42 protein-coding genes are annotated in these 52,323 nt (G+C 36.0%); 32 read left to right on the top strand and 10 right to left on the bottom strand.

Annotated features, from left to right (window positions below; genetic code table 11):
* The 5 genes from HX004_RS16670 to HX004_RS16650 form a co-directional block, all read left to right on the top strand.
* The coding region (locus HX004_RS16670) for a hypothetical protein (RefSeq protein ID WP_286443841.1) at window positions 1–1,104 on the top strand (1,104 nt) is incomplete at its 5' end.
* Window positions 1,105–1,120: 16 nt separating this feature from the next.
* Window positions 1,121–3,736, top strand: a complete 2,616-nt coding sequence (locus HX004_RS16665; protein ID WP_286443839.1) for a CLIPPER-2 domain-containing protein — start codon at window positions 1,121–1,123, stop codon at window positions 3,734–3,736.
* A 7-nt stretch (window positions 3,737–3,743) separates the two neighbouring features.
* Window positions 3,744–5,060, top strand: a complete 1,317-nt coding sequence (locus HX004_RS16660) for a T9SS type B sorting domain-containing protein (RefSeq protein ID WP_286443838.1) — start codon at window positions 3,744–3,746, stop codon at window positions 5,058–5,060.
* Between the two features lie 11 nt (window positions 5,061–5,071).
* Window positions 5,072–6,004, top strand: a complete 933-nt coding sequence (locus HX004_RS16655) for a PorP/SprF family type IX secretion system membrane protein (protein ID WP_286443836.1) — start codon at window positions 5,072–5,074, stop codon at window positions 6,002–6,004.
* Between the two features lie 12 nt (window positions 6,005–6,016).
* Window positions 6,017–7,975, top strand: a complete 1,959-nt coding sequence (locus HX004_RS16650; protein WP_286443835.1) for an OmpA family protein — start codon at window positions 6,017–6,019, stop codon at window positions 7,973–7,975.
* A gap of 112 nt (window positions 7,976–8,087) precedes the next feature.
* On the opposite strand, the gene HX004_RS16645 is transcribed toward HX004_RS16650, so the two are convergent.
* A complete protein-coding gene (locus HX004_RS16645; RefSeq protein WP_286443833.1) occupies window positions 8,088–8,561 on the bottom strand; it encodes a GNAT family N-acetyltransferase in 474 nt (157 codons plus the stop codon).
* Between the two features lie 194 nt (window positions 8,562–8,755).
* Between HX004_RS16645 and ychF the strand changes: the two genes are divergently transcribed.
* The 6 genes from ychF (at window position 8,756) to HX004_RS16615 (ending at window position 17,098) form a co-directional block, all read left to right on the top strand.
* On the top strand, window positions 8,756–9,850 hold the full coding sequence (ychF, locus tag HX004_RS16640) for a redox-regulated ATPase YchF (protein ID WP_286443831.1): 1,095 nt from the start codon (window positions 8,756–8,758) through the stop codon (window positions 9,848–9,850).
* Between the two features lie 81 nt (window positions 9,851–9,931).
* On the top strand, window positions 9,932–10,600 hold the full coding sequence (locus HX004_RS16635; RefSeq protein ID WP_286443829.1) for a TIGR02117 family protein: 669 nt from the start codon (window positions 9,932–9,934) through the stop codon (window positions 10,598–10,600).
* 2 nt (window positions 10,601–10,602) lie between these two features.
* On the top strand, window positions 10,603–11,517 hold the full coding sequence (locus HX004_RS16630) for a YihY/virulence factor BrkB family protein (protein ID WP_286443826.1): 915 nt from the start codon (window positions 10,603–10,605) through the stop codon (window positions 11,515–11,517).
* A gap of 95 nt (window positions 11,518–11,612) precedes the next feature.
* Entirely contained in the window at window positions 11,613–13,466 is a 1,854-nt protein-coding gene (locus tag HX004_RS16625; RefSeq protein ID WP_286443824.1) for a DNA topoisomerase IV subunit B, read from the top strand.
* Window positions 13,467–13,469: 3 nt separating this feature from the next.
* Window positions 13,470–16,115 (top strand): DNA gyrase/topoisomerase IV subunit A, encoded by a 2,646-nt coding sequence (locus HX004_RS16620; protein WP_286443822.1) that lies wholly within the window; start codon window positions 13,470–13,472, stop codon window positions 16,113–16,115.
* A gap of 65 nt (window positions 16,116–16,180) precedes the next feature.
* A complete protein-coding gene (locus HX004_RS16615; RefSeq protein WP_286443819.1) occupies window positions 16,181–17,098 on the top strand; it encodes a phospholipase A in 918 nt (305 codons plus the stop codon).
* Between the two features lie 50 nt (window positions 17,099–17,148).
* On the opposite strand, the gene HX004_RS16610 is transcribed toward HX004_RS16615, so the two are convergent.
* The 3 genes from HX004_RS16610 to hemN all read right to left on the bottom strand — a co-directional run bounded on the left by HX004_RS16610 (window position 17,149) and on the right by hemN (window position 19,395).
* Window positions 17,149–17,559, bottom strand: a complete 411-nt coding sequence (locus HX004_RS16610) for a DUF5367 domain-containing protein (protein ID WP_286443817.1) — start codon at window positions 17,557–17,559, stop codon at window positions 17,149–17,151.
* Window positions 17,560–17,824: 265 nt separating this feature from the next.
* A complete protein-coding gene (locus tag HX004_RS16605) occupies window positions 17,825–18,025 on the bottom strand; it encodes a hypothetical protein (RefSeq protein WP_286443815.1) in 201 nt (66 codons plus the stop codon).
* A gap of 8 nt (window positions 18,026–18,033) precedes the next feature.
* Window positions 18,034–19,395 carry an oxygen-independent coproporphyrinogen III oxidase gene (hemN, locus tag HX004_RS16600; protein WP_286443813.1) on the bottom strand — a complete coding sequence of 454 codons (1,362 nt, stop codon included), beginning with the start codon at window positions 19,393–19,395 and terminating at the stop codon, window positions 18,034–18,036.
* A 91-nt stretch (window positions 19,396–19,486) separates the two neighbouring features.
* Here hemN and HX004_RS16595 point away from each other — a divergent pair, with 91 nt between their 5' ends.
* From HX004_RS16595 to HX004_RS16580, 4 genes are all read left to right on the top strand, one after another.
* Window positions 19,487–19,861 carry a rhodanese-like domain-containing protein gene (locus HX004_RS16595; RefSeq protein ID WP_286443811.1) on the top strand — a complete coding sequence of 125 codons (375 nt, stop codon included), beginning with the start codon at window positions 19,487–19,489 and terminating at the stop codon, window positions 19,859–19,861.
* A 78-nt stretch (window positions 19,862–19,939) separates the two neighbouring features.
* Window positions 19,940–20,230, top strand: a complete 291-nt coding sequence (locus tag HX004_RS16590) for a DUF4834 family protein (protein ID WP_286443809.1) — start codon at window positions 19,940–19,942, stop codon at window positions 20,228–20,230.
* 162 nt (window positions 20,231–20,392) lie between these two features.
* Window positions 20,393–22,819, top strand: a complete 2,427-nt coding sequence (locus tag HX004_RS16585; RefSeq protein ID WP_286443806.1) for a YfhO family protein — start codon at window positions 20,393–20,395, stop codon at window positions 22,817–22,819.
* Window positions 22,820–22,843: 24 nt separating this feature from the next.
* Entirely contained in the window at window positions 22,844–24,145 is a 1,302-nt protein-coding gene (locus tag HX004_RS16580) for a glycosyltransferase family protein (RefSeq protein ID WP_286443843.1), read from the top strand.
* 319 nt (window positions 24,146–24,464) lie between these two features.
* Here the strand turns inward: HX004_RS16580 and uvrA are convergent, their stop codons facing one another.
* Window positions 24,465–27,275, bottom strand: a complete 2,811-nt coding sequence (gene uvrA / locus HX004_RS16575; protein WP_286443804.1) for an excinuclease ABC subunit UvrA — start codon at window positions 27,273–27,275, stop codon at window positions 24,465–24,467.
* A gap of 223 nt (window positions 27,276–27,498) precedes the next feature.
* Between uvrA and HX004_RS16570 the strand changes: the two genes are divergently transcribed.
* On the top strand, window positions 27,499–28,083 hold the full coding sequence (locus tag HX004_RS16570) for a sigma-70 family RNA polymerase sigma factor (protein ID WP_286443803.1): 585 nt from the start codon (window positions 27,499–27,501) through the stop codon (window positions 28,081–28,083).
* Between the two features lie 225 nt (window positions 28,084–28,308).
* Here HX004_RS16570 and HX004_RS16565 read toward each other — a convergent pair whose 3' ends face one another.
* Entirely contained in the window at window positions 28,309–28,980 is a 672-nt protein-coding gene (locus HX004_RS16565) for an endonuclease III domain-containing protein (RefSeq protein ID WP_286443802.1), read from the bottom strand.
* Window positions 28,981–29,254: 274 nt separating this feature from the next.
* Here HX004_RS16565 and HX004_RS16560 point away from each other — a divergent pair, with 274 nt between their 5' ends.
* Entirely contained in the window at window positions 29,255–30,343 is a 1,089-nt protein-coding gene (locus tag HX004_RS16560; RefSeq protein ID WP_286443801.1) for a hypothetical protein, read from the top strand.
* Window positions 30,344–30,491: 148 nt separating this feature from the next.
* Here HX004_RS16560 and lpdA read toward each other — a convergent pair whose 3' ends face one another.
* The 4 genes from lpdA to HX004_RS16540 all read right to left on the bottom strand — a co-directional run bounded on the left by lpdA (window position 30,492) and on the right by HX004_RS16540 (window position 34,737).
* Window positions 30,492–31,895 carry a dihydrolipoyl dehydrogenase gene (gene lpdA, locus HX004_RS16555; RefSeq protein WP_286443800.1) on the bottom strand — a complete coding sequence of 468 codons (1,404 nt, stop codon included), beginning with the start codon at window positions 31,893–31,895 and terminating at the stop codon, window positions 30,492–30,494.
* Window positions 31,896–31,912: 17 nt separating this feature from the next.
* The gene (locus HX004_RS16550) at window positions 31,913–33,079 is read right to left on the bottom strand and encodes a thiolase family protein (protein WP_286443798.1); all 1,167 of its coding nucleotides are present in this window, start codon (window positions 33,077–33,079) and stop codon (window positions 31,913–31,915) included.
* A gap of 86 nt (window positions 33,080–33,165) precedes the next feature.
* The gene (locus tag HX004_RS16545; protein ID WP_286443797.1) at window positions 33,166–33,762 is read right to left on the bottom strand and encodes a TetR/AcrR family transcriptional regulator; all 597 of its coding nucleotides are present in this window, start codon (window positions 33,760–33,762) and stop codon (window positions 33,166–33,168) included.
* Between the two features lie 99 nt (window positions 33,763–33,861).
* Window positions 33,862–34,737: a DMT family transporter gene (locus HX004_RS16540; protein ID WP_286443795.1), complete on the bottom strand. Its 876-nt coding sequence runs from the start codon at window positions 34,735–34,737 to the stop codon at window positions 33,862–33,864.
* A gap of 84 nt (window positions 34,738–34,821) precedes the next feature.
* Here HX004_RS16540 and HX004_RS16535 point away from each other — a divergent pair, with 84 nt between their 5' ends.
* From HX004_RS16535 to HX004_RS16465, 15 genes are all read left to right on the top strand, one after another.
* A complete protein-coding gene (locus tag HX004_RS16535) occupies window positions 34,822–36,237 on the top strand; it encodes an aminotransferase-like domain-containing protein (RefSeq protein ID WP_286443793.1) in 1,416 nt (471 codons plus the stop codon).
* A 224-nt stretch (window positions 36,238–36,461) separates the two neighbouring features.
* Window positions 36,462–37,058: a nicotinamide riboside transporter PnuC gene (gene pnuC / locus HX004_RS16530; protein ID WP_286443791.1), complete on the top strand. Its 597-nt coding sequence runs from the start codon at window positions 36,462–36,464 to the stop codon at window positions 37,056–37,058.
* Window positions 37,045–38,064, top strand: a complete 1,020-nt coding sequence (locus tag HX004_RS16525) for an acyl-CoA dehydrogenase family protein (protein WP_286443789.1) — start codon at window positions 37,045–37,047, stop codon at window positions 38,062–38,064. Before pnuC ends, HX004_RS16525 begins: the two co-directional genes overlap by 14 nt.
* A 132-nt stretch (window positions 38,065–38,196) precedes the next feature.
* Window positions 38,197–39,039, top strand: coding sequence for an EamA family transporter (locus HX004_RS16520; RefSeq protein ID WP_286443788.1), 843 nt, complete (start codon window positions 38,197–38,199; stop codon window positions 39,037–39,039).
* Between the two features lie 142 nt (window positions 39,040–39,181).
* The gene (locus tag HX004_RS16515) at window positions 39,182–40,654 is read left to right on the top strand and encodes an aminoacyl-histidine dipeptidase (RefSeq protein ID WP_286443787.1); all 1,473 of its coding nucleotides are present in this window, start codon (window positions 39,182–39,184) and stop codon (window positions 40,652–40,654) included.
* A 164-nt stretch (window positions 40,655–40,818) separates the two neighbouring features.
* On the top strand, window positions 40,819–41,334 hold the full coding sequence (locus HX004_RS16510; protein WP_286443786.1) for a hypothetical protein: 516 nt from the start codon (window positions 40,819–40,821) through the stop codon (window positions 41,332–41,334).
* Window positions 41,297–41,848, top strand: coding sequence for a hypothetical protein (locus HX004_RS16505; protein WP_286443784.1), 552 nt, complete (start codon window positions 41,297–41,299; stop codon window positions 41,846–41,848). The genes HX004_RS16510 and HX004_RS16505 overlap by 38 nt, the downstream gene beginning before the upstream one ends.
* A 154-nt stretch (window positions 41,849–42,002) precedes the next feature.
* Window positions 42,003–42,428: a hypothetical protein gene (locus HX004_RS16500; RefSeq protein WP_286443782.1), complete on the top strand. Its 426-nt coding sequence runs from the start codon at window positions 42,003–42,005 to the stop codon at window positions 42,426–42,428.
* 114 nt (window positions 42,429–42,542) lie between these two features.
* Window positions 42,543–43,148, top strand: coding sequence for a YceI family protein (locus tag HX004_RS16495; protein ID WP_286443781.1), 606 nt, complete (start codon window positions 42,543–42,545; stop codon window positions 43,146–43,148).
* A gap of 93 nt (window positions 43,149–43,241) precedes the next feature.
* Window positions 43,242–44,315 (top strand): peptide chain release factor 1, encoded by a 1,074-nt coding sequence (prfA, locus tag HX004_RS16490; protein ID WP_286443780.1) that lies wholly within the window; start codon window positions 43,242–43,244, stop codon window positions 44,313–44,315.
* A 58-nt stretch (window positions 44,316–44,373) separates the two neighbouring features.
* Window positions 44,374–45,198 (top strand): orotidine-5'-phosphate decarboxylase, encoded by an 825-nt coding sequence (gene pyrF / locus HX004_RS16485; RefSeq protein ID WP_286443779.1) that lies wholly within the window; start codon window positions 44,374–44,376, stop codon window positions 45,196–45,198.
* On the top strand, window positions 45,192–45,989 hold the full coding sequence (locus HX004_RS16480; protein ID WP_286443777.1) for an ABC transporter substrate-binding protein: 798 nt from the start codon (window positions 45,192–45,194) through the stop codon (window positions 45,987–45,989). The genes pyrF and HX004_RS16480 overlap by 7 nt, the downstream gene beginning before the upstream one ends.
* A 315-nt stretch (window positions 45,990–46,304) precedes the next feature.
* A complete protein-coding gene (gene gyrA / locus HX004_RS16475; RefSeq protein ID WP_286443775.1) occupies window positions 46,305–48,860 on the top strand; it encodes a DNA gyrase subunit A in 2,556 nt (851 codons plus the stop codon).
* A 20-nt stretch (window positions 48,861–48,880) separates the two neighbouring features.
* Window positions 48,881–50,140, top strand: coding sequence for a tetratricopeptide repeat protein (locus HX004_RS16470; protein WP_286443774.1), 1,260 nt, complete (start codon window positions 48,881–48,883; stop codon window positions 50,138–50,140).
* A 636-nt stretch (window positions 50,141–50,776) separates the two neighbouring features.
* Window positions 50,777–52,323: phage tail-like protein (locus HX004_RS16465; protein ID WP_502888489.1), on the top strand; the 1,547-nt coding region annotated here is incomplete at its 3' end.

Genomic DNA, 52,323 nt, shown 5'->3' with positions numbered 1-52,323 from the left:
CAAGAGTTCATTACCCAGTTGGTGAGCAATGAAGAATTCATTACCAATATCATTGAAGAATTAAAAGATACCTATGGTAATGTAGGATACGATACCACAACGAATCAGTTCTTTTACTATGATGCAGATGGCAACCCGGTAACCATTGACATTTCTACCTTAACGAATACGAAGATCCAAAGCTTTGTTGTAGATCAAGCCAACAATGTATTAGTGATTACCGATACGGACAATACGCGCTTTGAAGTTACCCTGGATGACTTAGGCGCAGCGATTGCCAATAACGATGTATTTGTAACCAATTTAGTTGAAAATCAAGAGTTCATTACCCAGTTGGTGAGCAATGAAGAATTCATTACCAATATCATTGAAGAATTAAAAGATACCTATGGTAATGTAGGATATGATACCACAACGAATCAGTTCTTTTACTATGATGCAGATGGCAACCCGGTAACCATTGATATAACAGATTTATTAGCTAATGCTGGAGAATCGTTGACTACGGATGGAGTAATTGGAGTTGAAGTAGATGGAATAGTGGGAACAGAAGCGCAAAATGCAGTTTTACAAGCGTTGAAATTATCTTTAAATAACGATACAGTAACCTCTATACATATTAAAGATGGTACAATTCAGCCTATTGATTTAGCAGAAGCAGGGAGTAATCAGGTTTTGGTAACAGGAGCAGATAAAAAACCAGTGTGGAAAGATCAGAGTAAAGTTGCACCACAGTTCTTTTATATGCCTGCTGTTATTTTTGATACTAGTGCAACAGGTATAGCAATACGCGATTTGTATCAAGAATATGTCAATCAATTTACAGGAGGATCTTCAACTTCCGCTACAGCCGTAACCTATCCAATTTCCCACGGACCTGCAGGTACAATACCCACTCAATATGGAGGAGGTATTATCGGAAGTGCAGGTGCGCCTGATGATATTACAGTATTACAGAAAGGGGATTTATACTATTATGTGACCTATTATGATGAAGCAGTATTTGAGAATCTATCCATTAGCGCTGATGGAAAATTAACGTATACGGTTAAAGCAGCCGCCTCATCAAGTTCTTATATGAATATTGTTTTTGTGATTAAATAATGTAAAATAGACAAATATGATACATACAAAATATAATATCATCAAAAGATTGCAGCTAATTCTTTCATTGCTCTTTTTGCTCTTACTGAGTAACAGCATTTGGGCAGAAGGGTCCAAAGATTTGTATCCTGCGAATGCAAGAGGAGGAAGGGCTTGGCTTAATTTATGTGACGCAATATCAGGAGTTGAAGCGAGTTTCTCCAATGAATATTTCAGGAATAGTTATCCGAGTTCCACAGCCACTCATTATGTGTATGCAGAGGAAGGAGAACAAATTGCCATTGCCACAGACGTACAAGCTAATGGTAAGGAGCTAATTATGTTGTATTCTCCGGATGGTTTTTTGCTGCCACTTAACTTAATTGGAGAAGCAGGTAATATTCCAAATCGTACAGCAGAATTAGCTGGTCCAAGATTGCCAAACCAAGGAGCAGGAGATAATCGCTATTTACCTGTATATTATACTGTACCTCAAGGAGAATCTGGTATTTATAAAGTAGAGTTTATAGGTTCTAAAGATTATCCAGTAGTTGCTCGTTATAATTTAAGATATACTTCAGCTAATGCTTGGCCAAGTCGAGTCAATGATATGGTGATAGCTTGGGATATTACTGTAGCCAAGCGTACTGGGCAAGAATGGAATTGGGTTAATGGACGTGTATATGCTAATATGTTGCGTTTTCAAAATGGAATAAATGTAAGCACATTAATGTATCCTCCAGAAGGTTTTTATGGAAAGTTTAAAGTATTGACGTATGATGGATATGTATACCATATAGAGCATAATGGACAAACAGCATCAGTATTTGCGGTTGCAGCCAATAATATTGGAACAGTTTTAACTGGTGCTAATGAAACATCTATATATGAAAGTTATAGAAGTACTTCACATCTACTGATAGATGGACGTTATAGGAATCCTAGTTGGGTAGATACTCGTTTAACAAAAGCATTTAAGGTGTTTTATAATACCCCTGATGTTAATTTACCTACATCAGCAAAATATGCTGTAACAGGACAAAGTCATTGGTTAAAAAATAAAGAACCTGATATTAATCAAACTACAGTAGATTTTAAGGTAGTTGGTGTAGAAGCAGGAGAAAATATAGTAGGTCCTATGGGAGCTTATGTATCTTTTACTATACCAAGCAATTGTACGTATAAAATTACAATTAAACCCAAAGCAGGAGTTACACCTAGCTTTCCTGTGCGCATTTTACAAGGAACTTGTCAATTGGGTGAAAATAGGATTTATTGGGATGGAAAAGATGGACAAGATAAATATATTATGGCTGGTACAGCTAGTGTTTCTATAGAATTAAACTATCGTTATGGTGAAATTCACGTTCCCCTTTTTGCACCACAAAGGAATCCCTCCGGACTTATTGTTGAATTGTTATCTTCAGATTATCAGTCGGTTCGATCGGATAAGGTGTATTGGGATGATAGACCAGTTGATACTAATCCCAACAGTCCGCAATTTGATGATGATATGGGAAATCCAATGAATGCGAGTCATGTTGTGATGCCTCAAGGGATTTCAAGTCGTGTAAATGGACATATTTTCACACGAAATTCTGTTGCAGGTAGACCAAGTGGGGGGACTTTAGGAGCACTTAGTTTGATGAATACCTGGGCTTTTGCCGCGCGAACTACAGTTACAGAAGAAAAAGAAATCGAAATGAAAGTAGCTGATTTAGAGGTGGTATCAATCATTCCGGATCAAACATCTATCAGTCAAAATGAGATCGTGACCTATGCGATCAAGGTAAAGAACAATGGGCCAAGTGCTATAACAGGGGCTCCTTTTACCTTTGTCGTTCCGCTGGGTTTTGAATCCGTTCAAACACAATTTACAGGAAATTCTTGCGGGACGGAAAGTAGTGGAATTGTTTATGATGCACTGAATCACATTTACCGATCCACCTTGGATTTAGCTAATGGTTGTGAAGTTACGTATAATATTCAGCTTAAAGCCATTGCGCCAGTTTCAGGACTAGTCAAAGTGGAAGCAACTATTTTGCGACCAAATGGAATTTACGATCCAGACGCAACCAACACGAATCCTAATGTTCCACCTACCGACCCTTATTATGAATGTACAAATAATGGGCTAGGTCGACCGTGTAACAATATCAAAAAGAATGAGGAGGTTGTGTTTTCTAGTGCAAGTTTCACGCTAATTAAAGATGGGGTATGGAATGCTACCAATGGCAGTACTGCTCAAGTAGGAGATGCTATTACGTATACTATACAATTGACTAATACTGGTGTTACCCAGTTAGGTTCGGTTGTATTGACTGACCCTCTCCTAGGAGGTGTGGTTACAGCCGTTCCTGTAAAAAGTGTGAATGTGGATAACGTTTTAGATGTCAATGAGAGTTGGACCTATACCTTGACTTATGCGCTAACTCAAGCGGATTTAGCGAATAAAGGAGTGTATAATCAGGCTAGTGTAAAGGCAACAGAGACAGGGAGTAATATTGCGATTGAAAAGAAATCGAAACCAACTGTTCCTCTTCTCCCTACAGACCTAGGCTATGATCCTCTAAGACCTAATCATACTTTCGTGCCTTTAAGTGTAAATAGTATATTGATTTCCAACCCAATGGTTCGCCAAAGGATTAAATAGTAAAAAAATGAGATATAAACAAACATATACAATAGGACTCCTCTGTACAATTTGTTGTACGACTATAGGGATGTCCCAAGAAACTCCTGCATTTATGATAAATGAAGGAATAATGGTTGTGTCTGCTGATGATTTGGTTTCTATTGAAGGGACATTTGAAAATACCACCATAGGAGAAGTGATTAACGACGGGACTATGGTGTACTTTCACGATTTTATCAACAATGGATATTATGGATTAAGTCGCACCAAGACAACATCTATGGCTATTTTTCTGAATAATAATGCTGATAGACTGAAACAGATAAGTGGAAATGAACTCTCTACATTTTATAATATACAGTTTAATAGTCCAACAAAAGGTCGAGCTTTTGATTTGAAAAACAACATTGATGTATGGGGTACAGCAGATTTTCAGGATGGAATTGTGAAAGTAGATTCTGTAGTAAATGCAAAAACCAACCTTTCTCATGGAATGTTTAGTTTTCAACAAGGTGCCAAGGCAGTTAATGCCACAGATCATGCGCATGTTGAAGGAGAAGTAGAGAAAATAGGACAAGAACCTTTTGTTTATCCCATTGGGGACAAAGGTCATTATCGCCCTGCCAAAATATCTGCACCTAAGCATGTTAAAGATGGTTTTGTAAGTAAATATATATATGGAGATCATGCTTTTTTTCGAGCACATGACACAAAGGCCAAGCAAATTGAGATTCTCAATGATAAAGAGTATTGGATTGTGGAAAAAGGAACAAGAACAGCTTCGGATATTTTATTGACCTTGAGTTGGGATGAACGCACAACAGCATCTTCACTTTTGGAAAATACACAAGCTGAATTACACATTGTTCGATGGGATGAAACAGCTAAATCTTGGGTAGATGAAGGTGGAGCAATTGATCGAGAAGCAAAAGAAGTATCTACAATAGCCGCAGTGAATGGGTATGGGTATTTTACTTTAGCACTTATCGGACCAGGTAAGGAACAGGATTCAGAAGACGTTGTTATCTACAATCTTGTGACACCTAATAGTGATGGATCGAGTGACTATTTTATTATTGACAATATCTGGAATTATCCAACTAATAAAGTAGAAATATATAACCGTTGGGGGGTTCGCGTGTATTCAACAACCGCATATGATCCGAATGGAGATGGTAGCAGTAATGTATTTAATGGATATTCAAATGGACGGAACACAATAGGTAAAAATAATAAGCTCCCAAGCGGAACGTATTATTATGTTGTGACTTACGAGTATAAGGATGAAAACGGTAGTCGTATGATTAAAAAAGCAGCAAACCTACACTTAGAAAACAACTAAAAGTGCATGAGATGAGAAAAAGTAAAACATTAAAAAAAAGTGTGTTAGTTGGATTAGGATTGATTTGCTTAAATCAATCCTTTGCCCAACAAGATCCACAATATACACAGTATATGTATAATCCATCTGTCATTAACCCTGCCTATGCAGGAAGTACAGATCATTTACAAATCTTTGGATTATATCGTACACAGTGGATTGGTTTGACTGGAGCTCCTAAAACAGCCCATCTATCCGTAACAACCCCCTTAAATGAATCGGGGTTAGGGCTTGGAGTTCACCTAAAAAATGATCATTTAGGCGTAATGGATGAGAATAGTCTTGCCGTGGATTTGGCGTATACCGTAGCGCTGAGTTACCAATATAAATTAGCTTTCGGATTGAAAGGTACAGGATCCCTTTTGGATATTAACTATGATAAATTAACAATTTATGGAGGAACCGATCCGATTGCCGAATCTAATGTGAACAACAAATTTGCAGGGAATGTAGGAGCAGGCGTTTATTTGTATGGAGATAGAGCTTATGTAGGTTTGTCAGCACCTCAAATTTTATCTAGTACAAGATACAATGACAATGATTATAGCGTGGTAAAAGATAAAGTGCATTTTTATTTGATGGGAGGTTATGTATTTGAGGTTAATCCCAATATTCAATTTAAACCAGCTGCACTTATGAAAGCGGTATCTGGGGCACCTCTTCAAGTGGATCTAACGGCCAATGCCTTATTTTATGACAAATTTACACTTGGAGTTGCTTATCGTTGGGATGCTGCGGTAAGTGGTCTCGCAGGTTTCCAAATTACAGAAGGTTTACTTGTGGGATATACCTATGATGCTGATATCAATTCTTTGGCTAAGTATAATTCTGGCTCTCATGAAATATTCTTAAAATTCGATCTATTTAAGAATTATAAGAAAAAATTATCCCCTCGATTCTTTTAAAAAGTAAACATTATGATTCGAAAACAAAAAAAGAAAAGTCTTTTGTTTGTTCTTTTTTGCTTTAGTATACTAAGCTTTGGACAAAATAGCCAAACAAAAAAAGGAGATAAAAACTTTGAAAATTATTCGTATATAGAAGCAATTAAAATATATGAAAATATAGCAAATCAAGGTTTTGTAACGGGTGATATTTTAGCTAAACTAGGAGATTCCTATTATTTTAATGGTAAATTTTCTGAAGCTTCTAAGTGGTATAATCAATTGTTTAATAGTGACTATAGGGATAAAAATCTCAGTCAACTAGATACAGAGTATTACTATCGTTTTGGACAAACGCTAAAAGCGATTGGAGAGAACCAGAAGGCAGACGAAATATTAAAACGCTTTACAGAAATAGAAGTCGATGATTCACGTTCTAAATTGTATTTAACAACAAGTGAAATTGTGGAAAAAACTAAAACAGCGGCTAGTTTTACGTTGGCAAATTTGAGTATTAATAGTGAATATGCAGAATATGGACCTTTCATTCTAGGAGATCAATTGATTTTTACTTCCTCACGAGTGAATAGCGAAATGAAAAATAAAGTGCATAATTGGACGAACGAAAACTACACAAAATTGTACGCCTCGTCTATTCAGAAAGATGGAACGTTTAGTACACCTATGTTGTATGCAAAAGAAATAGCAAATAAAGAACTCAATATGGGAACTGCCATTGTTTCTAAAGATGGTTCAACCATGTATTTTACTAGTAATAGAAGTATAGTAAAGGGTGTGCAAAAGCAAGGAATAGAGGAGAATACACTGCTTAAAATTTACAAAGTAACCAAGCAAAAAAATGGTGAATGGGGCAATATGGTAGAGGTGCCTTTTAATTCAAAGGGTAGTAGTACTGCACATGCTGCATGGACTCCAGACGGGAAATGGATGTATTTTGTATCCGATCGCCCAGAAAGCATCGGACAGTCTGATTTATTTAGAGTAGCTTGTTATGAAGGAGAAGAATTTGGACGAGTAGAATCTCTTGGACCTTCAATTAATACAGAAGGACGTGAAACATTCCCTTTTATTTCAGATGATTACTGGTTGTATTTTGCTAGTGACGGACATCCGGGTTTTGGAGGATTAGATTTGTTTAAAGCTAAAATTAATAGCGATGGCAGTATAGGTGTACCTTTTAATTTAGGTCCAGAAATAAATAGTTCTTCGGATGATTTTGCCCTGTATATAGATAGTGCCTTGCACAAAGGATTTATGAGTTCCAATAGAAAAGGAGGACAGGGAGGAGACGATATTTATATGTTCGTTGAACAACCATGTATACAAAATTTAAAAGGAAAAATTTACAATCAGGATACGAAAGAAGGAATAGAACAGGTTGAAATTGTTGTTTCTGATAAAACACAAAAAACAGTAGGAGAATGGCGTTCAGGTAAGCAGGGGGAGTATCAAATAGAGAAATTGCTCTGTGGTCATGATTACCGTATACGCATCAGTAAGGAAGGATATTTTACCAAAGAAATTGTGGTCAAAACAGATCGAGTCAAAGCAAGGGAAATCAATATAGAACTTGAACCAAACAAAGTCGAGATTCAAGAAGGAGATGATTTATTCAGTAAATTAAGGCTAGATCCAATTTATTTTAGTTTTGATCAACACAGTATCCCTTCTAGTGCTGAAATAGAACTTGCAAAAGTTGTGGAAACCATGAAGCAGCACCCAAGTTTGAATATTGCGATACGCTCCCATACAGATAGTAAAGGAAATACAAAGTACAATCACAAACTATCTGAACGTCGTGCGCAAGAAACGATGAAATGGATAATTGATAGGGGAATAGATCCTCGTCGATTGACAGCTAAAGGATACGGGGAAAGTCAGCCCATAAACCATTGTCGCAAAGGGGTGCGTTGTACAGATGAAGAACACCAACTCAATAGACGAAGTGAGTTTATTATTGTCGAAATGTGATGATGGTGGATGCACAATTGTTCAACTAGACTTGTAGGCTTAAGGAACAAGAATTGAAGTTAATTTTTAAAAAAGAAGAGAGTAAGCCATTTCGCTTGCTCTCTTCTCGCGTTTAAGATTTCTTTATATCGAATCGCAATAAAACCATATCTACCATCCGTCTTCCATTTTCGAAAATAGGTTCAGCGTAGTGGTCGATAAAAAAGTTCTTGCGTCTATCATAGCGTATGAATCCATTGCGTTCATAAAAGCGAATTTGTGCATCTCCGGTATCGGAAGTGCCAACGATTACAGTTTCAAAACCTTGCTGTAAGGCCATTGTTTTAATTTTCTCGATTAAAAAACTACCGATATGTTGATTTTGATAGGCGGTACTGACCGCTATGTTTTTAATTTCTAAACAATTACTGTTATGGGGATAAAGACAAAAAACGGCAAGTTCCTCTTTGTCTTTCCATACACTATAGATGCGACTGTCGTACAAATACTGTTCAATTGCTTCTACTGTTTCATCAGCTAACAGAAGAAGGTGCATGGGATAAGGAGGAGTTTGAATCTCTTTGATTTGAAGTGAATCAAGTAGCATACGTTTGATATAAGTTTGATTAAACACAAAAGTACAATCTTTCTATTATTTTAGGTGAAATACGATAGGTAAAAAGAAAGACTTGATATGTTTAGCGGGTACTCTTTGGTTTAATGTAAAGGATTATAGAAGAACTTCTACAAAATTTGAATATATTTGCAACCATTATAAAAAGACAATAAGTTACTAAAAATATGAAAGCAGGTATTGTAGGATTGCCAAATGTTGGAAAATCAACACTATTCAATTGTTTATCAAACGCTAAAGCACAAAGTGCTAACTTCCCATTCTGTACAATCGAACCCAATGTTGGAGTTGTAAACGTGCCAGATCCCCGTTTATTAAAATTAGAAGAGTTGGTAAATCCAGAGCGAGTTTTACCAGCAACAGTAGAAATCGTTGATATCGCTGGATTAGTGAAAGGGGCAAGTAAAGGTGAAGGATTGGGGAACCAGTTCTTGGGAAATATTCGCGAGTGTAATGCAATTATACACGTTTTACGTTGTTTTGATAACGACAATATTGTTCACGTAGACGGAAAAGTAAATCCAATTCGCGATAAGGAAACAATTGATATCGAATTGCAATTAAAAGACCTTGAGACTGTTGAGAAACGTTTAGAGAAAGTAAAAAAAGCAGCTAAAACAGGTAATAAAGAAGCACAAGTAGAAGCGGATTTATTAGATCGTATAAGAGAAACGTTATTAGCTGGAAAATCTGCACGTGTAGTAGAGGCAAAAAATCAAGACGAGGAAGAGTTGTTAGAAGCTTTCCAATTGATTACAACTAAACCTGTACTATATGTGTGTAATGTAGATGAGGGAGCAGCAGTTAGTGGAAATGCATATGTAGAGCAAGTAAAAGAGCTTGTAAAAGATGAAAATGCGGAAGTAATTGTTTTGGCTGTTGGAACAGAAGCGGATATTACAGAATTGGAGACATTCGAAGAGCGTCAAATGTTCTTGGAAGATTTAGGTTTAGAAGAACCGGGATCATCAAAATTAATCCGTTCGGCTTATAAATTATTAAACTTGCAAACCTACTTCACAGCAGGAGTGAAAGAAGTAAGAGCTTGGACAATCAACGTTGGGGATACTGCACCACAGGCAGCAGGCGTTATTCACTCGGATTTTGAAAAAGGATTCATCCGAGCTGAAGTAATCGCTTATGACGATTATGTTGCGTTTGGTTCAGAAGCTAAAGTAAAAGAAGCAGGAAAACTAAGAGTTGAAGGAAAAGAATATATCGTGAAAGATGGAGATGTAATGCACTTCCGTTTTAACGTATAAGGATAACCAAATACAAATCAAAAAAGAGAGGTGTTATGCACCTCTCTTTTTTTGTATATTTAAGTTTTGATTATATAGAATATGCTAAAAAAAATCGCATACTTTGTAAAAGTGTTTACCTTGTGTTTTTTTACATTTGTTATGGTTTACGTAACTGTTTTTTATGGACTATCTATAATACCAGCTAAAGTAATACCAGAAAATAGTCAACAATCAGAAGATGAGATTGTTGTTTATTTGTCGACGAATGGAGTTCATACAGATTTTGTTGTGCCATTCGTACACGAGGTAATGGATTGGCGTACAAAAGTAGAGTTACCAGCCACTCGAGCACAATGGATAGCTTTTGGTTGGGGAGATAAAGGGTTCTATCTTAATACCCCATCGTGGAGTGATTTGCGTCTGTCTACTGCTTTAAGTGCAATATCAGGCGTTGGAGAATCAGCTATGCATGTAACCGCTTATACCCATTTTGTTGAGGATGAAAATACGGTTGAATTACGACTTTCAAAAAGTGAGTACCAAGCTTTAGTTCATTATATTGATGTTAGTTTCAAGAAAGAGGGAGAAACATATCAACGAATTGAAGTGGAAGGTTATCGTCAATCCGATGCGTTCTATGAAGCAAAAGGGAGTTATAGTTTATTTTACACCTGTAATACATGGGTGAATCAAGGGTTAAAACAAATGAATCAAAAAGCAGCCTTGTGGGCTTTGCACGATCAAGGCATATTTAGGCATTATAAATAATTATGATACAAATACCTTTTAAAAAAATTGGACTTTTATTGAAGAATTCTGTGATGGATTTTTTAGATGATCGGGCAACATCCTTTAGTGCAGCTTTATCTTACTATACTATTTTCGCTTTGCCACCTCTGATTATTCTAATTATCTCTGCCTCTGGATTTTTTTTGGAAGAAAAAGATGTCTCTTCTTTTTTTTATCAACAAATTGGTGAGTTAGTAGGACCGAATACGGCAAGAGAAGTTGAAAACGCCATGAATAATGTGACGATTAATCGCTCCGGTGTTTTACCAACGATTATCGGGGTTGTCATGTTACTGTTTACTGCCTCAGGTGTGTTTGCCGAAATTCAAAGTTCTATTAATTACATTTGGGGATTTGTAGCTAAACCAGAAAAAAGTATGGTTCGCCTACTGAAAAACAGATTGTTGTCTTTCGCTATGATTGGCTCTGTAGGCTTTTTGTTATTAGTTAGCCTTCTCATTAATTCCTTGGCCAGTATCCTTTATGAATTCTTAACGGATTACTTTGCAGAATCGACGATTTATTTTGTTCAGGTTGTCAATAATATTATTGTATTTTTGATTATTACCCTTTTATTTGCCGTGATATTTAAAACCTTACCCAATGGAATCATCCGCATGAAAGACGCCATGGTAGGGGCAGCATTTACTGCAGTCCTATTTATGGTGGGTAAATTCGGCATCGGATTTTATTTAGGTACAACCGCTAAATCTTCCCTTTATGGTGCTGCAGGATCCATTATCGTTATGTTAGTTTGGGTTTATTATTCAGCTATGATTTTGTATTTTGGCGCTGAATTTACCAAAAATTACGCGTTATTGTTTGGACAGCGAATTCGACCAGGAGAGTTTTCTTTAGAAATTGATAAAAATGCCATCAAAAAGACGGAAGAATAGAAAGTTTTACAAGCAAAAAAACGGTATTTACAAATTTTTATCATTTTTATTTTAGGTTAAATAGTAGTATTTTAGCGCAAATTCCAACAATTTATATGCAAAATCAAAATCAGTATACTGAAGACAATATTCGTTCTTTAGATTGGAAAGAACATATCCGTATGCGTCCGGGTATGTATATCGGTAAGCTTGGTGATGGATCGTCTCCTGATGATGGGATTTATATCCTAATTAAGGAGGTAATTGACAATAGTATTGATGAGTTTGTAATGGGCACAGGAAAAACTATTGAAGTTACCTTAAAAGACAAAATGGTTACGGTTCGTGACTTTGGGCGTGGTATTCCATTAGGAAAGGTAATTGACGTAGTGTCGAAAATGAACACAGGAGGTAAGTACGACTCCAAAGCATTTAAAAAATCAGTTGGTCTAAATGGGGTAGGTACAAAAGCAGTTAATGCTTTGTCTAATTATTTCCGCGTTGTTTCTGTTCGAGATAATCAACAAAAAGCAGCTGACTTCTCGGCAGGGAATTTGGTGAATGAAGAAGAACTCGTTGAAACAACTAAGCGAAAAGGAACGAAAGTTTCCTTTATCGCAGATGAGAAGATTTTCAAAAACTACAAATACCGCAAAGAGTATATTGAGCGTATGCTCAAGAATTACTGTTACCTGAATAAGGGGTTAACGATCATTTTTAATGGTGAAAAATTCTATTCAGAAAATGGATTGAAAGATTTGCTGAATGAAAACATAAATGAAGAAGATCAGGTATATCCAATCATTCATCTTACAGGGGAGGATATTGAAGTAGCGATTACGCATAGTAGAACGCAATATTCAGAAGAGTATTACTCTTTTGTTAATGGACAAAATACCACACAAGGAGGAACACATTTGGGAGCGTTTCGCGAAGCAGTCGTTCGTACACTCAAAGAGTTTTACAATAAAAACTTTGAGGCTTCTGATATTCGAAAATCAATTGTAGCTGCTATTTCAGTAAAGGTTGAAGAGCCTGTATTTGAATCGCAAACCAAAACAAAATTGGGTTCAACTGATATGGGACCAGATTTGCCGACGGTGCGTACATTTGTTAATGATTTTGTTAAAACGCAATTAGATAACTACTTGCATAAAAACCCTGAAATTGCGGATGCCTTATTGCGCAAAATCTTACAAGCAGAACGCGAGCGTAAGGAATTATCTGGAATTCGAAAAATAGCAAAGGAACGCGCAAAAAAAGCGAGTTTACACAACCGTAAATTACGCGATTGTCGCGTGCATTTTACAGACATTAAAAATCCTCGATACCTAGAAAGTACACTTTTTATTACGGAGGGAGATTCAGCTTCTGGATCCATTACCAAATCGAGAGACGTAAATACGCAAGCCGTATTTAGTTTGCGTGGAAAACCGTTGAATTCGTATGGAATGACCAAAAAGATTGTATACGAAAATGAGGAATTTAACTTGCTTCAAGCTGCCTTGGATATAGAAGAAGACTTCGAAAGTTTGCGTTACAATAACATCGTAATTGCAACCGATGCCGATGTCGATGGAATGCATATTCGCTTGTTGTTAATTACTTTCTTTTTACAGTTTTTCCCTGAATTAATCAAAGAAGGTCATTTGTATATTTTGCAAACACCTTTGTTCCGTGTGAGAAATAGAAAAGAAACGATTTACTGTTATAGTGAAGAAGAACGTGTAGCAGCAATCGAAAAGTTAAAACCTAAACCAGAAATTACGCGATTCAAAGGATTGGGAGAGATTTCTCCAGATGAGTTTCAACACTTCATCGGTGAAAATATTCGATTAGATCCTGTTATGCTTGATAAATCAATGTCTATTGAAAAAATGTTAGAATTTTACATGGGTAAAAACACACCAGATAGACAAGAATTTATCATTGATAATTTGAAAGTTGAACTTGATGTTGTAGAAGAATAGACTATGAGTACTGAAGATAATTTGAATGAAGATATCCAATCAAACAACCTAGAAAATGGGGAGTTTGTAGAAGATCACACACAAATACAAGAAGAAGAGGAAAAAGAAACCATTACCAAAGTTACAGGAATGTACAAGGATTGGTTCTTGGACTATGCGTCTTATGTGATTTTAGAACGCGCCGTACCAGCTATTGAAGATGGATTTAAACCTGTTCAGCGACGTATTATGCATTCAATGAAGGAGTTAGATGATGGTCGTTACAATAAAGTAGCCAATGTTGTTGGACATACGATGCAGTATCACCCGCATGGAGATGCTAGTATCGGAGATGCAATGGTACAACTGGGACAGAAGGAATTGCTTATTGATATGCAAGGAAACTGGGGGAATATCCTAACAGGGGATGGTGCCGCAGCTTCGCGTTATATTGAGGCGCGTTTGAGTAAATTTGCCTTAGAAGTATTGTATTCTCCCAAAATTACAGATTGGCAGTTGTCTTATGATGGTCGTCGTAATGAACCGATTAACCTACCTGTAAAGTTCCCTTTGCTCTTGGCACAAGGAGCGGAAGGTATTGCTGTAGGTTTATCGACAAAAGTATTGCCTCATAACTTCAATGAACTTATCGATGCTTCAATCAAAATTTTAAAGGGAAAACCCTTTACTTTGTACCCTGATTTTCCTACGGAAGGAATTGCGGATGTGTCCAATTATAATGATGGATTAAGAGGAGGACGTGTGCGTGTGCGTGCTCGAATTTCTCAATTGGATAAGAATACCTTGGTCATTACGCAGATTCCATTTTCAACTACTACGACTACTTTGATTGATAGTATTTTGAAAGCCAATGAAAAGGGGAAATTAAAAATCAGAAAAATTGAAGACAATACAGCAGCAAGTGTAGAAATATTAATTCACTTACCTGCGGGAACGTCTCCAGATAAAACAATTGATGCTTTATACGCCTTTACAGGATGTGAAACATCAATCGCTCCTCTGGCTTGTATTATTCAAGACAACAAACCGCTATTTATTGGGGTTTCAGAAATGCTTAGACGCTCAACGCATCAAACCGTTGATTTATTAAAGCAAGAACTGGAAATTGAATTAGGGGAGTTAGAAGAAAGATGGCACTTTTTGTCTTTAGAGCGTATTTTTATTGAAAATAGAATTTATCGCGCTATTGAGGAAGAAGAAACTTGGGAAGGCGTGCTTTCGGCTATTGATGAAGGGTTGAAACCTTTCGTTGTTAACCTAAAACGAGCGGTAACACAAGAGGATATCATCAAATTAACTGAAATACGAATCAAGCGAATTTCTCGTTTTGATATTGATAAAGCCAATCAGCTTATCGAATCATTAGAAACAGAAATCGAACAAGTAAAATACAATTTAGAACACTTGGTTGATTTTGCGATTAAGTACTTTACGAGCTTGAAAGAAAAATATGGTAAAGGAAAAGAGCGCAAAACAGAATTGAGAAGTTTTGATACAATTGAAGCAACTAAAGTTGTTCTGAGAAATACCAAACTCTACGTCAATAGACAAGAAGGATTTTTTGGAACGTCTTTGCGTAAGGATGAATATGTATGTGACTGTTCCGATATTGATGATATTATCGTCTTTTTGCGTGATGGATCCATGATGATTTCAAAAGTAGAAGAAAAGCGCTTTGTTGGTAAGGATATCATTCACATTGATGTTTTTGCAAAAAACGACAAACGCACCATTTACAATTTGATTTACCGCGATGGAAAATCAGGACCAACCTATATCAAACGCTTTAATGTCATGAGTATTACGCGTGATAAAGTATATGATTTAACACAAGGTAATACGGGGTCTCAGATTTTGTATTTCTCAGCCAATCCAAACGGAGAGGCGGAAGTAGTTACCATTTTATTGCGTCAGTTGAGCAATGTGAAAAAACTGAAATTTGATGTTGATTTCGCTGATTTATTAATTAAAGGACGTATTGCAAAAGGTAATTTAGTAACCAAATACGCTATTAAGAAAATCGAACTCAAAGAAAAGGGAATCTCGACGTTGCGCCCCCGAAAAATATGGTATGATGAAACCGTAAGACGATTAAATGTTGAAGGAAGAGGAGATTTACTTGGTGAGTTTAAACCAGAAGATCGCTTGTTAATTATTACCCAAAGCGGAAAAGTAAAAACGGTTATCCCTGAATTGACTACGCACTTTGAAGAAGATATGATTGTCTTAGAAAAGTGGAAACCGACAAAACCAATTTCGGCAATTTATTACGATGGTGAAAAAGCTAGATATTATGTGAAGCGATTTATCGTGGAAAATGAAAATAGAGAAGACCTCTTTATTTCAGAACACGAAAATTCGAAATTGGAACTGATTTCAACCGATTATCGCCCGGTGGTGGAAGTTGTTTTTGCTAAGGTAAAAGGGGTGCAAAAGGAAAATTTAGTCCTTGATTTAGAGCAATTTATAACCGTTAAGGGAATTAAAGCTTTAGGTAATCAATTGACGGCAGATAAGGTAAAACAAATTGATCATTTGGAATCACTACCTTATGAAGAAGAAGTAGAAGAAGAAGAAACTACTTCCTATGATTTAGAAAATTTACCGGATGTGAATATAGATGAAGATGGACAAAGTAGCTTGTTTTAGCACTACTGTTAACTGATAATTTCTATTGTTTAAGGTAGGAGATAAACTGAATTAGATTTAAGAAGATGAAGTGGAAAACGTATATCATTGGAGGGTGTGTGCTTTTGGGAACAATTGGAACTTCGTATGGACAAACGCCATCGGATGACAATTTGTTTGAGAATACAACTGTACACTCTTTAACTGAGCGATGGGATTTATCCCCAACAGCAAAAAGAAAGACTTTTACTATTTCTCCTTATAAACCGATTTATCTCTTGCCGGCTAGATGGAGTAGTAAGCCCAATAAACAACCTTTTAGTTATAGTGAACATATGGGACAACCTCAAGCCGTTGACTATAATCGAGTAGAAGCTCGTTTTCAATTGAGTTTTAAAACCAAAGTTACAGAAGGGTTGTTGTTTGGAAAAGGAGATGTTTGGTTGGCTTTTACACAAACAGCCAATTGGCAAGTTTTCAATGGTGAAGTTTCTAGACCTTTCAGAGAGTTGAATTACGAACCCGAAGTTATTTTCAATTATCCTTTGAATCTTTCGATTGGTCATTTTAAATTTAAAATGGCGGGTTTTGCCTTTAATCATCAATCCAATGGGAAAAGTGAACCTACGTCAAGGAGCTGGAATCGCGTAATTATGCATGCGGGCATGGAGTATAATCAATGGACGTTTATGCTGAAACCTTGGATTCGATTAGGAGAGAAAAATAAGTCGGATGACAATGCGCTGATTACAGAATACTATGGAAAAGGTGAATTAACCGTTGCTTATGAATACAAAGGACAAGTACTAACCTTTATGACGCGAAATAATATGCGTCTTAATTCTCGATATAAAGGATTTCACGAGTTGACCTATACCTATCCAATTAAGAATAACCTCAAAGCATTCTTTGTTGTAAATAATGGATATGGAGAATCATTAATCGATTACAATTGGAATCAAACGACAATTGGTATTGGAATTTCCTTAATGGAATGGTACTAAATAAAATGAAAAAAGGAGAGTCTTGACTCTCCTTTTTTCATTTTATAAACTTAATGTTTCACTTGTTTTTGTTGAATGCTGCTAATTAAAGCAGTGAGGATTACGATAGTATAAGCCCACATTAACCAAGAACCAAAAGAAGCGGCTCTACTGCTAGGCATATTGGGAAAAATCGCTTCGAAAAATTGAATTGCAAAAGTATCAATAATCATACCGGGTAATACCAAAAGAATTCCAGCTGCTGTTTTTTCAAACCCCGATAAATTGAATTTTTGAAAGGTAAATAACGAGAGAAAAACCATGGAAGGAATTAGGATAAAATACAGAAGAGTCAAAATTATGGGAGATTCTGTAATAAAGAAAAATTGCCCTGCGAAGCGAAAAGCTAAAGTGGCGATGAGCCAAACTAAAAAACCGATAAAAAGTACAGGGAGAATAAAGGGATGGTTGGTTTTGTTCATGTTTAAAATAGTAAGGAGACAAAGCCTAAGTTGAGCAGTTTGTTTTTGATTTTTTCTTTTCTAAGAAGAAAAGAACTCATATCACGCTGGTGTATTTAGGTATTTATCTTTCATTTTGACAACGAAAATAAACAAAAAAGGCCAAAAAAGGAGTGTATATCAATGGAAGTTATAGCATAAAAAAGGATAGTAAAGTTTTTCTTTACCATCCTTTTTTATCGTATTGATTATTAGTTAGATAACGACAAGTATAGCTATTTTGTCTTTATTTTTTCTTTTGTAAATCTTGTTGTTTCGCAGCTTTCTTCAGCGAAAAAATTAAATAGCAGAAGAAGATAGCGAATGCGAGATAAGAGAACCAATTGATTTGTATAGACCACAGTTGGTCAATGTCTAATTGGTAAATACCGTAGACAAGTAAAAACAAAACAAGATAAGTGGTTATTTTTTCGAATTTTTTATTCATAGTACAGGTTAAATAGTCATAGAAAATAAAGCGCGTTCTGGTTTATTGCGTTGTAAACGCAAGTCTAATGCCATGCAAATGTTGCGTACAAAGGCTCGACCCACTTTGTTTACTGTAATTACATTGTTCTGAATGCTAATCAGCTGATCGTTTTCCATTTCTTTTAATTCCGCTAACATCGGAGTAAAATCGATTAAATCCAAATCGCTGTTTAAATCCGTTTGTAAATTACACATTAAATGTAGGATATGTTTTCTAATTATCAAATCTTCTTCATTTAAAATATGACCTTTCACCACAGGGATTTCATTATTTGCTAAGGCAGTGTAATAGGCTTCAATATTTTTCTCATTTTGAGCAAAGGCAGTCCAACTATCACTGATAGAAGATACGCCTAATCCAATCATTAAATCTGTTTTAGAAGAGGTATATCCCATAAAGTTTCGATGAATGCTATTGGTATTCATAGCTTTATATAAAGAATCTGTTTTTAGAGCAAAGTGATCCATCCCAATTTCGATATATCCCTTTTCTTCTAAAAGATTTTTTCCAATTTCATATAATTTTCGCTTTTCTTCATCTTTAGGTACATCCTCATCTTTGAAGCCACGTTGTCCGTTTCCTTTGATCCAAGGCACATGAGCATAGCTGTAAAAAGCTAAGCGATCTGGAGAGAGTGATTTTGTTTTTTCAATCGTGTCAATTACATGTTCAACCTGTTGAAATGGCAATCCGAAAATAATATCGTGTGAAATAGAGGTATACCCTATTTCCTTGGCCCAAAGAGTTACTTTAGCGACATCGTGAAACGTTTGATTACGATTTATGGCCTTTTGTATCTCGCGATTATAGTCTTGTACGCCAAAGCTAACTCTTCGAAAACCGAGGTTGTATAAAGTTTGTAAATGTTCTCTTGTTGTGTTATTGGGATGCCCTTCAAAACTGAATTCATACTCATCTGCTTTGATTCCACGAGCTAAAATTCCCTCAATAAGCAGGCGTAAATGCTCAGGTGTAAAAAAAGTAGGTGTGCCACCACCCAAGTGAATTTCCTTGATAAAAGGTTTTTCAACTAATACAGCACAATATAACTCCCATTCCTTTAGTATGGCTTGGATATAGGGAACCTCAACTTCATGACGTTTCGTGATGTGTTTGTGACAACCGCAAAAGGTACATAAACTCTCACAGTAGGGCAGGTGAATATATAAACTAATACCTTCCTTCTCATTGGTTAGGTCAAAGGTTTCTTTGACGCTTTTCAACCATTTTTCGCGAGAAAAAGTAGTTTCATCCCAATAGGGTACAGTGGGATAACTCGTGTAACGAGGTCCAGGTACGTTGTATTTTTGTATAAGAGGGGTAGCCATTTTTCGTATATTTGTAACAAATGTAACAGGAATCAAAATGAATAATACTGATATTTGTCACTTGATAAAAAAAAATTAGATTAAAAGTAAGATGAAGAATATAATTTTAACAGCTATTTTAGTAATGCTGTCGTTTTTTAAGGTTAGTGCTCAGGAAGTTAAAGTAAAAGAATTAGTAAATCCTACCGTATTTGAGTCTCAAATTGCGAATAAAAAAGTGCAATTAATCGATGTGCGTACACCAAAAGAATACAAAGAAGGTACTATTTTCAATGCGATCAATATTGATTTTTTAGAGGAAAGCTTTGGAGAAAAAATAGAACAATTGAATAAAAAGCAACCCGTTTATATTTTTTGTCAATCTGGAAAAAGAAGTGCAGCAGCTGCACAGAAAATACAAGAAGCAGGTTTTGAGGTCATAGAGTTAGCAGGAGGATATAAAGCGTGGAAGGCCGAAAAAGACTAGGCTTAATTTATCAATTATTTAAGAATTGACTCGCTTAGATGATTGAAAAAATTGTTATTTTTGAAAAAAAGGTAAAGTATGGATATAGCATCATTTGGAAGTTTTTTAAGAACATTGGTCATCATAGTAGTGATTTATTATGCTTTTAAATTTGCGATGCGTTATTTATTTCCACTTTTTGTCTACAAAATGGCAAAAAAAGTAGAACGTAATTTTCAACAGCAACAGCAAGATTTTTATCAACAAAATAGATCAACTCAAGAAGAACCAAATTTTACAAATCAAACCTCAGCGGGAAAAGATAAATTTCCGCGTTCAACCAAGGTGGTTGGTGAATATATTGATTTTGAAGAAGTTGATAAAAAATAATATAAAGCTCCTAAAAGGAGCTTTTTTTAGGCCTTATTTTCACGGATTGCGAAAAAATACAAAAACCTACAAACAAAAGAACGAAACCCTCCTATCTAACCCTAAAATTACTTACTTTAGCTAATTGAACGGAATTCAAACCACGCAAAGTAATTTTAGAGAATGAATGCAGTAAAAAAGTATGTACCACATCTATTGGTGTTGGTAGGTTTTATCGTAGTAGCTTTACTTTATTTTTCCCCCGTATTGCAAAACAAAGTGATATATCAATCGGATATTGTGCAATATATGGGAATGGCTAAGGAACAAAGTAATTTTAGAGCCGAATTTAATGAAGAACCCTATTGGACCAATAGTGCATTTGGTGGAATGCCAACCTACCAATTAGGAGCGAAGTATCCCTATAACTTTGTCAAGCATTTAGATACAGCGATTCGATTTTTGCCCAGACCTGCAGATTATTTATTTCTCTATTTCTTAGGGTTTTATGCTCTAATGATGGCCTTGGGAGTACGTCCTTTAAAGGCATTCATTGGATCTTTAGCGTTTGGATTCTCAACTTATTTGATTATTATACTAGGTGTAGGACACAATGCAAAAGCACATGCTATTGCTTATATGCCCATGGTAGTGGCTGGGGTATTATTAGTCTTTAGAAAAAAATATGTCGTTGGTGGTATCCTAACGGTTGTTGCAGCTGCGCTGGAAATCAGCGCTAATCACTTCCAGATGACGTATTATTTGTTGTTGTTTCTTTTGATTGTCACAGTGGCTTATACATACCAATATAGTAAAGCGAAAGACTGGAAAGGGTTAGGAGTAGCTTATGCAATTCTCCTTGGATCAGCCCTATTAAGTATTGGTGCCAACGCAACCAATATCATGGCAACGGCAGAATATACCAAATTTAGTACACGTAGCTCAAGTGAGTTAACCTATAATCCAGATGGATCACCAAAAACGTCTTCTAATGCCATGAGCTATGATTATATTACTGAATATAGTTATGGCGTTTTTGAAAGTTTAAACCTTATTGCACCTCGTTTGACAGGAGGGGCTAATAATGAAAAATTAGAACAAGATAACGCGATTTACCGTTATTTCACCACTATAGGTGCTAATCCACAACAAGCAAAAGAAATGAGTAAACAAGCACCTACGTATTGGGGAGATCAACCTATTGTTGCTGCTCCTGCCTATATAGGAGCTGTTGTATTCTTCTTGTTTGTTTTGGGGATGTTTACGGAAAAACGCAAGATAAAGTACATTTTCTTTGCCGGAGCTTTGATGGCCTTAATTTTATCTTGGGGAAAAAACTTTGCCGTAGTAACCAATTTGTTTATCGATTTTGTACCGATGTACAACAAGTTTAGAGCCGTCTCTTCCATTCAAGTAATTCTAGAAATGTGTATCCCTACTTTAGCTGTACTAGGACTATATAGTTTCTTTAAGTTAGATCAAAAACAACAACTAGATGCATTAAAGAAAACAAGTTTAATCGCAGGTGGAATCTTGGTATTTCTATTTGCAATTAAAGGAACACTTTCTTTTTCTGGTTTAAATGATGATTATTATCGCATGGCTTATGGTGAAGTAGGTCCTGGATTTATACGCGCCTTAATTGAAGAGCGAAAAGCAATGTATACTAGTGATTTGATTCGCTCTTTCTTGTTGATACTTGCAAGTGCAGCTGTATTATTTTTAATTGCCAAGGATAAATTAAAAGAAATGTATGCGTTGGTGATTATTGGATGTCTCTTAGTTGGTGATCTAGTGATGGTTGATCGCAAATACGTGAATGATGAATCATTCGTATCGGCAAGAAAAATGGAAGAACCATTTGAAATTACACAAGCGGATAAACAAATCTTAAATGATCCAACACATTTTAGAGTATTTGATGCTCAAGGGGGACTAAATAGTGCAAAAGCCTCTTATTTTCATCAATCTCTAGGTGGATATCATGCAGCTAAACCGCGTAGAATTCAGCAATTGGCGGATTATCAAATGAGCCAAAATCCGATGCCGATCTTTAATATGTTGAATGTGAAATACATCATTCAAGCCGATGAAGAAGGACGCAATGTAGCCATGCTAAATAATGAAGCGAATGGCAACGCTTGGTTTGTATCCACGATTCAAAAAGTAACATCAGCTGATCAAGAGATGAAAGCGTTGACTGACCTCAATACTAAAACAACAGCTGTGTTAAATGTAAGCGAATTTAAACAAACTGTGAAAGATAACTATGTGGTTGATTCACTGGCCTCTGTAAAACTTACCTCATACAAGGCAAATCAGTTGGTCTATGAAACGGATAATGCAAATGATGGTTTAGCCGTTTTTTCTGAAATTTATTATCCTCAAGGATGGGTAGCCAAAGTAGATGGACAAGAAGTATCTATTTTAGCAGTAGACTATGTATTACGTGCCATTGAATTACCAAAAGGAAAACACACGATTGAGTTTACCTTCGAACCACAAGTTGTAAAAACGGGAAGTCGAATTGCCTTGGCAAGTTCGGTATTAATTCTGTTGTTAGCTGTTGGTGCTATTGGTTGGAATATGAAAAAAAGAAAAGAAGCATAAACGAGAGGTTGCAGAAAAATGGAAATGAAGATAGAAAAGAAAAAAGTTTTAATTGTATGTTATTATTGGCCTCCAGCAGGGGGACCTGGAGTTCAACGTTGGTTGAAGTTTGTCAAGTATTTACCCGATTTTAATATTGAACCCATTGTTTATGTACCTGAGGGAGCGAATTACCCTTTGATTGACACGCAGTTGGAGCAGGAGGTTCATCCGTCTATTACTGTACTCAAACACAAGATTAAGGAACCTTATGCTTTAGCAAAGAAATTGGCTGGACAGCGTGCTCAAACCATGAGTTCTGGTATGATTCCTCAAGTGAGAAACCAATCGAAATGGGATAAGTTGTTGTTGTGGATTCGTGGAAATATGTTTATTCCCGATGCGAGAATTGGCTGGGTCAAACCTTCTGTGACTTATCTTACGGACTATTTAAAACAACATCCTGAGATCGAAACGGTTATTACAACTGGACCTCCTCATAGTGTTCATTTAATAGGTTTGGCACTAAAGAAAAAATTAAATATAACGTGGTTTGCTGATTTCAGAGATCCTTGGACAACAATTGGTTATCATAAGGAGCTTAAACTATCAGATCAAGCAAAGGAGAAGCATTATGCTTTGGAACACGAGGTGTTGAATACAGCAGATCAACTCCTTGTAACTAGTAAAACCACGCGTAAAGAGTTTGAAGAAAAAACAAATCAACCCATTGCGATTATTACCAATGGATATGATACGGTTCACTTGGGAAAAGTGGAACCCGATGAAAAATTTACCTTGGCTCATATAGGATCTTTTTTATCGAATCGAAATCCAAGGGTATTATGGAAAGCGATCAGTGAATTAAGAAGAGAAAATCCAGCCTTTAAGGCTGCTTTTGAGCTTAAATTAGTAGGAAAAGTAAGTGAAGATATTCTCAATACCTTAGCGGAATTTAAACTGCTAGAATGTACAGATAATAGAGGGTATGTAGAGAATCAAGAAGCCTTAAGGCAAATGCGAGCTTCTCAAGTGTTGCTGTTGGTTGAAATTGATTCAGATGATACACGAGCAATTATTCCTGGAAAACTATTCGAATATATGGCTGCAGAACGTCCAATTTTAGCCATTGGCCCGGAAGAATCTGATTTCTTTGAGATTATTCAACAAACGAACGTAGGAAGAAATGCTTTGTATAGTGAGAAGGATAAAATACGCGAAATTTTAATGGAGTATTTTGAACAATATCAAAATAAGCAGTTGAAAGTACACGCAATGGGGTTACAGTATTTTGGACGTAAACGATTGACGGAGCGTTTGGTGAGCCTTTTGGAAGAAAGGAAATAATTAAGAAAGGAAAGAAGAGAGAGGAAAGAAGAGAGAGGAGATCGTAGAGGCACAGGGTCCTGTGCCTAATAAAACGAAGTCGTTTTTGTAAAATAGGTGAGATATATTCCTATTCATCGAACTTCAAAACAAATCCAATCAAAGTGAGATAAAATAAAAAAATAAAGGACGAGTGCAACTCGTCCTTTGTTTTTTATAGTAGAAGAAAATGGAGAATTCACCCCTTTCTTCTTTATCTCACCTATTTCATATTTATTTTAGTGTTCGATGAATCTACACTGCGTTACGATTTCTTCTCTCTTCTCACTAATAAAAGAGTTTATTTCAGTTTATTCTTCAAGTATTGTCCTGTACTAGATGCTGCACATTTTGCAACTTCTTCTGGTGTGCCGAAGGCAATCAGCTGACCGCCATTTTCACCCCCTTCAGGGCCAATGTCTACGATATAATCCGCACATTTGATCAAATCTAAATTGTGTTCAATCACGAGGATTGAATGGCCTTTATCAATTAAGGCATTAAAGGCAGTCAACAATTTTTTGATGTCGTGAAAATGCAGTCCTGTAGTAGGTTCATCAAAGACAAAAAGTACTTTTTCTCTAGTTGATCCTGCTAATAAGAAAGACGCTAATTTGATGCGTTGCGCTTCACCTCCGGATAAGGTAGAGGACGATTGTCCTAATTGGACATACCCCAATCCTACATCTTGCAAAGGTTGTAAACGCGTTGCAATTTTCGTTTGGTTGTATTGTTTGAAAAAGGCCAATGCATCATCAATGGTCATGGATAGGATATCGTCTATGTTTTTTCCCTCAAAATTAACTTCCAATACTTCTTTTTTAAAGCGCTTACCATGACAAGCTTCACACTCTAAATGAACGTCTGCCATAAATTGCATTTCAACCGTTACTACACCTTCCCCTTTACATACTTCACAACGACCTCCATCGACGTTGAAAGAGAAATGCTTGGGTTGATATCCTCTTAATTTAGAGGTATTTTGTTTGGCGTATAAATCGCGAATCTCATCATAAGCCTTGATATATGTTACAGGATTGGAACGCGAACTTCGTCCAATTGGATTTTGATCGACGTATTCAATTTGTTTGATGTGCTCAAACTTACCTTCTAGCGAAGTGAATTGTCCTGGTTTATCACTTAATCCTGTTAGTTTCTTCTGTAAAGCAGGGAAGAGAATACGCTTGACTAAGGTACTTTTACCACTTCCAGATACCCCAGTAATTACGGTTAAACAATCCAATGGAAAGCGAACATCAATATTTTTTAAATTGTGTTCTCTAGCCCCAATAATGTCAATATAATGTTTGTATGGTCTTCTTTTTTTAGGTACTTCAATTGACATAGTACCATTGAGATACTGAGCCGTTAGGGAATCAGATTGCATAATCTCCGCTAAGGTTCCTTGTGCAACTAATTCACCACCAAAAGTACCTGCTTCTGGTCCAATATCGATGATTTGATCCGCTGCTTGCATGATTTCTTCATCGTGTTCTACAATAATCACCGTATTGCCTAAAGCTTGGAGTTGTTTAAGGACGTGAATCAGTTTTTCTCCATCCTTTGGGTGTAAACCAATACTAGGTTCATCCAAAATATACATGGATCCCACCAAACTACTTCCTAAAGAAGTAGCTAGATTAATACGTTGAGATTCCCCTCCAGATAAGGTTGATGAATTTCGATTGAGCGTTAAGTATGCCAACCCAACATTAAGCAAGAAGCCCAAGCGATTGTTTATTTCAATTAACAAACGTTTAGCCACTTGTTTTTCATAATCGTTCAATTGTAATTCACGAAAGAAAACGAGCAATTTCTCAATTGGCATATCCACTAAGTCAGAAACGGTTTTTCCTCCAATTTTTACATAGTTAGCCTCTTTTCTCAAGCGTTTTCCCTTACAGGTAGGACATTTAGTTTTTCCTCTATATCTTGAAAGGAGAACGCGGTTTTGAATTTTATAATTTTTTTCTTCAAGTTCTTCAAAAAAGGCATTTAATCCCGTAAAGAATTCATTTCCTTCCCATAAGAGTGCTTTTTCTTCGGCAGTAAGCTGAAAGATAGGGCGGTGGATAGGGAAGTCGAATTTATAAGCGTGTTGTACCAATTGATCGCGATACCATCCCATGGATTCACCTCGCCAAGGAAATACAGCATTTTCATAGACTGATAATCCTGTATTCGGAAATACAAGTTCTTCATCAATACCAATTACATTGCCATAACCATCACAAGTAGGGCAAGCTCCGTAGGGGTTATTAAAGCTGAACAGGTGTATATTCGGTTCTAAAAATGTAAGCCCGTCTAATTCAAAACGATTGCTGAATTCTCGTTGGGTTTGGTCTTCTAAAGCGTATACAAAACAAGTTCCTTTTCCTTCAAAAAAAGCAGTTTCAATAGCATCTCCTAAGCGATTGAAAAATTCTTCTGTATCTTTAACTACAATACGATCTACAATAAGTAAAATATCCGCAGTAGCAAATTGATTAATCAATTCAGCTTCGAGTTGTAAGAATTCATCTAAACGGACGGTTTCTCCTTTCACCAATAAACGAGCATATCCTTGTTTTAATAAAACAGCCAAATGTTCGGCTAGCGAACGCCCTTCCTCAAAGAGTAGAGGAGCTACTAAGAGCCATTTACTTTCCAAAGGAAGAGACTTAACGAAGTTGATCACATCTGTCACTGAATCTTTCTTTACCTCTTGTCCAGAAATGGGAGAGTAGGTACGCCCAATACGAGCGAATAACAATTTGATATAATCGTAAATTTCAGTGGATGTCCCTACTGTTGATCTTGCATTGGTTGTATTAACCTTTTGCTCAATCGCAATCGCAGGAGCAATTCCCTTGATGTACTCTACTTTGGGTTTATCGATACGACCTAGAAACTGACGAGCATAAGAAGATAAACTTTCAACATAACGGCGTTGCCCTTCTGCATAAAGCGTATCAAAGGCCAATGAAGATTTTCCAGAACCAGAAAGGCCTGTAATAACCACCATTTGGTTTCTAGGGATAACCACATCAATATGCTTTAAATTGTGTAGATGTGCCCCTTTAATTATAATATTGTGTTTAGGATCTAGTTTAGAAAAATCTATTTTAGACATAGGAGATTCGTGTATTTGAAACACAAAAATACGCTTTTATCTTTGTTTATGAAATGCTTTCTGCAGTAAAGAATAATTAAGTTGTTTAACATTTTTTTTAAACTATTGTTTTTAACAAAATATTTTATATATATTTGTAGCACTTAACTCATAAAAGCAAGAGCCTATATAACAGAATTACTTTTTTAGATACGAATAGAACAGCTATAAAAAGAATTTTGTTATGGAATTAATTCAATTACCAGATGCAACTTTAGTGCATCATTATGTAGGAGGCAATGAACAGGCGCTTGAAATTTTAATCAAAAGACATCAAGCTAAGATTTTTGGATTTATTTTCAATAAATTAAATGATGTAGAATTAACCAATGATATTTTTCAAGATACCTTTGTCAAGGTTATTAATACCCTCAAAACAGGAAGATATAACGAAGAAGGAAAGTTTATTTCTTGGGTGATGCGAATTGCTCATAATTTGATTATGGACCATTACCGCAGAGAAAAGAAAATGTTGATTCACAATGATACGGAAGAAACTCCCTTTTTTAGTTTTTTAAAGGATGATAGTGAGACCATTGAAGAGATGTTGATCAATAGTCAAATTACAGAAGATTTACAACAGCTAATCTTAGAATTACCTGAAGATCAACAAGAAATAATTCGCATGCGTTTATATCAGGATTTGAGTTTTAAAGAGATTTCAGAGGCAAAAGACGTAAGTATTAATACGGCCTTAGGAAGAATGCGTTATGCTATTATTAATTTGAGAAAATTAATGGAAAAAAAACAAATTTCATTAAACCTATAATAAAATCTCAGTTTGTGCGTTTTTAAATTAAATGTAGAAACTAACAGATTTTATATGGAAAAAAATTACAAAAACCTTTTAAAAGAGAAAGAAGTGAAGGGACCAAAAACGGAAATAATCGAGAGATTATTGAATTATTCTAAGTTTTGGTCTCATTTAGCACTTAGTGATTTTATGGAACCAAGTTTGAAAACATCAAAGGCAAACTAAAAAAAAAGCATCGAATTATTTCGATGCTTTTTTTTCGTGTTTTTTATAATATTCGTTGAGAATTGTTTTTCGACCAATTACGCTGGTTATAATATCTAATTCTAATTTCCAAGCTCTTGCTGGAGAGTATTGACGTCCATACCACACCAGTTGGAGGTGGAGCTTGTTCCATTGATCTTTTGGAAATAATCGCTTGGCATCCTTTTCCGTTTGTTGTACACTTTTGCCATTGGAAAATCCCCAGCGATAAAGTAAACGATGGATATGAGTATCAACGGGAAAAGCGGGAATATCAAAAGCCTGCGCCATCACTACAGAAGCTGTTTTGTGGCCTACTGCTGGTAAACGCTCTAAGGCTTCCATGTCCGCTGGAACTTGACCTTGATGTTCCTCAATCAATATTTTAGATAATCCATAGATTCCTTTGCTCTTCATTGGCGATAAACCACAGGGACGTATAATCTCCTGAATTTCTTCTACCGTCATCTTCACCATATCATACGGATTATCAGCCTTAGCAAATAAGAGAGGCGTGATTTTATTGACGCGTTCATCTGTACATTGAGCAGATAGCAGAACAGCAATCAATAAAGTATAGGCATCCTTGTGATCTAATGGAACGGGTATTTCAGGGTAGAGTGCATCTAATGTTTCAAGAACAAAATTTACTTTTTCAGTTTTAGTCATGTTTAAACAATCAAATTATAAGAACATCTTTACAGATATCTTTACAAATATCGCTAAAAAAGATGATATACGTTGAAGTGTGTGCTCGATTTCATTTAGAGGTAGCTTGCATCCTTTTATTGTCTAATTTTAAAATAAATTACTTTTTATTTTAACCTATTTTAATACGGTATTTTGTTTAAATGAATGAAATTTAGTTATTTATGGTATAATTTTGTTTTATTTTATTGATTTATATTTAATAGTTTTGATTTTTAAATTAGTCAAAATTATTATGAAAAAAGGAATGAAGTTTATAGCCACATGGGCTATGTTGGTAGGGGGATTGGTATTTGTCGCTTGTAGTAGCGATGATACATCAGGGCCTATTCCTCCTCAAAAGGAATTTAAAATTCCAACAGCATCGGTATTTACGAATTTTAGAAAAGAAGTATTAGAAGGGGAAAAACAATATATTCAAACAAAAATCGATGAAACAGGTGGATTTAGTTTTACAAGTCAAAAAGGGGTAAAAGTACAGGTTGGAAACCTAGCCGCACTTGGGGAGTGGGGAATAGAAGGAGATGAGATTGACTGTACTTTTATTGAATTGTATGAGAAGGGAATTATGGCTTTGGCTAATCGCCCTACGATGGGAATTTACCCAGATCGAGATGAAAATGGATATTTTGAAATAACTAAAGATGAATATGGACGCATCGCTACAACAGGTGGGCGCGGATTTATTATTACAGGCGGAGAGTTTTACTTTGATATTAAGCTGAATGGAAAACAAGTGACAAATTATAGTATCGACATGCAAGTGCCTGGGAAAAATACAAGAGGTCTTCAGGAAGATATGTTACTGTGGCAAGGAAATATCAACGAGAAAGATGATTTAACTTTTACAGAAATTCCCATACAAACGGAAATGGGATTTTTATACAATGACCAAGAAACAGAGAACTATGTTATGCTCTTGAATGGTTGGAACGATTTACCTTCTGAAATTGGATGGTCAAATATTGATAAATACGCTGAATTTGAAGGTGAGAAAACACAATTTTTTGTTCGTGTACCAGAAGGGTATAACTATGAAAACTCAGCTATTTATTTTGGAGTGAAAGGAGAAGAGGGATTGGCTCATTTAGATGTATTTTTAAAACATCTGGAATTGGGATTTGTGTTTACCGAACACTATGGTTGGGTTCCTGTTGGTTTAGAGGGGTATGTATTCTTTATCTCCATAGATCCCGATACAAAAAAAATAGTGTATTCCGTTAAAGAAATTAAAGTTGTTAAAAATCAATTAGTTGAAATTAAATTCCATGATTTGCAAACGGGGACAAAAGAAGAAGTAATATCCATTTTAAATGGACTGTAATAGGATGATAGTAACCAATTACGTTGTTTGTAAATAGTGAGAGCTAAACAACCTAACAAGATAAAACTCGTTTATTTTGCGTTGGCGAATACATAGAAAAGCGTTCTTTTGATGGAAAGAACGCTTTTTCATTTTGTAAATAAGGAAGTTAAATATTGATGGATGGAAGCCCATATGCCATTCGATAGGCATCTTTAAACACTTCCGAAAAGGTAGGATGCGCATAGGAGAGAGAGAACATATCTTTGGCTGTTACTTCATATTCAAGTGCCACAACTGCTTGTGCAATTAAATCAGCAGCACGAGCACCGATAATATGTACCCCAAGAACTTCTCCGTATTTAGGATCAACGAGTACTTTGGCAAAACCTTCTGTATCCATCGAAGCTCGCGCTCGCGCATTAGCGGCAAAAGGAAACTTCCCAACCTTATAAGCGATGTTTTTTTGAATCAATTCATCTTCGGTTGCACCAACAGAGGCAATTTCTGGCCAAGTATAAACGACATTGGGAATGTGATTATAGTGAATATGAGGTTTTTGACCTTGAATTGTTTCTACTACAAAAACAGCTTCTTCTTCCGCTTTATGTGCTAACATGGCCCCACCAATAACATCTCCGATGGCGTAAATAGTTGAAGCACGAGTTTGTAAATTGGCATTCGTTTCGATGAAGCCTTTGGAATTCAAAGTAACAGCAGTGTTTTCCAATCCTAAACCTGCTGTAAACGGACGTCGTCCAACCGCCAGTAAGACATAATCTGCTTCTATTTGTTGTTCATGTTCTGCTTTGTCTTTGAATTTTACTTGTACATAATCTCCTAGATTATCAACCTGATATACACTTTGCTCTAATACAATATCAATTTGTTCTTTCTTTAGTATTTTATTCAGGGCTTTTCCTAACTCCCTATCCATAGTTGGTAATAGAGAAGAAGCGTATTCAATAATAGTGACCTTAGTACCTATGCGATTAAAGATAGAGGCCATTTCAACGCCTATAACTCCACCGCCAATAATTACCAAGCTTTTAGGTTGCTCTTGTAGGGCTAAGGCCTCTGTAGAGGAAATAATGCGTTTTTTATCCAGTGTTATACCTGGTAATGTAGCGGGTTTGGATCCTGTAGCAATAATGAATTTGTCAGCTTCAATAACCGTAATTACTCCGTTGGAATCCGTTACGGTTATTGAAGTATTCGTTGTGAAACTAGCTGTACCATAGAACGTAGCAATGCCATTTTTTTGCATCAAGAAGGTCAATCCTTGGGTGTTTTTTTGTACCACTTCCTGTTTTCTTGCATACATTTGCTTGAAATTCAAATGAACCCCTTGGACTTCAATTCCTTGTTTTGCAAATTTTGTCTGTACATCTGCATAGTGATGAGTACTGTCTAAAAGAGCTTTGGTTGGAATGCAACCAACATTGGTACATGTTCCACCAAGACTGTTGTATTTTTCAATTAAGGCTGTTTTAAAGCCCAATTGAGCTGCCCGAATTGCTGCTACGTAGCCCCCTGGTCCAGAACCAATAACTACAATATCAAATTTTTCCATTGTTTCGTTGTGTTAGATTAAACTTTTTCAATAACTAGGGCAGTTGCACCGCCTCCGCCATTGCAAATCGCTGCTACTCCATAGCGTTTTTCTTCCTGATGAAGAGCATGGATAAGGGTAACTAGAATACGAGCACCTGAAGCACCTATGGGATGACCTAAAGCCACAGCGCCCCCGTAAATATTGATGCGATCCAGTGGAATATCCAAGAGTCTTGCTATTGATAAGGGAACAGAAGCATACGCTTCATTCACTTCAAAGAGATCAATCGAGTCTAACGTTAAATTTGCTCTTTCCATTGCTTTTGGAATAGCTAATGCAGGAGCTGTCGTAAACCAAAGGGGATCTTGAGCGGCATCTGCATATGATATAATCTTAGCTAAAGGTTTTAAACTGTATTTGGCTACGGCTTCAGCAGAGACTAAAAGCAACATGGCCGCTCCGTCGTTTAAATTACTCGCATTGGCTGCTGTTAGACGTCCTCCTTCTTCAAAAACAGGACGTAAATGGGGAAGTTTCTCCGGAATGATTTTATCAATATCCTCATCAGTGGCTATAACTTCTTCTTTTTGAGGTAAGGGTATGGGAACAATTTCCGTCTTGAATTTACCCTTTGCGGTTGCCTTTTGTGCTTTTTCATAGGATTGTAAGGCATATTGATCCAGTTCTTCTCGCGTAAAGTTAAAGTGGCGGATTCCAATCTCAGCCGCATTTCCCATGTGGCAATGAGCATAAGCATCGGTTAATCCATCTTTTAAAAGCCCGTCAATCGTTTTAAGATCACCTAATTTATGGGCTTGACGATGAGAGGAATAAAAAGGTACATTACTCATACTTTCAATGCCTCCAGTTAAAACGACGTTCTCGTGTCCTAGCTGAATCTGTTGTGCTCCTAAAGCAACAGCTTTTAGCCCAGAAGAACATACTTTATTGATGGTTGTGGCATCTGTTGTATTGGATAGGCCTGAGTTAATTCCCACTTGTCGAGCAGGTGATTGCCCCAATCCAGCGCTAAGACCATTGCCAATATATAGACTGTCAATTGCTTCTGATGGGAGCTGTACGTCGTTGAGTATGGACTGGGTTACCATACTGCCTAAGTCTGTAGCAGTATAGGGTTGTAATTGCCCTAAAAAACCTCCGATGGGTGTTCGTTTTGCTGCGATAATAAATACTTCTTTCATCTTGTTTTTTGTTTTTTTAAAATATACCGATTGGTATATTTTTGTTGTTAAAAAAAGTCATTGAACTGTTTGCCAATGACTTGGTTTTATTTGTTTGCTAGTTGTATATGAATGATTTGGGTAATTTGGTCAAGGGCTACATCCAAGTGTTTTTTGTTTCCTAGCGAACGAGACAGTAGAATGCCCCCTTCGATTAACATGATAAATAAGGATGCTATTTCTTCTGAAACCACCTCTTGTTTAAAATAACCTTGTTTCTTTCCTTCTTCGATAACTCCTGTTAGACGCTGAATCCAAAGGTTGAAATTATATTGTACACTTTCTTTGAGAAAGAGGAGATGATCATCTGCTTCTGTAGCTGCATTTAGCAAGGCACATCCTCCAGAAGCAACTAGTTTCTCCCAGTATTGGCGATAAAAATCGACAAAATTCAATAAGGCTTCTTTCGGATTACTGCCGCGATTGAGGGCTGCGTGAATCTCTCGTTTGATTATGGAAACATTGTAAAGAAACGCCTCAACGACAACTTCGTCTTTATTGTTGAAGTTGCCGTAAATACTCCCTTTGGTTAAACCAGTAATCGCTGTGATGTCAGATACGGATGTGGCCGCATAGCCTTTGGTATTAAACAAAGGAGCGGTTTTCTCTATAATATACTGTTTGGTTTTGGCAGCCTTACTCATCTTTAAAAGTATTGATGAGACAAAGGTATAAAAAATACCAATCGGTATTTTAAAAAAATATTGTTTTTTTCATTACACCGCAGGAACTGATTTTACCATCTAGCTAAATCGCTTACTAGCCGCGACGCATCCAACAACACCTAAAGTTACGGTCAACATACCTATAGAGATAAACTCTTGCAAGAAGAAAGCGGCTAAAGCTAAACCGAAAAAAGGCTGTAACAGCTGGAGTTGTCCTACGGTTGCAATACCCCCTTGTGCTAATCCTTTATACCAAAAAATAAAGCCAGTAAACATACTCATTGTTCCCAAATAAAGTAAACTGACCCAGGTCTCTAATTGAATGGTTTCAATACTAGAAGGGATGAAGAAGAAGAAGGTAGGTATCAATATAGGTAAGGCAAAAATGATAGCCCAGGAAATGACTTGACTTCCCCCCATGGTTTTGGTTAATACAGCTCCTTCCGCATAGGCTAGACCACATAATACAATGGCAGCAAGCATTAGTAAATCACCTGTAAGTGAACTAGTCGCATGTTGAGCATAGGCAAATCCCACCACCAAAGCACTACCTAAGAAAGCAAAAAGCCAAAATAAAGGTTTTGGTTTTTCTTTGCCACGTAAAACCGCAAAAATTGCAGTACTTAAGGGGAGAGTTCCCACAAAAACCAAGGATCTTGCTGCTGTCATATGTTGTAGCGCCAATGAAGATAAAAGCGGGAAACCAATAACTGCTCCAGCAGAAACAAGTAAAAGGGATTGGGATTCTGATTTAGTGGGCCAAGTTGCTTTGTTGTAGCATAAAAATAGCGAAGCAAGTACAGCTGCAATTAAGGCGCGTACTAGGGTTACAAAAATAGGATCTAAACTCAATACCGCCACTTTTGTTGCTGGCATAGATCCACTAAATAAAAGTACACCAATCAGTCCATTCATCCATCCACTTGAAGTATCGGTTACTACTGTTGTTTTCATTTGTTTATTTTTTTCAAAAGTATAGGGATTTTATAAACAAACACAGTCGCAGTTTTGTATCTTTGGATGGACACAGTTAATTCTATGCATCAGAAATATATTTATTTAGATTTATCGGATCAATTGGGGAATCAAATTCGAAAAGGAGTACTCAAAAAGGGGGATCGTATGCCCTCGATCCGCACTTTGTGTAAAACGTATAACATCAGTATGAATACAGCGAAACGCGTGTATTTGGAATTGGAATCTCAATCACTGGTATTGTCTATTCCACAATCAGGCTATTTTGTTAGTTATGCTAATTATACGCATTTTCCTTTGCCTCAAGCGAGTAATCCCACTCCTTTAGCGGATAGTACAATTCCAAAGGAGATTATCAATAAGGTATATGCCAATATGGGAAATGAAACGTTGACTTTGTTTTCTTTTAATTCGCTTTATGGATCATTTTTGCCTAGTGGGCAGATGAAAAAAGAAATTATGCAAGCTAGTAAAGGATTGACGTATGGGGGAATTGATTATGAATCGGTTCAAGGGAATCTAAATTTACGTCGGATGGTGGCTTCTCGTTCGATGAGTTGGGGCGGAAATTTAACCGAAGATGATATTGTAACAACTAATGGGAGCATCAATGCTATTTCTCTTTGTTTGTTGGCTTTGGGAAAACCAGGAGATACAGTTGCTATTGAGAGTCCTTGTTACCCTGGTATCTTTCAACTCGCTCTTGATTTAGGATTTAAAATTGTAGAGTTACCCACAGATCCAGTTACGGGAGTGAACATGGAAGCTTTAGAACAAGCTTGTCCAACCTTGGATATCTGTTTGCTGGTTTCTAATTATAGCACGCCTTTTGGCAGCTGTATGCCAACTGAAAATAAAAAGAAAGTAGTTGCTTTATTAGCCAAACACCATATCCCTTTGATCGAGGATGATGTGTATGGCGATTTGAATTTCAACGGCAAACGTCCTTTGTGTTGCAAGGCTTTTGATACTACCGGAAATGTATTGTTGTGTAGTTCTATCTCAAAAACACTTGCACCTGGATATCGCGTGGGGTGGGTGAGTGCAGGAAAATATCAGGATAAAATCATCGAACAAAAACTAATTCACGCTATTTCATCTCCAGCTATTGTGCAAGAGGCTGTTGCAAATTTTATCAAATCAGGAAAATATGAAAAACACTTGCGTAAATTGAGACAAAGTCTCTTTGCTAATTATCAGAAGATACTTGCAGTTGTATTAGAGAATTTTCCTGCAGGAACAAAAGTTACCCGTCCAGAAGGAGGACTGTCTTTGTGGGTTGAATTTGATGAACGTGTGAATACATTAAAACTGTATGATTTATGTATCAAAGAAGGAATTAGTATTGCACCTGGGCGTATGTTTACGGTACAAAGACAATTTCAAAACTGCATTCGCATTAGCATTGGATTACCTTGGTCAGAAGAAATAGAACAAAAGCTCAAGCGAGTAGGGGTTTTGAGTTTGCAAACGTTTTAATGAAGTTTATTGATAGCCTGAGGCTTGCTATCATCTTTTATGGAATGCCAATCCTAAATTTTTTTGTATCAAAAAAAAATGTCAACTTTGTACGTTGAAAGGGGTGCTGCAAGATTTTGCGGCTGAGATGATACCCTGGAACTTGTTTCCGCACCTGATCTAGGTAATGCTAGCGTAGGGATCCAACCATTTATCATCTCATCATTTACTTTAGTTAAGTTTATATGATGCAGGACATTTTACAACAAACCACTTGGGCAGAATGGCTCGGTGTTCTTTTTTCTATGATTCAAGTAGTACTTGCATCGAAAAATAATTCCAATAACTATCTTTTCGGAATTGCAGGTATATCGTTGACGCTATACGTCATGATTGTAGCTAAGCTGTATGGTGAATTCACACTCAATCTCTACTATTTAGTGATGAGTATATATGGATGGCTGTATTGGAAGTACGGCAAACAAAAAGAGGAAACCCAGATTTCAACTACGAATACACAAGAAAAAATAATTGCAGGAGGAATTATTGGTTTTACTTTTGGATTGTTCTGGTTTTTCCTTACGCATTATACAGATTCAGACGTGCCTATTTGGGATTCCTTAGTATCAGCCTTTGCTTGGGCAGGGATGTGGTTGATGGCAAAACGCAAAATAGAAAATTGGATTTTACTAAATATTAGCAATTTGATAGCTGTACCTTTGATGATACATAAGGACTTATATCTCTATGCGGGATTAACGGTGTTTTTGTTTGTAGTTGCGGTATTAGGATATATCAAATGGAGTAAAATAGCAAAAGAACAAGTTTATGCTAAGTGTTAGTGAACTAAGAGCGGCTATGTGTGGAGCTACGGCTATTTCGGATGAGGTTATTACGCATATTTATAAAAAGCGCTGGTTGCAAATTTGGGTGCCTCAAACGTATGGAGGCTTGGGTTGTGATTTTAAAACAGGACTGACACATTTATACGAATGGGCTAAGATTGATGGTAGTTTGGGATGGATGTTGACGCTGTGTTCGGGGGCGAATTATTTTGCTCGTAACTTATTACCAGAAACGGCTAAACGATTATTCGCAAGTGAATATACTTGTTTTGGCGGTAGTGGTATGATTGGCGGAACTGCTGATGAACAAGAAGATGGAAGTTATGTTCTCCACGGACTTTGGCATTATGCTACGGGAGCGCCATATTTAAGTCATTTTACGCTCAATGCCAAGGTCCAAAAACAAGGAAAACCCCTTCTAGATGAGGAAGGAAATCCAATCATTCGCTCTTTTATCGTAGAACAAAGGAAAGTCAAGATTATTCCCAATTGGAAATCAATGGGAATGAGAGCTACAGGTACTTTTTCTTTTGAGGTAAATCAAGTGCGTATTCCCGCGGATCATTATTTTGTGTATGATACATTTTATACCAATGATGTGGTTGCTAAAATTCCCTTTCGCGTTTTTGCTGATTTGACTCTTCTTGTGAACTATTTGGGTATGGCGTATCATTTTATAGAAGAAGCCCAGGGTGTACTTTCATCAGAAGTTTTACCCTCTTATTTTAAAGAAATTGACAGAGCTTTTGACCAGATTCTAACCTATGCGGATCAAGTAGAAAAAACTTTAGTGAATAAGGCTTCTATATCGTTTGAATTACAAGAAGAAATCCACGCTTTTGGAAGACAAGAGGTAGAGGAATTAATTCAACAGGTGGTTCGCATACACCTTCAGTTGGGAATTAAAGGAACTCAAGTTGATCAACCGATCCATCAAGTATTTTGTGATTTTTTCACCGCAACTCAACATGCTAATTTTAGAACGGATTTGACGTCTGTTTGATTTTAATTCTTTATACTTCTAAAATAAATAAGAGGTTTCCATTGCGATACTTCTTGTGAAGCAGTACTTTTGCACCAAATTTGAATTTTATGCCTTTACAAGGATAAAGTTTATCTTTTATAATTGTTTGAAATGAGTGAAAAAAGAACTGCTATTTCGGCCGCTTTAACCTCTATTATGTGTGTTCAAGGGGGGGCGTCGTTAGCAAAAAGGCTGTTTCCTGTTTTAGGACCAGCAGGTGCAAGCTCCTTGCGCATTGGATTATCTGCTATTTTATTACTACTTATCAATAGACCTAATTTTAAAGCCTTAACGAAGAAACAGTGGCTTTGCTGTTTGGGGTATGGTTTGAGTATTGGAGGAATGAATTTACTCTTTTACTTCGCCATTGAACGAGTGCCCTTAGGATTAGGAGTTACGGTGGAATTTGTTGGTCCTTTGTTATTGGCTTTATTTTTATCGAGAAAAGTACTCGATGTACTTTGGGCTCTATTAGCTTGTGCGGGAATTTTATTGATTGTGCCTTGGAAGAGCAATAATGTGGATTTATTGGGATTGGCTATGGCTTTTACGGCAGGAATGTTTTGGGTCGGTTATATTGTTATGGGAAGTAAAGTAACGAAGTTAATTGACGGGAGAACGGCTGTTTCAATTGGTACACTATTCGCAGCCATGATCATTGTTCCTGTGGGAATTGCTTCAGGAGGACTAGTTCATTTAACATGGAATCTTTTTCTCTTGGGATTAGCTGTTGCGATTTTATCGAGTGCACTTCCTTTTACCCTAGATTTAGTGGCTATGAAACGCATGCCAGCCAAGAGTTTTAGTATCTTGACGAGTTTACATCCTGCTTTTGCCGCCCTTAGTGGATTATTGTTCTTAGGAGAAGCGTTGAGTATGGTGCAGTGGTTGTCTGTGGCTTGTGTTGTTTTTGCAAGTATAGGAACTACAATCACCTCTCCTAAAGTAGGTTAGGTTTTGTTTATTAAACTGTTGGTTTAGTATTGAAGTAAGCGAATAAAGCGAGTAACTAACAAAATAGAAGTTAGTATCCCTTTTTTAAAGAGAATAGTTTACCTTTGAGGGACAAGGAATAATAAGAATCATTATTGAAATTATGAATCAAGAAATAAGAAACTTAGAACCTAAACAAGTTTGGAATAAGTTTGCTGATTTAAATGCAGTACCACGCCCTTCTAAAAAAGAAGAACGCGTAATTGCTTTTATGGTAGACTTCGGAAAATCATTGGGATTAGAAACAATCCAAGATGAAGTAGGAAATGTAATCATCAAAAAACCAGCAACAGCAGGTATGGAGAACAGAAAAACCATTGTGATGCAATCGCATTTGGATATGGTTCACCAAAAAAACAACGATACAGATTTTGATTTCGATACACAAGGAATTGAAATGTATGTAGAAGATGGATGGGTACGTGCGAAAGGAACTACTTTAGGAGCGGATAACGGACTAGGGGTTGCTACGATTATGGCTATTTTAGAAAGTTCAGACATTCCACATCCTGCTATTGAAGCTCTTTTTACAATTGATGAAGAGACGGGAATGACTGGAGCTAAGGGATTAAAAGGAGGCTTGTTAGAAGGTGAAATTCTTTTAAACTTAGATACAGAAGAAGACGATGAAATTGATATCGGATGTGCTGGAGGAATTGATGTAACTGCTGCTGCAGAATACGACGAAGAAGATGCACCAGAAAATTCAGTTGGATATAGAATTACAATTAAAGGATTAAACGGAGGGCATTCAGGAATGGATATCCACAAAGGATTGGGGAATGCCAACAAAATCATGAACCGTTTGTTGTTTGATTCTTTTGACAATTTTGGATTGCAAATTGCTGCTATTAAAGGGGGAAGTTTGCGCAATGCTATTCCACGTGAAAGTGTAGCAACTGTAGTTATTGCTCAAATGTATGGCGAAGCTTTTGTATACGATATGACGCAAATCGTAGAGGAAATCAAAGCTGAATTACATACAGTAGATCCTGACTTCGAAGTAATCTTTGAAAAATTAGACGAAGCTGAAACACCGAAAAAAGTGATGCCTTCTATGGCGCAGTACTTCTTCGTTCGTTCGATGTACGCGGCTCATAATGGTGTATTCCGCATGAGTCCAGATTTCGATGATTTAGTAGAAGCATCAAATAATATTGCTAAAGTTGAGGTGGGGAACGGACAGTTAACAGTAAAATGTTTAACGCGTTCATCAGTAGAATCTTCTAAAATGGACGTTGCTAATGGTTTGCGTTCTGCTTTTGAATTAATGGGATGTGAAGTTGAATTTTCAGGTTCTTACCCAGGCTGGAGTCCAAACCCAGATTCAGCAATTTTAGATGTGTTAGTGGATATTTACGAAAAGCAACACAACGAAAAACCAAATGTAGTGGCTTGTCACGCGGGATTAGAATGTGGAATCTTAGGAACACATTATCCAGATATGGATATGATTTCTTTCGGACCAACAATCAAAGGAGCTCACTCTCCTGCAGAACGTGCAAACATTGAATCACTTCAAAAATTCTGGAACTTTGTTTTAGAGATTTTAAAACAAATACCAGAGAGAAAATAAACCTATCACCAGATAGTTATCAGTTAAAGACAGCAAGTAGCTTTTCGCTCTTGCTGTTTTTTTTATGCCCAAATTATATAATGTAAAATAAATTATCATAAAATTGAAAACACACTTCTATTATTTTGTACTTTTCCATTCGTTAATAACGAATATACATTGGTATGAAAGTAATAAAAAATAAGGGAATCAAAATGTTGTTGATTATGCCATTGCTCTTGTCTTCCACTTGTGCAATAGACGAGGATCCTACCCATTATCATTATACGATAGAAAATCAAAGTAGCATTCCAGTAGAGTTGAAAGTTTACTACATGGGAAAGGATGGGGCAAAAAGTGATGTGCGCTACATTCCATTGGCTCTTAACGAAAAAATAACAAAAAATTACAAAGATTATCCTTCTTATAGTGGCTATAATTTTGCTGAATTTTTTCGCACAAACGAAGGAGTGCCTAATGTGGTAGAAGTTATTTATGAAAACAAGAAGAAAACCGTTTTTGTACAACTGAAATTCAATGGTATAGTAGAGAATAACTGCACAAATGTCTTTGGGGAAATAGTAGACTGTGAGGAAAGAAATTTGTTAGATACATTTAAGTATAGAAATACAGTGGAACATTATACGATAACAAAAGAAGATTATGAAGCAGCAACAGATTGTAATGGGGATTGTTATTAAGTCACAGTTATATCGTGTAATAAAGCAAATGAGTTTAGCCTTAGTTGCTTTACTGTTATTCAGTTGTGAAAAGGAAGAAGAAACATACGAATACAGTATAGAAAATAAGAGCGGTCAAGATATTGTATTTAAGCTATACACTCAAATGAAGCGAACGGATAATAGCATTCAAGATGTACATTATATCCACCTTCCAAAAGGAGAGAAGCTCTATAAAGAATATTACTCGTCTTATTATAGTTTTCGTTCTTTGTTCCAGAATTATTATACGGCTTCTTTGGCGGAGTTACCGTTTAATACAGTAGAGGTGATCTATGGGAATAAGAAAAAGAAAATTTTAGTGGAGCAATACGAAAGTGAAAAGGGGGGATGTCGGAATATATTTGAGGAAAAAGTGCCTTGTGACGAGCGAAATCCATTGAATCGAAGCCGATACCAAAACAAAAAAGAACATTTTGTATTCACACCAGAAGATTATCAACAAGCGGAAGATTGTCAGGGCGATTGTGAATAGCGTTTATGAGCGCACAGTTAGTGAAACTTTAAAAATTATTTGTAATTGAACGCTTGTTTCACGTGTGCGTTGAAAAATAGAGAGCAATTAAAAAACAAGTTTTAATAGTGATTTAAAACAAGTATTTTTATTTCTATAATCAAATCAAATTTTTATGATGAAGACACTTTACTTTACCTTAGTAGCGTTATTTTTTACAAGCATTCTGGTAGGCCAAGAGGTTAAATTTAAAAATAAATCAGTATTTATTGATAAACAAGAAGCGTTGCGCTATGAACAGCCTTTTTTAGCCGATGAAATTACGTTCAAAAAGCTTGATTCGCAGGAGGAGGTTGTTTATATCAAGCCTGCAAGAGAAGATAGAGGTAAATACAATGAAATAGTTTATTATACCCTTGTTTTTGTGCAAGAAAAAGTGTCTTTTGAAACACAGAAATTCAATCAAAAAGGCATGAAAAGTATTTTTAAACAATTGGTGAAAGAAGGGGTTGTTTTGCCTGATGGGACTGTCAATATTGAGGCTATGGAACGCTTTAAAGTGAAATATGAAGACAGTCTTACCAAGCTATTAATTCGCTAAGATGAGGTCATAAAATTCTAAATATTTTAAGGAAATTTTAATTTTAAAGCAAGGGGAATTGTAAATTGCTTTTTGTACATTAGTTGCTTCAAGAAAACAAAACTCAAAAGTATTATGAAAAAATCAATCTTAGCACTAGCTTTAGTAAGTTTAGTAGCTATTTCATGTGGAGATAAAAAATCAACAGATACTACTACACCAGAACAAACTGTAGAGCAGACAACAGAAGCGCCTCAACAAAAAGAGTTGACCTATGCGATTGAGTGGATTGCATTTAAAACACCAGCAAAAGTTGGAGTAAAAGGAACATTTGATCAAGTAAAATTATCAGAGGTAAACCAAGAAGCAGCTACTTTAGCTGAAGGGTTGAAAGGAGCTCAATTCTCTATTGTTACGAGTTCAGCTAGTACAGGAGATCCAGCAAGAGACGAAACGTTGCGTTTGAATTTCTTCAGTAAATTAGTTGGGAATATCAACGGGTTTTTTGGGGAATTCAAAGACGGTAAAGTCTTAGTTAATCTTACAATGAATGGTATTACAAAAGAGAAAGAATTTTCTTATGAAGAAACTGAAGCAGGAGTGAAATTAAATGGAGCGATTGATATCTTGGCTGATTTCACTGCAAAAGACGCTTTCAATGCTTTACACGAAGCTTGTGGAGCTTTACACGAAGGAAAAACATGGTCAGATGTTGAGATTGCTGTAGAGATTAAAAAATAAAACCAATAAATAAACGAAATCAAGAGGAATATTTAGATATATTCCTCTTTTTTTTTACCTTTGCATTCCAATTAAATTATCTCTTTTCAAGGTATGATAGATAGATTACAAATTATAAAACAGCGTTTTGATGAAATTTCGGATTTGATTATTCAACCCGATGTAATTGCAGATCAAAAACGATATGTTCAATTAAACAAAGAATATAAAGATTTAAAACAGTTAGTTGAGAAACGCGCTGAGTACTTAAATCTTACCGGAAATATAGCAGAAGCAAATGAGATTTTAGCAGACGGAAGTGATGCTGAAATGGTTGATATGGCCAAAATGCAGTTGGATGAAGCCAAAAGCCGTTTGCCAGAATTAGAAGATGAAATCAAATTTCTTTTGATTCCGAAAGATCCAGAAGATGCGAAAAACGTAATGGTTGAAGTACGCGCTGGAACTGGAGGGGATGAAGCGAGTATTTTTGCGGGTGATTTGTTTAGAATGTATACCAAATATTGTGAGTCTAGAGGTTGGAGAACATCAGTTGTGGATGTGAACGAAGGAACTTCTGGAGGATACAAAGAGGTTATTTTCGAAGTAACAGGAGAAGATGTATACGGAACATTGAAGTTTGAAGCTGGTGTTCACCGCGTACAACGCGTTCCTCAAACAGAAACGCAAGGACGTGTTCACACGTCTGCAGCAACGGTAATGGTATTGCCAGAAGCAGAAGAATTCGATGTACACATTGATATGAATGATGTGCGTATTGATTTATTCTGTTCATCAGGACCTGGTGGGCAATCGGTAAATACAACAAAATCGGCTGTGCGTATGACGCATATTCCTACAGGATTAGTAGCACAATGTCAGGATGAGAAATCACAACACAAGAATAAAGATAAAGCTTTATCTGTATTGCGTTCTCGTTTATACGAAATGGAGTTGGCGAAAAAGCAAGAGGAAGACGCTAAAAAACGTAACTCTCAAGTGAGTAGTGGTGACCGTTCTGCTAAAATTAGAACGTATAACTATCCACAAGGACGTGTGACAGATCACCGCATCGGATTGACATTATATGATTTAGACGGTGTAATGAATGGAGGTATTCAGAAAATTGTAGATGAATTACAATTAGTAAGCAATACAGAGAAATTAAAAGAAAGCGAAGTTTATTAATACGCAAGATAAAGAAAACCACACTAAGCAGTGTGGTTTTTTTACAAAGTACTAGAGCATGACAACACAACAACTCATTGAGCAAATTCAACGTAAACAATCGTTTCTATGTGTAGGATTGGATGTTGATTTAACTAAAATTCCCGCATTTTTACTTGAAGAGGAGGATCCTATTTTTAGCTTTAACAAAGCGATTATTGATGCGACACATGATTTAGCTGTCGCATACAAACCCAATATTGCCTTTTTTGAAGCTTACGGAATCAAAGGATGGGAATCTTTAAAAAAGACGATTACTTATATTAAAGAAAATTATCCTGAATTGTATACGATTGCGGATGCCAAAAGAGGAGATATTGGCAATACAGCATCCATGTATGCCAAGGCATTTTTTGAAGATATGGCTTTTGATAGCGTTACGGTTGCCCCTTATATGGGAAAAGATTCTGTAGAGCCTTTCTTGGCATTTGAGAATAAACACACGATTTTATTAGCCTTGACTTCTAATGAAGGAGCTTTCGATTTTCAAACACAATTGATTGATGGAGAACCTTTGTATAAAAAGGTGATTAAGACATCTCAACACTATAAGAATGCAGATCAATTAATGTATGTGGTTGGTGCAACGAAAGCGGAATATTTTAAAGACATTCGCCAAGTAGCTCCTACAAGTTTCTTATTGGTTCCAGGTGTTGGAGCACAGGGAGGAAGCTTACAAGAAGTTTGCCAGTATGGATTAGCGGAAAATGTAGGATTGTTAATCAATTCTTCAAGAGGGATTATTTATGCTTCGAATCAAGCAGATTTTGCTGCTAAAGCAAGAGAAGAAGCGTTGAAAATGCAACAGGAAATGCACGCTATTTTAAAAGAGAGATTATGCTAATACTAAAAGATCAGTTGGGACGTGAGCATCGTTTTGAGCAATCGCCAAAACGCATTGTTTCACTTGTACCATCGTTAACAGAAACGCTTTTTGATTTAGGACTAGAAGATGAATTAGTTGGAATTACGACTGCTTGTATGCATCCTTATCAATTGAGGGTGACCAAAACAAGTATTGGAGAACCTAAAAAAGTGGATATAGAGCAGATTCAGCTAATGCAACCTGATGTTGTTGTGGCTAGTCCAACCGAAAATACAATGGAGGATATTGAGCGTCTACAAGCGATTTGTCCTGTTTGGTTGGTAGATGTGAGAACGATGGATCAGAACTTCCAATTGATTGAATTGTTAGGGCAGTTGTTCAATAAACGCACAGAAGCGCGAAAATGGATGGATAAAATTAGCTTTGGACAAAAGGACTTGATGGACTTTGTAAGCGAAAGACCTGGTTTTAAAGTGGCTTATTTTATTGGTAAAGATCCTTTTGTTGTAGCGGGTGAAGGAACATTCATACAAGAACTATTGGAATTAAACAAATTTGAAAATGTATATGCAGATAGAGTAGAGCTGTATCCAGAGGTAGAAATTAAAAAAATTAGGATCCAAGGTGATCCTGAATTGGTTTTTCTTCCTTCTATGCCCTATGCTTTTCAAGAAGAAGATGCTTTTGAAATTGGGCGATTTACCCATCACGGAAAAACAATCTTCGTAGAAGGAGAAATGTTTAGCTGGTATGGGACGCGCGTATGTAAAGCGTTTGACTATTTTAAACAGATACACAATCGATTATAAAACTAGAATCCCACTTCCTTAGGTGGGATTTTTTTGTGTAGATTGAATAAAACGAGTTTTTTTGCAATGTTAAGTTTTTATATAGAGCAAATTCACAAACCTCACTCTTTAGCTGAAAAATACCTTCTTGGGTACATGGCTCTACTTAAAGTTGCTAATTTAGGCCTCAAAATGGCTCTATTTGGATGGTAGAAGTATTAAAATCAATAAAACACTAAAAAAAAACGAATTTTCATGCCAATAGGGTATGGAAAAACGCTATAAAAACTGTATATTAGCACGTTTAATAATGACAATTTAAAATTTAATATACTTATGTCTGAAGGAGAAAAGTTGATTCCTATTAACATTGAGGAACAGATGAAATCAGCCTACATTGATTATTCAATGTCCGTGATTGTATCTAGAGCACTTCCCGATGTTAGAGATGGCTTAAAACCTGTGCATCGTAGAGTGTTATTTGGTATGTATGAGTTAGGTGTAATGTCTAACAGAGCACATAAAAAGTCTGCCAGAATTGTAGGGGAAGTATTAGGTAAGTACCACCCACACGGAGATATTTCGGTGTATGACGCCATGGTGCGTATGGCTCAAGATTGGAGTATGCGTTATTTGCTTGTAGATGGACAAGGTAACTTTGGATCTGTAGATGGAGATAGCCCTGCAGCGATGCGTTATACAGAGGCTAGAATGAAGAAGATATCTGAAGAAATTCTTGCCGATATTGATAAAGAAACGGTTGATTTCCAGTTAAACTTTGACGATACCTTAGAAGAGCCAAGAGTAATGCCTACGCGTATTCCTACGCTATTGGTGAATGGTGCTTCAGGTATTGCGGTAGGTATGGCTACCAATATGGCACCACATAATCTTTCAGAAGTTATTGATGGAACCTTGGCGTATATCGATAATAACGATATCGAAATCGATGAGTTGATGAACCACATCAAGGCACCTGATTTCCCAACAGGAGGAGTTATTTACGGTTATGAAGGAGTAAGAGAAGCTTTTAAAACAGGACGTGGACGTGTTGTAATGCGTGCGAAGGCCAATTTTGAAGAAGTAGATGGTAGAGAGTGTATCGTAGTAACAGAGATTCCGTTCCAGGTAAACAAAGCCGAAATGATCAAGAAAACAGCGGAAGCTGTTAATGATAAGAAGATTGAAGGGATTGCTACGATTCGAGACGAATCCGATCGAAAAGGAATGCGTATCGTTTATGTTTTAAAACGCGATGCTATTCCAAACATTGTATTGAATACCCTATATAAATATACGCAATTACAGTCGTCTTTCAGTGTGAACAATATTGCATTGGTTGACGGTCGTCCGCAAACGCTAAACTTAAAAGAGTTAATCTACCATTTCGTAGAACACAGACACGATGTAGTAGTTAGACGTACGCAGTTTGAGTTGAGAAAAGCAGAAGAACGTGCGCATATTTTAGAAGGATTGATTATTGCGTCAGATAATATTGACGAAGTAATCGCTTTAATTCGTTCTTCAAACAATGCAGATGAAGCAAGAGCGAAATTAATTGAGCGTTTTTCTTTATCTGAAATCCAAGCTCGTGCAATTGTAGAAATGCGTTTGCGTCAGTTAACAGGACTGGAGCAAGACAAACTACGTGCAGAGTATGAGGAAATCATGAAGTTAATTAATTATTTAAAAGAGTTGTTAGCAAGCAAAGAATTGCGAATGAACTTGATTAAAGAAGAGTTAATTGAAGTAAAAGATAAATTCGGTGATGAGCGTCGTTCAGTAATTGAATACGCAGGCGGAGATGTGAGTATTACGGATCTTATTGCAGATGAGCAAGTTGTAATTACAATTTCTCATGCTGGATACATCAAAAGAACACCGCTTTCTGAATATAAAACACAAAATAGAGGAGGAGTCGGTCAAAAATCTGCAGGAACAAGAGATCAAGATTTCTTAGAGCATATGTATGTGGCTACTAACCACCAATATATGTTGTTCTTTACTCAGAAAGGAAAATGTTTCTGGATGAGAGTTTACGAAATTCCAGAAGGAACGAAAGTAAGTAAAGGTCGTGCAATCCAAAACTTAATCAATATTGAGAATGACGACAAAGTGAAAGCGTTCATTTGTACCCAAGATTTGAAAGATGAAGAGTACATCAACAATCACTATGTAATCATGGCGACCAAACAAGGTCAAGTGAAGAAAACACCTTTAGAGCAATATTCTCGTCCTAGACAAAATGGTATCAATGCCATTACGATTAAAGAAGATGATGAATTACTAGAAGCAAAATTGACAGATGGTAAGAGTAAAGTATTAATTGCTGTGAAATCTGGAAAATTAGTTCGCTTTGATGAGGAAAAAACGCGTCCAATGGGAAGAACGGCTTCTGGAGTTCGCGGTATTACCTTAGCAGATGACAAAGATGAAGTAATCGGAATGGTATCTGTAAGTGATTTAAATAGCGAAATTTTAGTTGTTTCTGAAAATGGCTATGGTAAGCGTTCAGCCTTAGAAGAATACCGTGAAACAAACCGTGGAGGTAAAGGAGTTAAAACGATGAATATCAGTGATAAAACTGGATTATTAGTTTCAATTAATGTCGTTACGGATGCGGATGATTTAATGATTATCAATAAATCAGGATTAACAATCCGTATGCGTGTTTCTGATCTTCGTGTGATGGGACGTGCAACACAAGGAGTTCGCTTAATTAACATCAAAGGAAATGATTCGATTGCCGCTGTTTGTAAAGTAATGAAAGAAGATGATGAAGAGGATCAAGACCAAGAATTTGTGGAAATCGATGGAACTGTATTAGACGTTACAGAAGATTTAGATGATCAAGTAGAAGATCAAATAGGAGAAGACCAAGATCAAGAGTAATACAATAAAACAACAGAGTTATGAATAAAAAATTTGTTTATTTAGCAGCTGCTTTAATGATTTCAGGGCTTTCAATGGCTCAAAAGAAAGAGTTGAAAGATGCTGAGAAAGCAGTAAAAAAAGGTAATGTTGTGGAAGCTAATGCAGCATTACAAGCCGTGGAAAGCGTTTTAGGTCAAGCCAATAATGAGCAAAAAATTCAGTTTTATTATTTAAAATCGAATTTAGCTTTCCAACAAATTGAGAAAAACCAAGATTTCGATGCGAATGTGGATCGAATGGTAGCTGCTTATAAAGAAATAGCTGCAATTGATAAAAACAACAAATTTGCAAAACAAGCAAATGAAGAGTTGGGAACAGTTGCTTCTAAAGTAATTAACAAGGCAATTGAAGAGAATAACTCATCAAACTATAAAGGAGCGACTAAAAAGTTCAAGCAAGCGTTTGATATTAATCCACAAGATACGTTGTATCTATATTATGCTGCATCAACAGCAATCAGTTCGAAAGATTATCCTACAGCAACCGCTTATTATAAGCAGTTGATTGATTTAGGATATAAAGGAAATGAATCCTACTATACAGCAGTTGAAAAAGCAACAGGAGAAGTTCAAAACTTTGGGAAAGATTCTAAAATGAGAGACGTATTAGTGAAACAAGGTTCACATACAGATCCTAAATTTGTAAAAGAAGAGTCAAAACGCCCTGAGATTGTAAAGAACTTAGCGTTAATCTACTACCAAGAAGGACAATACGATCAAGCAGAAAAAGCGATTATTGAGGCAAGAAAGGCAAATCCAGATGACACTAATTTGATGTTAACTCAAATGGATTTGTATTTGAAGTCAAACAATATGGGAAAATATGAGGAAATTGCAAAAGAAGCTTTGAGTAAAAACCCGAATGACGATGTGTTGTTGTACAATCTAGGTGTTACAAGTTACCAAGCAGGTAAGGCAGATGAAGCTAGAAAATACTACGAAAAAGCAATTCAAATCAATCCTAAAAATGAGAATGCTTATTTGAACATGGCATTCCTTAAATTACAACCAGACGAGGAATTGACGAATAAGATGAATAGCTTGGGTATGTCTGCTGCAGATAATAAAAAATACGAGCAATTGCAAAAAGAGAAAAAAGCGATTTATCGTGATGCAATGAATGATTTAGAAAAAGTGTTGGCTATTAATCCACAAAACGAGGAAGCTATTCAAACGCTTAAAAACATTTACCGCGCATTGGAAATGAACGATAAATTAAAAGCACTAGAGGCTAAATAGGAAGAACAAACTAATTTTGTTTACTAAAAAGAGGTAGAAACATTGTTTCTACCTCTTTTTTTGTGCTCTAACTTCACTTCTACTTTTCTTATAAATTCTAAACGAAGTTTGCTAACAAAATCGCCTTATATAGATATATAGATAAGTTATATGTAAAATATTACCAAAAAGTGTATTATTTTCTAATAGCTCATTTTTCTTCGTGTAATGAGAAGATATAGGGACTTTTTTGCTCAAAATATTTTATTTAGTATGCTTACCTAGCTTTTTTTTGCATTTAAGTTCTCAATCTGTGTTAAAAACGACAAAAACGGACCTGAGAAAAATTAATTTTATTTTAATAAAACTTTTATACTCATTTTGCGATTCGATTATTATGACAACTTCTACACGTATCACTTAGTCTAATTTTGTAAAACACTAAGTAATTAAAAGTGATTATTTGCGAAATTTTATAATATTCTTAACTTTTGTTATAATGCTTTTTTTGCATAATTTATGAAATTATAAATCATTTATTGTGTTATTATTTAGCATTATTTGTAATAATTTCCTTTTTTATATTAAAAATATTAAATGGTTGTAGCTTTGTTGTAGTATAATATTTAAATGTTATATACTCAAAAGTTATAAATTATGAAAAGAAAAGTAATTCCTCTATTTGCACTTATGGTAAGTAGTGCAGCAATAGCACAAGTTGGTATTGGTACTGAGAGAGCTGCAAGTTCAGCACAATTAGAAATTCTTGCAGATCATAAAGGTATACTTATCCCCAGAGTAAAACTTGTTGACCTAGCAGACTTCGCACCTATTCAAGGTGAGAAAATTGAAAGTTTGTTAATTTATCACACAGGTGAGAATAATATTAATGCAGGATTCTATTATTGGCGAAATAATATTTGGATACCGCTTCTTTCTGGTGATACAGTAACAGATCGTATGAATAATTCTTTTACGATTGGTACAAATCCCAGTAAAAATAACGAAGAATCGTTAATTATTACAGATAGTGAAAATCATAGTGTTTATCTGGCAATTAGCGAAATCGCAAATAATAATGTTTTTGTAACGGAGTTAGTTGAAAATCAGGAGTTCATTACTAAGTTGGGAGATAATATTGATTTCATCAATCAAATCACCAACAACAATGAATTCATTGAAAATATTATCCATGAGTTAAAAGGAAAATACGGAAACGTAGGATTTGATACCGTTAGTAATTCGTTTTTCTACTATGACGAAAATGGTCAACCTGTAACGATCGATTGGGATGTATTAGGCAATACGAAGATTGCGAGTTTTACAGTGAACAATGATTTCTTAACCCTTGTAGATACTGAGGGAACGACATTCAGCGTATCAATTGACGATTTAGGTAAAGTGATTGCAAATAATGATGTTTTCGTAACGGAGTTAGTTGAAAATCAAGAGTTCATTACTAAGTTGGGAGATAATATTGATTTCATCAATCAAATCACCAACAACAATGAATTCATTGAAAATATTATCCATGAGTTAAAAGGAAAATACGGAAACGTAGGATTTGATACCGTTAGTAATTCGTTTTTCTACTATGACGAAAATGGTCAACCTGTAACGATCGATTGGGATGTATTAGGCAATACGAAGATTGCGAGTTTTACAGTGAACAATGATTTCTTAACCATTCTAGATACTGAGGGAACGACATTCAGCGTATCAATTGACGATTTAGGTAAAGTGATTGCAAATAATGATGTTTTCGTAACGGAGTTAGTTGAAAATCAAGAGTTCATTACTAAGTTGGGAGATAATATTGATTTCATCAATCAAATCACCAACAACAATGAATTCATTGAAAATATTATCCATGAGTTAAAAGGAAAATACGGAAACGTAGGATTTGATACCGTTAGTAATTCGTTTTTCTACTATGACGAAAATGGTCAACCTGTAACGATCGATTGGGATGTATTAGGCAATACGAAGATTGCGAGTTTTACAGTGAACAATGATTTCTTAACCCTTGTAGATACTGAGGGAACGACATTCAGCGTATCGATTGACGATTTAGGCAAAGTGATTGCAAATAATGATGTTTTCGTAACGGAGTTAGTTGAAAATCAAGAGTTCATTACTAAGTTGGGAGATAATATTGATTTCATCAATCAAATCACCAACAACAATGAATTCATTGAAAATAT

It is taken from the genome of Myroides sp. 1354 (assembly GCF_030324495.1).
Lineage (GTDB): Bacteria > Bacteroidota > Bacteroidia > Flavobacteriales > Flavobacteriaceae > Flavobacterium.
The sequence above is the reverse complement of the archived record's forward strand: the minus strand, read 5'-3'. Positions and strand labels throughout refer to the sequence as shown.

What these genes read in the sequence shown, in the direction of transcription:
- HX004_RS16665 (WP_286443839.1), top strand. Translation starts at nt 1,121, where the DNA reads ATGATACATACAAAATATAATATCATCAAAAGATTGCAGCTAATTCTT.
- HX004_RS16660 (WP_286443838.1), top strand. Translation starts at nt 3,744, where the DNA reads ATGAGATATAAACAAACATATACAATAGGACTCCTCTGTACAATTTGT.
- HX004_RS16655 (WP_286443836.1), top strand. Translation starts at nt 5,072, where the DNA reads ATGAGAAAAAGTAAAACATTAAAAAAAAGTGTGTTAGTTGGATTAGGA.
- HX004_RS16650 (WP_286443835.1), top strand. Translation starts at nt 6,017, where the DNA reads ATGATTCGAAAACAAAAAAAGAAAAGTCTTTTGTTTGTTCTTTTTTGC.
- HX004_RS16645 (WP_286443833.1), bottom strand. Translation starts at nt 8,561, where the DNA reads ATGCTACTTGATTCACTTCAAATCAAAGAGATTCAAACTCCTCCTTAT.
- ychF (WP_286443831.1), top strand. Translation starts at nt 8,756, where the DNA reads ATGAAAGCAGGTATTGTAGGATTGCCAAATGTTGGAAAATCAACACTA.
- HX004_RS16635 (WP_286443829.1), top strand. Translation starts at nt 9,932, where the DNA reads ATGCTAAAAAAAATCGCATACTTTGTAAAAGTGTTTACCTTGTGTTTT.
- HX004_RS16630 (WP_286443826.1), top strand. Translation starts at nt 10,603, where the DNA reads ATGATACAAATACCTTTTAAAAAAATTGGACTTTTATTGAAGAATTCT.
- HX004_RS16625 (WP_286443824.1), top strand. Translation starts at nt 11,613, where the DNA reads ATGCAAAATCAAAATCAGTATACTGAAGACAATATTCGTTCTTTAGAT.
- HX004_RS16620 (WP_286443822.1), top strand. Translation starts at nt 13,470, where the DNA reads ATGAGTACTGAAGATAATTTGAATGAAGATATCCAATCAAACAACCTA.
- HX004_RS16615 (WP_286443819.1), top strand. Translation starts at nt 16,181, where the DNA reads ATGAAGTGGAAAACGTATATCATTGGAGGGTGTGTGCTTTTGGGAACA.
- HX004_RS16610 (WP_286443817.1), bottom strand. Translation starts at nt 17,559, where the DNA reads ATGAACAAAACCAACCATCCCTTTATTCTCCCTGTACTTTTTATCGGT.
- HX004_RS16605 (WP_286443815.1), bottom strand. Translation starts at nt 18,025, where the DNA reads ATGAATAAAAAATTCGAAAAAATAACCACTTATCTTGTTTTGTTTTTA.
- hemN (WP_286443813.1), bottom strand. Translation starts at nt 19,395, where the DNA reads ATGGCTACCCCTCTTATACAAAAATACAACGTACCTGGACCTCGTTAC.
- HX004_RS16595 (WP_286443811.1), top strand. Translation starts at nt 19,487, where the DNA reads ATGAAGAATATAATTTTAACAGCTATTTTAGTAATGCTGTCGTTTTTT.
- HX004_RS16590 (WP_286443809.1), top strand. Translation starts at nt 19,940, where the DNA reads ATGGATATAGCATCATTTGGAAGTTTTTTAAGAACATTGGTCATCATA.
- HX004_RS16585 (WP_286443806.1), top strand. Translation starts at nt 20,393, where the DNA reads ATGAATGCAGTAAAAAAGTATGTACCACATCTATTGGTGTTGGTAGGT.
- HX004_RS16580 (WP_286443843.1), top strand. Translation starts at nt 22,844, where the DNA reads ATGAAGATAGAAAAGAAAAAAGTTTTAATTGTATGTTATTATTGGCCT.
- uvrA (WP_286443804.1), bottom strand. Translation starts at nt 27,275, where the DNA reads ATGTCTAAAATAGATTTTTCTAAACTAGATCCTAAACACAATATTATA.
- HX004_RS16570 (WP_286443803.1), top strand. Translation starts at nt 27,499, where the DNA reads ATGGAATTAATTCAATTACCAGATGCAACTTTAGTGCATCATTATGTA.
- HX004_RS16565 (WP_286443802.1), bottom strand. Translation starts at nt 28,980, where the DNA reads ATGACTAAAACTGAAAAAGTAAATTTTGTTCTTGAAACATTAGATGCA.
- HX004_RS16560 (WP_286443801.1), top strand. Translation starts at nt 29,255, where the DNA reads ATGAAAAAAGGAATGAAGTTTATAGCCACATGGGCTATGTTGGTAGGG.
- lpdA (WP_286443800.1), bottom strand. Translation starts at nt 31,895, where the DNA reads ATGGAAAAATTTGATATTGTAGTTATTGGTTCTGGACCAGGGGGCTAC.
- HX004_RS16550 (WP_286443798.1), bottom strand. Translation starts at nt 33,079, where the DNA reads ATGAAAGAAGTATTTATTATCGCAGCAAAACGAACACCCATCGGAGGT.
- HX004_RS16545 (WP_286443797.1), bottom strand. Translation starts at nt 33,762, where the DNA reads ATGAGTAAGGCTGCCAAAACCAAACAGTATATTATAGAGAAAACCGCT.
- HX004_RS16540 (WP_286443795.1), bottom strand. Translation starts at nt 34,737, where the DNA reads ATGAAAACAACAGTAGTAACCGATACTTCAAGTGGATGGATGAATGGA.
- HX004_RS16535 (WP_286443793.1), top strand. Translation starts at nt 34,822, where the DNA reads ATGCATCAGAAATATATTTATTTAGATTTATCGGATCAATTGGGGAAT.
- pnuC (WP_286443791.1), top strand. Translation starts at nt 36,462, where the DNA reads ATGATGCAGGACATTTTACAACAAACCACTTGGGCAGAATGGCTCGGT.
- HX004_RS16525 (WP_286443789.1), top strand. Translation starts at nt 37,045, where the DNA reads ATGCTAAGTGTTAGTGAACTAAGAGCGGCTATGTGTGGAGCTACGGCT.
- HX004_RS16520 (WP_286443788.1), top strand. Translation starts at nt 38,197, where the DNA reads ATGAGTGAAAAAAGAACTGCTATTTCGGCCGCTTTAACCTCTATTATG.
- HX004_RS16515 (WP_286443787.1), top strand. Translation starts at nt 39,182, where the DNA reads ATGAATCAAGAAATAAGAAACTTAGAACCTAAACAAGTTTGGAATAAG.
- HX004_RS16510 (WP_286443786.1), top strand. Translation starts at nt 40,819, where the DNA reads ATGAAAGTAATAAAAAATAAGGGAATCAAAATGTTGTTGATTATGCCA.
- HX004_RS16505 (WP_286443784.1), top strand. Translation starts at nt 41,297, where the DNA reads ATGAAGCAGCAACAGATTGTAATGGGGATTGTTATTAAGTCACAGTTA.
- HX004_RS16500 (WP_286443782.1), top strand. Translation starts at nt 42,003, where the DNA reads ATGATGAAGACACTTTACTTTACCTTAGTAGCGTTATTTTTTACAAGC.
- HX004_RS16495 (WP_286443781.1), top strand. Translation starts at nt 42,543, where the DNA reads ATGAAAAAATCAATCTTAGCACTAGCTTTAGTAAGTTTAGTAGCTATT.
- prfA (WP_286443780.1), top strand. Translation starts at nt 43,242, where the DNA reads ATGATAGATAGATTACAAATTATAAAACAGCGTTTTGATGAAATTTCG.
- pyrF (WP_286443779.1), top strand. Translation starts at nt 44,374, where the DNA reads ATGACAACACAACAACTCATTGAGCAAATTCAACGTAAACAATCGTTT.
- HX004_RS16480 (WP_286443777.1), top strand. Translation starts at nt 45,192, where the DNA reads ATGCTAATACTAAAAGATCAGTTGGGACGTGAGCATCGTTTTGAGCAA.
- gyrA (WP_286443775.1), top strand. Translation starts at nt 46,305, where the DNA reads ATGTCTGAAGGAGAAAAGTTGATTCCTATTAACATTGAGGAACAGATG.
- HX004_RS16470 (WP_286443774.1), top strand. Translation starts at nt 48,881, where the DNA reads ATGAATAAAAAATTTGTTTATTTAGCAGCTGCTTTAATGATTTCAGGG.